53 protein-coding genes and 1 other RNA gene are annotated in these 57,671 nt (G+C 48.4%); 20 read left to right on the forward strand and 34 right to left on the reverse strand.

Annotated elements, in window-relative coordinates; genetic code table 11:
* The first annotated feature begins 16 nt into the window (after positions 1–16).
* The 3 genes from DXZ20_RS02375 to grrM all read left to right on the forward strand — a co-directional run bounded on the left by DXZ20_RS02375 (position 17) and on the right by grrM (position 2,967).
* Entirely contained in the window at positions 17–778 is a 762-nt protein-coding gene (locus DXZ20_RS02375; RefSeq protein ID WP_348918538.1) for a WD40 repeat domain-containing protein, read from the forward strand.
* 351 nt (positions 779–1,129) lie between these two features.
* Positions 1,130–1,510: a hypothetical protein gene (locus DXZ20_RS02380; protein WP_163696204.1), complete on the forward strand. Its 381-nt coding sequence runs from the start codon at positions 1,130–1,132 to the stop codon at positions 1,508–1,510.
* Between the two features lie 269 nt (positions 1,511–1,779).
* Entirely contained in the window at positions 1,780–2,967 is a 1,188-nt protein-coding gene (gene grrM, locus DXZ20_RS02385; protein ID WP_163696206.1) for a cyclophane-forming radical SAM/SPASM peptide maturase GrrM/OscB, read from the forward strand.
* Between the two features lie 95 nt (positions 2,968–3,062).
* On the opposite strand, the gene DXZ20_RS02390 is transcribed toward grrM, so the two are convergent.
* On the reverse strand, positions 3,063–3,608 hold the full coding sequence (locus tag DXZ20_RS02390; protein ID WP_163661435.1) for an EF-hand domain-containing protein: 546 nt from the start codon (positions 3,606–3,608) through the stop codon (positions 3,063–3,065).
* A gap of 118 nt (positions 3,609–3,726) precedes the next feature.
* The gene (locus tag DXZ20_RS02395; RefSeq protein WP_163696208.1) at positions 3,727–4,146 is read right to left on the reverse strand and encodes a hypothetical protein; all 420 of its coding nucleotides are present in this window, start codon (positions 4,144–4,146) and stop codon (positions 3,727–3,729) included.
* Positions 4,147–4,347: 201 nt separating this feature from the next.
* Here DXZ20_RS02395 and ilvA point away from each other — a divergent pair, with 201 nt between their 5' ends.
* On the forward strand, positions 4,348–5,859 hold the full coding sequence (gene ilvA, locus DXZ20_RS02400) for a threonine ammonia-lyase, biosynthetic (protein ID WP_163661432.1): 1,512 nt from the start codon (positions 4,348–4,350) through the stop codon (positions 5,857–5,859).
* Here ilvA and DXZ20_RS02405 read toward each other — a convergent pair.
* The 4 genes from DXZ20_RS02405 to DXZ20_RS02420 all read right to left on the reverse strand — a co-directional run bounded on the left by DXZ20_RS02405 (position 5,838) and on the right by DXZ20_RS02420 (position 9,337).
* Entirely contained in the window at positions 5,838–6,605 is a 768-nt protein-coding gene (locus tag DXZ20_RS02405; RefSeq protein ID WP_163696210.1) for a tryptophan-rich sensory protein, read from the reverse strand. The two genes, ilvA and DXZ20_RS02405, sit on opposite strands and share 22 nt — an antisense overlap.
* Positions 6,606–6,652: 47 nt before the next feature.
* Entirely contained in the window at positions 6,653–7,309 is a 657-nt protein-coding gene (gene hpsU / locus DXZ20_RS02410) for a hormogonium polysaccharide biosynthesis acetyltransferase HpsU (protein WP_250565568.1), read from the reverse strand.
* Positions 7,309–8,250: a glycosyltransferase family 2 protein gene (locus tag DXZ20_RS02415; RefSeq protein ID WP_163696212.1), complete on the reverse strand. Its 942-nt coding sequence runs from the start codon at positions 8,248–8,250 to the stop codon at positions 7,309–7,311. Before DXZ20_RS02415 ends, hpsU begins: the two co-directional genes overlap by 1 nt.
* 142 nt (positions 8,251–8,392) lie before the next feature.
* Positions 8,393–9,337 (reverse strand): glycosyltransferase family 2 protein, encoded by a 945-nt coding sequence (locus DXZ20_RS02420; protein WP_163661426.1) that lies wholly within the window; start codon positions 9,335–9,337, stop codon positions 8,393–8,395.
* A 372-nt stretch (positions 9,338–9,709) separates the two neighbouring features.
* On the opposite strand from DXZ20_RS02420, the gene deoC reads away from it, so the two are divergent.
* The gene (gene deoC / locus DXZ20_RS02425) at positions 9,710–10,390 is read left to right on the forward strand and encodes a deoxyribose-phosphate aldolase (protein WP_163661424.1); all 681 of its coding nucleotides are present in this window, start codon (positions 9,710–9,712) and stop codon (positions 10,388–10,390) included.
* Positions 10,391–10,533: 143 nt separating this feature from the next.
* Entirely contained in the window at positions 10,534–11,316 is a 783-nt protein-coding gene (gene hpsJ-B / locus DXZ20_RS02430) for a hormogonium polysaccharide biosynthesis protein HpsJ (RefSeq protein WP_163661422.1), read from the forward strand.
* A 53-nt stretch (positions 11,317–11,369) separates the two neighbouring features.
* Here the strand turns inward: hpsJ-B and DXZ20_RS02435 are convergent, their stop codons facing one another.
* From DXZ20_RS02435 to DXZ20_RS02450, 4 genes are read right to left on the reverse strand one after another with little or no spacing between them, the layout of a single operon-like run.
* Positions 11,370–12,815: a protein adenylyltransferase SelO gene (locus DXZ20_RS02435; protein WP_163696215.1), complete on the reverse strand. Its 1,446-nt coding sequence runs from the start codon at positions 12,813–12,815 to the stop codon at positions 11,370–11,372.
* Between the two features lie 24 nt (positions 12,816–12,839).
* Positions 12,840–13,517, reverse strand: a complete 678-nt coding sequence (locus DXZ20_RS02440) for a Uma2 family endonuclease (RefSeq protein WP_163661418.1) — start codon at positions 13,515–13,517, stop codon at positions 12,840–12,842.
* A gap of 44 nt (positions 13,518–13,561) precedes the next feature.
* The gene (locus DXZ20_RS02445; protein ID WP_163661416.1) at positions 13,562–13,858 is read right to left on the reverse strand and encodes a DUF3593 domain-containing protein; all 297 of its coding nucleotides are present in this window, start codon (positions 13,856–13,858) and stop codon (positions 13,562–13,564) included.
* Positions 13,851–14,147 carry a DUF2499 domain-containing protein gene (locus DXZ20_RS02450; RefSeq protein ID WP_163696216.1) on the reverse strand — a complete coding sequence of 99 codons (297 nt, stop codon included), beginning with the start codon at positions 14,145–14,147 and terminating at the stop codon, positions 13,851–13,853. Before DXZ20_RS02450 ends, DXZ20_RS02445 begins: the two co-directional genes overlap by 8 nt.
* 184 nt (positions 14,148–14,331) lie before the next feature.
* Here DXZ20_RS02450 and csaB point away from each other — a divergent pair, with 184 nt between their 5' ends.
* From csaB to DXZ20_RS02465, 3 genes are all read left to right on the forward strand, one after another.
* Positions 14,332–15,408 carry a polysaccharide pyruvyl transferase CsaB gene (gene csaB / locus DXZ20_RS02455; protein ID WP_163661412.1) on the forward strand — a complete coding sequence of 359 codons (1,077 nt, stop codon included), beginning with the start codon at positions 14,332–14,334 and terminating at the stop codon, positions 15,406–15,408.
* A gap of 183 nt (positions 15,409–15,591) precedes the next feature.
* Positions 15,592–16,944, forward strand: coding sequence for a hypothetical protein (locus tag DXZ20_RS02460; RefSeq protein ID WP_163696218.1), 1,353 nt, complete (start codon positions 15,592–15,594; stop codon positions 16,942–16,944).
* Between the two features lie 224 nt (positions 16,945–17,168).
* The gene (locus DXZ20_RS02465) at positions 17,169–17,396 is read left to right on the forward strand and encodes a hypothetical protein (protein ID WP_163661409.1); all 228 of its coding nucleotides are present in this window, start codon (positions 17,169–17,171) and stop codon (positions 17,394–17,396) included.
* A gap of 168 nt (positions 17,397–17,564) precedes the next feature.
* On the opposite strand, the gene hetR is transcribed toward DXZ20_RS02465, so the two are convergent.
* The 5 genes from hetR to DXZ20_RS02490 form a co-directional block, all read right to left on the reverse strand.
* Positions 17,565–18,470 (reverse strand): heterocyst differentiation master regulator HetR, encoded by a 906-nt coding sequence (gene hetR, locus DXZ20_RS02470; RefSeq protein ID WP_036020477.1) that lies wholly within the window; start codon positions 18,468–18,470, stop codon positions 17,565–17,567.
* Positions 18,471–18,733: 263 nt separating this feature from the next.
* Positions 18,734–19,153: a hypothetical protein gene (locus tag DXZ20_RS02475; RefSeq protein ID WP_163696220.1), complete on the reverse strand. Its 420-nt coding sequence runs from the start codon at positions 19,151–19,153 to the stop codon at positions 18,734–18,736.
* Positions 19,154–19,267: 114 nt separating this feature from the next.
* A complete protein-coding gene (locus DXZ20_RS02480; protein WP_163696222.1) occupies positions 19,268–21,055 on the reverse strand; it encodes an FAD-dependent oxidoreductase in 1,788 nt (595 codons plus the stop codon).
* Positions 21,056–21,078: 23 nt separating this feature from the next.
* Complete coding sequence (locus DXZ20_RS02485) at positions 21,079–21,828, reverse strand: DUF533 domain-containing protein (protein WP_163671149.1); 750 nt, start codon at positions 21,826–21,828, stop codon at positions 21,079–21,081.
* 56 nt (positions 21,829–21,884) lie between these two features.
* Entirely contained in the window at positions 21,885–22,466 is a 582-nt protein-coding gene (locus DXZ20_RS02490; RefSeq protein WP_163671150.1) for an ElyC/SanA/YdcF family protein, read from the reverse strand.
* A gap of 331 nt (positions 22,467–22,797) precedes the next feature.
* Between DXZ20_RS02490 and DXZ20_RS02495 the strand changes: the two genes are divergently transcribed.
* Positions 22,798–23,181 (forward strand): endonuclease domain-containing protein, encoded by a 384-nt coding sequence (locus tag DXZ20_RS02495; RefSeq protein WP_163696223.1) that lies wholly within the window; start codon positions 22,798–22,800, stop codon positions 23,179–23,181.
* Between the two features lie 169 nt (positions 23,182–23,350).
* Here DXZ20_RS02495 and DXZ20_RS02500 read toward each other — a convergent pair whose 3' ends face one another.
* On the reverse strand, positions 23,351–23,701 hold the full coding sequence (locus DXZ20_RS02500) for a CU044_2847 family protein (RefSeq protein ID WP_163696225.1): 351 nt from the start codon (positions 23,699–23,701) through the stop codon (positions 23,351–23,353).
* 86 nt (positions 23,702–23,787) lie between these two features.
* Between DXZ20_RS02500 and DXZ20_RS02505 the strand changes: the two genes are divergently transcribed.
* Both DXZ20_RS02505 and DXZ20_RS02510 read left to right on the forward strand, forming a co-directional pair.
* Positions 23,788–25,680: an NB-ARC domain-containing protein gene (locus DXZ20_RS02505; RefSeq protein WP_163696227.1), complete on the forward strand. Its 1,893-nt coding sequence runs from the start codon at positions 23,788–23,790 to the stop codon at positions 25,678–25,680.
* A gap of 7 nt (positions 25,681–25,687) precedes the next feature.
* On the forward strand, positions 25,688–28,156 hold the full coding sequence (locus DXZ20_RS02510; protein ID WP_163696229.1) for a hypothetical protein: 2,469 nt from the start codon (positions 25,688–25,690) through the stop codon (positions 28,154–28,156).
* A 60-nt stretch (positions 28,157–28,216) separates the two neighbouring features.
* Here the strand turns inward: DXZ20_RS02510 and DXZ20_RS37175 are convergent, their stop codons facing one another.
* The 8 genes from DXZ20_RS37175 to DXZ20_RS02550 all read right to left on the reverse strand — a co-directional run bounded on the left by DXZ20_RS37175 (position 28,217) and on the right by DXZ20_RS02550 (position 37,886).
* Positions 28,217–28,423 (reverse strand): hypothetical protein, encoded by a 207-nt coding sequence (locus DXZ20_RS37175; RefSeq protein ID WP_250565017.1) that lies wholly within the window; start codon positions 28,421–28,423, stop codon positions 28,217–28,219.
* Positions 28,424–28,540: 117 nt separating this feature from the next.
* Positions 28,541–28,849, reverse strand: a complete 309-nt coding sequence (locus DXZ20_RS02520; protein WP_163696231.1) for a hypothetical protein — start codon at positions 28,847–28,849, stop codon at positions 28,541–28,543.
* Positions 28,850–29,079: 230 nt separating this feature from the next.
* Positions 29,080–30,159, reverse strand: a complete 1,080-nt coding sequence (locus DXZ20_RS02525; RefSeq protein WP_163696233.1) for a calcium-binding protein — start codon at positions 30,157–30,159, stop codon at positions 29,080–29,082.
* A 559-nt stretch (positions 30,160–30,718) separates the two neighbouring features.
* Entirely contained in the window at positions 30,719–31,897 is a 1,179-nt protein-coding gene (locus DXZ20_RS02530) for a hypothetical protein (RefSeq protein WP_163695720.1), read from the reverse strand.
* The gene (locus tag DXZ20_RS02535) at positions 31,882–33,219 is read right to left on the reverse strand and encodes a DUF58 domain-containing protein (protein ID WP_163696235.1); all 1,338 of its coding nucleotides are present in this window, start codon (positions 33,217–33,219) and stop codon (positions 31,882–31,884) included. Before DXZ20_RS02535 ends, DXZ20_RS02530 begins: the two co-directional genes overlap by 16 nt.
* A 3-nt stretch (positions 33,220–33,222) precedes the next feature.
* Complete coding sequence (locus DXZ20_RS02540; RefSeq protein ID WP_163696236.1) at positions 33,223–34,203, reverse strand: AAA family ATPase; 981 nt, start codon at positions 34,201–34,203, stop codon at positions 33,223–33,225.
* A gap of 154 nt (positions 34,204–34,357) precedes the next feature.
* Positions 34,358–35,509: a hypothetical protein gene (locus tag DXZ20_RS02545; protein WP_163696239.1), complete on the reverse strand. Its 1,152-nt coding sequence runs from the start codon at positions 35,507–35,509 to the stop codon at positions 34,358–34,360.
* 364 nt (positions 35,510–35,873) lie between these two features.
* A complete protein-coding gene (locus tag DXZ20_RS02550) occupies positions 35,874–37,886 on the reverse strand; it encodes a mechanosensitive ion channel domain-containing protein (protein ID WP_163696241.1) in 2,013 nt (670 codons plus the stop codon).
* Positions 37,887–38,191: 305 nt separating this feature from the next.
* Here DXZ20_RS02550 and DXZ20_RS02555 point away from each other — a divergent pair, with 305 nt between their 5' ends.
* The 3 genes from DXZ20_RS02555 to DXZ20_RS02565 all read left to right on the forward strand — a co-directional run bounded on the left by DXZ20_RS02555 (position 38,192) and on the right by DXZ20_RS02565 (position 44,905).
* Positions 38,192–40,258 carry an NAD(P)H-quinone oxidoreductase subunit 5 gene (locus DXZ20_RS02555; protein WP_250565463.1) on the forward strand — a complete coding sequence of 689 codons (2,067 nt, stop codon included), beginning with the start codon at positions 38,192–38,194 and terminating at the stop codon, positions 40,256–40,258.
* Between the two features lie 29 nt (positions 40,259–40,287).
* Complete coding sequence (ggt, locus tag DXZ20_RS02560) at positions 40,288–42,093, forward strand: gamma-glutamyltransferase (protein ID WP_250565569.1); 1,806 nt, start codon at positions 40,288–40,290, stop codon at positions 42,091–42,093.
* A gap of 280 nt (positions 42,094–42,373) precedes the next feature.
* Positions 42,374–44,905: a CHAT domain-containing protein gene (locus tag DXZ20_RS02565; protein WP_163696245.1), complete on the forward strand. Its 2,532-nt coding sequence runs from the start codon at positions 42,374–42,376 to the stop codon at positions 44,903–44,905.
* Positions 44,906–45,872: 967 nt separating this feature from the next.
* Here DXZ20_RS02565 and ssrA read toward each other — a convergent pair.
* Positions 45,873–46,265, reverse strand: a transfer-messenger RNA (tmRNA) gene (gene ssrA / locus DXZ20_RS02570).
* Between the two features lie 379 nt (positions 46,266–46,644).
* Here ssrA and DXZ20_RS02575 point away from each other — a divergent pair.
* The gene (locus tag DXZ20_RS02575) at positions 46,645–47,064 is read left to right on the forward strand and encodes a hypothetical protein (RefSeq protein WP_163670647.1); all 420 of its coding nucleotides are present in this window, start codon (positions 46,645–46,647) and stop codon (positions 47,062–47,064) included.
* A gap of 111 nt (positions 47,065–47,175) precedes the next feature.
* Here the strand turns inward: DXZ20_RS02575 and DXZ20_RS02580 are convergent, their stop codons facing one another.
* Positions 47,176–48,030, reverse strand: a complete 855-nt coding sequence (locus DXZ20_RS02580) for an ABC transporter ATP-binding protein (RefSeq protein WP_250565191.1) — start codon at positions 48,028–48,030, stop codon at positions 47,176–47,178.
* 54 nt (positions 48,031–48,084) lie between these two features.
* On the opposite strand from DXZ20_RS02580, the gene DXZ20_RS02585 reads away from it, so the two are divergent.
* On the forward strand, positions 48,085–48,396 hold the full coding sequence (locus DXZ20_RS02585; protein ID WP_163670645.1) for a hypothetical protein: 312 nt from the start codon (positions 48,085–48,087) through the stop codon (positions 48,394–48,396).
* Between the two features lie 200 nt (positions 48,397–48,596).
* Here DXZ20_RS02585 and DXZ20_RS02590 read toward each other — a convergent pair whose 3' ends face one another.
* The 4 genes from DXZ20_RS02590 to DXZ20_RS02605 all read right to left on the reverse strand — a co-directional run bounded on the left by DXZ20_RS02590 (position 48,597) and on the right by DXZ20_RS02605 (position 52,198).
* On the reverse strand, positions 48,597–48,740 hold the full coding sequence (locus DXZ20_RS02590; RefSeq protein ID WP_163670643.1) for a chlorophyll a/b-binding protein: 144 nt from the start codon (positions 48,738–48,740) through the stop codon (positions 48,597–48,599).
* Positions 48,741–48,905: 165 nt separating this feature from the next.
* Complete coding sequence (locus DXZ20_RS02595; protein ID WP_163696247.1) at positions 48,906–50,051, reverse strand: TFIIB-type zinc ribbon-containing protein; 1,146 nt, start codon at positions 50,049–50,051, stop codon at positions 48,906–48,908.
* A 242-nt stretch (positions 50,052–50,293) separates the two neighbouring features.
* On the reverse strand, positions 50,294–51,412 hold the full coding sequence (locus DXZ20_RS02600) for an SPFH domain-containing protein (RefSeq protein WP_163696249.1): 1,119 nt from the start codon (positions 51,410–51,412) through the stop codon (positions 50,294–50,296).
* A 228-nt stretch (positions 51,413–51,640) separates the two neighbouring features.
* Complete coding sequence (locus DXZ20_RS02605) at positions 51,641–52,198, reverse strand: phycobiliprotein lyase (RefSeq protein WP_163670637.1); 558 nt, start codon at positions 52,196–52,198, stop codon at positions 51,641–51,643.
* Positions 52,199–52,412: 214 nt separating this feature from the next.
* On the opposite strand from DXZ20_RS02605, the gene DXZ20_RS02610 reads away from it, so the two are divergent.
* Positions 52,413–53,003: a chromophore lyase CpcT/CpeT gene (locus tag DXZ20_RS02610; RefSeq protein ID WP_163670635.1), complete on the forward strand. Its 591-nt coding sequence runs from the start codon at positions 52,413–52,415 to the stop codon at positions 53,001–53,003.
* A 12-nt stretch (positions 53,004–53,015) separates the two neighbouring features.
* On the opposite strand, the gene DXZ20_RS02615 is transcribed toward DXZ20_RS02610, so the two are convergent.
* The gene (locus DXZ20_RS02615; protein WP_250565570.1) at positions 53,016–53,300 is read right to left on the reverse strand and encodes a hypothetical protein; all 285 of its coding nucleotides are present in this window, start codon (positions 53,298–53,300) and stop codon (positions 53,016–53,018) included.
* A 30-nt stretch (positions 53,301–53,330) separates the two neighbouring features.
* Positions 53,331–53,783, reverse strand: coding sequence for a DUF3531 family protein (locus DXZ20_RS02620; RefSeq protein ID WP_163696253.1), 453 nt, complete (start codon positions 53,781–53,783; stop codon positions 53,331–53,333).
* Positions 53,784–53,906: 123 nt separating this feature from the next.
* On the opposite strand from DXZ20_RS02620, the gene DXZ20_RS02625 reads away from it, so the two are divergent.
* Together DXZ20_RS02625 and rsmG are read left to right on the forward strand one after the other, a co-directional pair.
* Entirely contained in the window at positions 53,907–54,557 is a 651-nt protein-coding gene (locus DXZ20_RS02625) for an ABC transporter ATP-binding protein (protein ID WP_163671857.1), read from the forward strand.
* Positions 54,558–54,618: 61 nt separating this feature from the next.
* Complete coding sequence (gene rsmG / locus DXZ20_RS02630; protein ID WP_163670632.1) at positions 54,619–55,371, forward strand: 16S rRNA (guanine(527)-N(7))-methyltransferase RsmG; 753 nt, start codon at positions 54,619–54,621, stop codon at positions 55,369–55,371.
* Between the two features lie 82 nt (positions 55,372–55,453).
* Here rsmG and tatC read toward each other — a convergent pair whose 3' ends face one another.
* Together tatC and DXZ20_RS02640 are read right to left on the reverse strand one after the other, a co-directional pair.
* Complete coding sequence (gene tatC / locus DXZ20_RS02635; protein WP_163670630.1) at positions 55,454–56,215, reverse strand: twin-arginine translocase subunit TatC; 762 nt, start codon at positions 56,213–56,215, stop codon at positions 55,454–55,456.
* Positions 56,216–56,323: 108 nt separating this feature from the next.
* The gene (locus tag DXZ20_RS02640) at positions 56,324–57,604 is read right to left on the reverse strand and encodes a RodZ domain-containing protein (RefSeq protein ID WP_163696254.1); all 1,281 of its coding nucleotides are present in this window, start codon (positions 57,602–57,604) and stop codon (positions 56,324–56,326) included.
* Positions 57,605–57,671 lie beyond the last annotated feature (67 nt).

The following is a 57,671-nucleotide window of genomic DNA, read 5'->3' on the forward strand; positions in this document are numbered from 1 at the left end:
CGATCAGGTTGAGAGCATTGTGTTCAATTCCAATGGTGACACTCTTGCCTCTGCTAGCAGAGACAACACTATCAAACTATGGGACTTTCAGGTTGAAAATTTGATTACTAGAGGTTGTGAATGGTTAGGCAGCTATTTTGTTAATCAATCACCTGAACTATTAGTGGAATTAGACTCTTGTCAAGCTCATAATCCTGCCTGGACGCAAGAGGCTGTTGATAAACTTATAGGTAACGCTGATAACTTAGCCCGAAGTAAGAATATAAATGGTGCTATAAATTGGTATGAGCAAGCCCTAGAATGGGACAATCATCTAGAGTTTAACCCCAAAGACCGTGCAGCTAAAATCATGGCTTTCGAAGAAGGTATCCAACTGATTAAAACTGGCGATATTGAAACTGCTATTAATCACTTCAAAGTTGTGCAAAGTCTCAATCCCCCACTGAAACAAACAATTGATGCAACCGTTGATGAAATTTATAGCTCCTGGAATGAGCTCTGTTGGATTGGCAGTTTACAAGGATATGCTACTGAAGTAATGTTTGCTTGCGAAAAATCGGTTGACTTAGCATCCTATCACGGTGGTTTTATTGATAGCCGTGGACTAGCCCGTGCCCTCACAGGTGATGCCCAAGGAGCTATTGCTGACTTCAAAGTCTTTGTTGAATGGACTTCTGATGAAAAAATCAAAGTCCAACGCCAAGCCTGGATTGATGCTTTAGAAAAAGGCGACAACCCCTTCACTTCTGAAGTGATAGAGGCGCTCCGTGACGATTAATAATTCTAATGCTCTAATATTCGACTCTACTCAGCCAAAGGTGGATTGCCTCTGAGCAAAATCAAAAGGAATACTCACCTACCTGAGGAAAATTGAACAACGGTCATCTTAGCTCCAATACATCTGGTATTTGTATTTTTCTTAAGTTACAGACTAACTTTCCATAAATGTTGGATACGATTCAACGTAAATGGAAATCATGGTTCAATAAAACTTTTCAATCAAAGGTAGCATGAGTTCTTATTGAACGGATATATATCGTCATATATCTTTTTTGTATTTAAGAAACTACTACGCATAAATATATCGTATTAGCTAGCCTTTGTTTCCTCTTGAGAATCCATTAAAATTATGCGCGATCAGAAAGATTTTACCGGCATCATAGGGCTACTGCTATTTCTAGCCGCATTACAACCTGCTCAAGCTCAAGCTGATTTTGAGAATAAAAGTCGGCCTCAATTAACTTTGTCTATTGAAGAAAGAGCTATAGAACTATCCAAAGTGTTGCATGAGCGGCTACAAAGTGATGAAAAAAACAAAGCTCTTAGTCCCAAAGATAGACGACCTAGATGCACTGACTTGGACAATTCTTCTGATACGATGCAATGCGTTGGGGATGATGACGATGATGGTAATTTGTTGGATTGGAATGATTGGAATGATTGGAGTAATTGGAATAATTGGATCGACACATCAACTCCTCCTCCTAATCCCCAAGATAGAGATGAATAAAGTGTACTGACTAAGGCGTGCTACAAGCGTTGATACTTCAGCACTGGAAACTGAGCGATGCAATTAGAGTAATGATGATTTGAGCAATTGGAATAAATATAAATAACTGTAGGAACTTTATTAGAAGAGACCTGCTGAAAGTTTTAGACTACTAGATAACTCATGTTTGATTTAGTGATTTAAGTTAAGTCTACATGAAAATCAATTTCTCTTCTAGGTTTCTCTTCTAGTGTAATTTTTTTTATTTTGAAAATATACATTTCATACCAATGTCTCAAGCTGCTCTCTCTAATCACCCTACAAATACTATCACTAGTAGAAATATATTTTCTTTTAAGTTAATAGTTATTCAAGCAACCTCATTTTGCAATCTTGATTGTGATTATTGCTATTTGCCTAATCGCACTGTAAAGGAGAAAATCTCTCCAGACATTATCGAAGTGATTTTTACTAAAATATTCACAAGCTCTTTCTTTAGAGATGACATCTCAATTTCTTGGCATGCAGGTGAGCCCTTAGCAATTCCAAAATCACTTTATGAGAAGTTCTTTTTGATTATTGATCGACTAAGTAGGAAATATAATAGCCAGGGCTATAAAATTCGGCAAACCCTGCAAACAAATGCGACTCTGATTAACCAAAAATGGTGTGATTTCTTCATAAAATATAAAGTCTCTGTAGGTGTCAGTATTGATGGCCCAGCTTTTCTTCATGATCGACACCGTAAAACCAGGACAGGTAACGGTAGTTATGCAGCAACATTACGAGGTATCCGTTTACTGCAACAGAATCAGATTCCTTTTAGAGTCATTACGGTTCTCACCCAGGATTCATTAGATTATCCAGATGAGATATTTCAGTTTTTTTTAGACCACAAGATTTCTTATGTAGGCTTCAACGTAGAAGAGATAGAAGGAATTCATCGAGCTTCTTCTTTACAGCAAGAAGGGACAACTGAGCGATTTCGCAAATTCCTACAACGTTGTTGGGAGTTAACCAAAGCTAATATTGATCCTAGCATTAGCTTAAGAGAATTTGAAAAGGTAGGTAGCTTCATATATCATAATAAAAGAATACATCGCAATGATCAGGCCACTCCCTTTGAGATTGTGAGCATTGATACCAAAGGTAACTTTTCTACGTTTTCTCCTGAATTACTATCTATGCCATCTCCGGAATACGGAGATTTCATATTAGGAAATCTGAAGTACGACACCTTTGAGTCCGTCTGTAATACAGAAAAGTTTCAGAGGCTTTACGAAGCTATATCAATAGGGGTTGAGCAATGTCGTCAAAGCTGTCAGTACTTTGGCTTCTGTGGTGGTGGGGCTCCTAGTAACAAATACTACGAAAATGGAGCTTTTCAATCCACTGAAACCATGAACTGCTGTCTTCATCAGCAGGCAGTTGTTGATACCATGCTGACTAATTTAGAAGCTTTGCTAAAAGTCGAATAAAGGTTTCATTAGCTCATAAGATGTGTAAAATTTGCGCTCTCTTTAGATATTTTTCCAGACTCTTCGCATTAAGAAGAGTCTGGAAATGAAGGTGATCAATAAGGCCCAAACATGGAATTTGCCACTGAAGTGGGATCATCGCCGCAGAAGAAATCGTCAATTAAAACTAAGATTTCGTCCTTGCTGAGAAAACCGTCGCCGTTCATATCCAATTGCTCAAAAGCAAGGGGAGCGTAGGCAGGATGGACATTGTATACTTGAAAAAGCTCGGCCCACTCTTCTGTGCACAGCTGACCGTCGCCATTGGTATCAAACACTTCAAAAATCAGCTTCATTAAGGATTGAACTTCTTTAAAGTATCGGTCTTTGTTACCTAGAACATCATCGTAATAGGTGAGCCACTCCTGCAAGCTGATTTTCTTATCACTATTACTATCAGCACCACTTAATAGAGACTTCCAGGCCTGAAGAAAGCGTTCTTTGAGGGCTAATACCTTAGGCGAACGGGCACCTAGATTTTTAACTTTTGCTAGCTTGGTGGCGATATTTTCAAAATCTTTGCAAACTAAGAACCCATCGCGATCGCAATCATACATACAGAACAGCTTCAGGAGTTTGCGGTTTTGCAGCTCTGTCAACATAGTGTCTATAAATCTCCTAGTAGATGGGTGAGTGATTGCGTGTTAATCCAAGAACCGTAGCATTGGTACGAGAATCATAAATCATTCATTACCCAAAAATCGTTAGCTATAAAATGCTTTACTCTCGTACCTGCTCAACAACCCGCTCTCCATCATCTGACCAGTAAGCATAGGTGCCAGCTGCAAAATCCCACTCGCCGACAAACTGTAACGATGCGCCGGTTTCCGTCCACTCGACGCCATAGCCATCCCGCACAAAGTCCAGCGAGTCGCCCCCATAAAAATTACCCCCGCGATCGTAGATAGCGATGCTGCCGCTGATGTCACTGCCTTGTCCGGGCATCGCTGGAAGAAAGTGATAGAGCTTGGGGTACGTGATGACTGCTTCGTACTTCCCTGTGGGATCGGATAATCGGTCGTATTCAACCTGCACTAAGGACAGGTAAATGACGGCCCAAATCAGGCTGGAGCCCAGGAGCATCAAACCGTGGATGCTGGCGCTGGTTGCGATCGCAATGCCCACAAAAAGTTTTCGCATTAAAGAGCGCATCTACCTATCTTCTATCCATAACCTGAGAACTGAGAAAAAGATGCACCCTGCTACAGAACAAGACCCAACGGTAGCTTCATGACGTTTCCAAGGAATTTCGCAAGGCAATCGAGCCAATCTACTGGGAGGTGGGGCTGTATATTTTCATTAGGACATGTAATCTAAAGCACCTCCCATTCCCCTCCGCCCATGCACGCTGACTATCTCAAACGTATTCTCAATGCCCGTGTCTATGACGTTGCTCAAGAAACGGCCCTAGAACTGGCTCCCAATTTATCTAAGCGTCTGAGTAATCAGCTACTGCTCAAGCGAGAAGACATGCAGTCAGTCTTTTCCTTTAAATTGCGGGGGGCATACAACAAAATGGCCCAGCTGCCACCGGATAAGCTAGCCCGTGGGGTGATTGCTGCCTCAGCTGGAAACCATGCCCAGGGGGTGGCCTTGGGGGCTCGACGTCTATGCACCCGTGCCATTATCGTCATGCCTGAAACCACGCCAGATGTGAAGGTTGATGCAGTTAAAACCCGTGGCGGTGAGGTTGTTCTCCATGGTGAAACCTTTGACGATGCCTATATCCATGCCCGCCAGTTAGAAGCGGAAAAAGGAATGACCTTTATCCATCCCTTCGATGATCCGGATGTGATTGCCGGGCAGGGCACCATTGGCATGGAAATTTTGCGTCAGTACCAGCAGCCCATCCATGCCATTTTTGTCGCCATTGGGGGTGGCGGTCTGATTTCCGGCATTGCGGCCTATGTAAAACGGTTGCGACCGGAAATTAAAATCATCGGCGTCGAGCCCAAGGATGCCGACGCCATGTACCAATCCCTAAAGCTGGGGCAGCGGGTCAAGCTTTCCCAAGTGGGCCTGTTTGCGGATGGTGTAGCCGTTAGCCAGGTGGGGGAAGAAACCTTCTGGCTCTGTCAGCAATATGTGGATGACATTATCCGGGTGGGCACTGATGATACCTGTGCTGCCATTAAAGATGTGTTTGAAGATACACGCTCGATTGTGGAACCAGCGGGAGCGTTGGCCATTGCAGGGGCTAAGGCCTATGTGAAACAAACCGGCATTAAAGATGAAACCCTGGTGGCGGTGGCCTGTGGTGCCAACATGAATTTTGACCGGCTGCGGTTTGTGGCTGAACGGGCAGAGTTGGGAGAACAGCGGGAGGCGATTTTTGCGGTCACCATTCCTGAGCAGTCAGGCAGTCTAAAACGCTTTTGCGATCACATTGGCAAACGCAATCTAACGGAATTTAACTATCGCATTGCTGATAATACTGAGGCCCATATCTTTGTCGGTTTGCAGATTTGCGATCGCAACGACGCCATTGCCATGAAAGAACGGTTTGAGGCCAACGGCTTTAAAACCCTGGACCTCACCGATGATGAACTCACCAAAATGCACCTGCGCCATATGGTGGGTGGGCACTCTAACCTGGCCAAAAACGAACGCCTTTACCGGTTTGAGTTTCCTGAGCGCCCCGGTGCCCTGATGAAGTTTGTCAGCTCCATGAGCCCCAATTGGAATATTAGTCTGTTCCATTACCGCAACAACGGCTCAGACTATGGCCGCATCGTGGTCGGTATGCAGGTGCCACCGGAAGAAATGAATGAATGGCAGGCGTTTTTAGAAACCCTAGGCTATCGCTACTGGGAAGAAAACGATAACCCTGCCTACCAGCTCTTTTTGGGATAGCGGCGATAGGCCAAGAGACCCACTAGGGCAACGCTCATGACTAACGCCGGCACCCAAATGGTGGGAATGGTGTGATGCCGCTGGGCAATGGCTACATTTGCCCAGATGAAAACCAGGGTAAAGGGGAGATCTCCCCGTTGCACCAGGGCTATAGCTGCGATTAAATTAGCCACCACAATCATGATGGCTGTCCAAACGGCACCGGACAGCCCCAGTTCTGGTAAGCCGGATGCATAAAGAGCCGATGCTACATTCACCACCGTTGCTACTGAAATCCAGGCTAAGTAAATGCTAATCGGTCCATTGACCCAACGTTTACGGCGACTACTGACCTGGTGCTGGCCCTCTTCCAGTTCGCTGTAGGCGGCAATGAGAGCCGATAAAATAATCACCATGGCCACCACTGACAGCCAGTAGAGCTGTAGTGTAAATAAGTAAATCCAGGCCATCTGAGCTACACAGGCTGTGATCAAACAGTAGTTGATGCGTTGGATCAACAATTGACTTCGATATTTACGCCGAGACTGATACCAGGCATAGGCAATCAGACCGACGTAAATTACCCCCCAGATAATAAAGGCATAGTTGGCGGGGGTAATGAGAACGCCGCCAAGGGGGCCATTGGCCAGGTCGGCAACGGTGTTGCCATCAATGGGGAAAAAATTGGATAGGGTATTGACGGCCAGGGTGCCAAGGATAGCTACCCAGGTTGCGATCGCTAATGTCCTATCTCCAATCAACCCCATCTTTCTGCCTGCAGATTACTCAGTTATTGTGACGTTTCCCAACAATGTTAGCCAGGTACGTCAGACGTAATGACACGTACTTTTTGAGGTCGACAGGGTGATCCAACACAAATATGTTGGGCCGGCATGTCTTTAAAGACACTGCTACGGGCCCCGATCAGGGCATTAGCGCCAATCTTGACCCCCGGTGCGATAAAGCAATCCGTCGCTACCCAGGCTCCATTTTCAATCACAATGGGAGCCGTCATTAAGGCAAAGCAGGGATCGCTAGGGTCATGGCTACCGGTGCACAAATAGGACTTTTGCGAGACAACACAGTGCTGCCCGAGGCGAATAGGAGCCAAGCTATAGAAGGTAACGTCTTCCCCCACCCAGCTATAGTCGCCAATTTCCACTTTCCAGGGATAGGTAAATCGAGCGGATGGACGAATAACTACATCTTTGCCAATTTTTGCCCCGAACAGCCGTAGTAGGGCACACCGTGGCCCATGGGCCGTGTGCAGGGTGAGGGGAAACACAACGGCTTGGACGAGCCACCACACCATGACGACCCACTTCGGACGACCCACTTCGAAGCCCGGCTGATAATAACGCCTCAAATCCACCAAGGATGGGGGACCAAAGTCAGGCTCAGGGGGGCTAGAGGGGGCAGACAGGGGGTCATGAGATGTCTGGGGGGAGGTTTGGGGCATACCATCAGCCATCAAGCATCACCTAATAAAGCAGCTTGAGGGTTTTCGTTGGGTTCTTTTTGCTCAGAGATGTTCAGGCTGCCACCAAATCTAAGTTCGTAGAGTTTGACACCAATCTGGTATTCATATTGGCTGAGCAACCGGCCATAGATGTAGCCGGGATAGCCATCGAGAAAACCAAGGCGAATAAAGTAAAACAGTACAAAGCGTAGAAATGGCTTGAAGGGTAAGCGCACCCAAATTTTCTTGAGAAATCGCTTGCGCTGAACAGAATCTCCAAAGAGATTGGCCCCAATGGTACCGTCGTCGCCCATGCCAGTGAGTAAGTTGTAATACACCCGTGCTTCCCAGTTGGAATAACGGTTGTGGCGGGCCAACCAGTGGAACAGATCACGGAAGTCGATGTGGAGCATGTCGTTTTTGAGATAGCCTACATTGCCATTTTCAATAACCACATGCTCATGCACTTCGTTATCACCGGTATTTTGAATTTCCTCGGTGTTTAGATTTTCATAGCGACCTTTAGCATGGCGAAAAAAGCGCATGTTCCAGTCAGGATATTTACCACCGTGGCGAATCCATTTACCCAAAAAATAAACCCGGCGATTGAGGTAGCAGCCATCTAGTGTGTTCTCTGTAATCACCTCTGCCATCTCTGCCCAAAGTTCTGGGGTGATGCGTTCGTCGCAGTCTACGATGAGTACCCACTCGTTACGGAAGGGGAGATGGTCTAAGGACCAATTTTTTTTCTTTGGCCAGCGTCCATTGAAATCAAACTGAACCACATGGGCACCGTAGGATTCTGAAATCTCAACAGAGCGATCGTCACTGTGGGAGTCCACCACAAATACTTCATCTGCCTGGGCGACGCTTTCTAAACAAGCAGGTAGATTGGCTTCCTCATTTTTGGCAGGAATCAGTACAGAAACAGGGATTTTGGTGGCAGCACTCATGGGTAAATGGAAATCTAAATGAACGGTAGATGGTTGATTAAAACCTGAGCGATTGAGTTCCTAATCTACGTATGACCTACGCTATCGAAATCCTGAAGTAAGGTTTTTATCTAACTAACATCTAACTAATTATGGTGCCAAGCTAGGCGGATGACTTAGCAGGTTTGTAGGGTCTGATTAGGTATCGCAAAACACTGCCCAAATAGCCCAGCTGACCATAGGCATAGGTCAAATTCTCAAACCGTTGTGCTGGGTCGTTAACGTATTTGACGGTCTTGTAAACACCGCGCACAAGGCGTTCCCCACCCCATCGTAATTGAGCTACACCAGCGCGCCCTGATACTTGCTCACGGTAGCATTCGCTAATGCCTTGCCACCAGCTACGGCTTAGGAACCAGCCTGGCTTAAGTCTAGCGGGGGATACATTGTGAGCAGCCAGCGCATCAGGAACATATACAACATCCCAGCCATTTCTAAGCGCTAACTGAGTCATGTGTAATTCTTCGTTGGAAAGCAGATTTTTGCCAACCCGACCAAGGTTGACGTCAAAGCCACCAACGGAATCTAAGAAGGTTTTGCGCAGGGAGTAGTTGAGACCTCGGGGGGTCAGACTCGGGTTTTTGATGTAACGTACCTGATCGCCTAAATCATAGGCCCCTAAGCCACTGGCTAAATCGTCTGACAGCCAGGCGGGGGGATGAACCACGTCGGGGGGCCAGAGGAGGGTGACTTTGCCACCTGCGATCGCAACCTTACTATTTTTCTCATACACCTCTAGCAGGGATGCTAACCACTGAGAACTGGCAACCGCATCATCATCAAGGTAAGCCACAATATCCCCGTTAGCAGCGTTTGCCCCGGTATTACGGGCGGTAGACAGTCCCAATGTGGGCTCATACACGTAGCGCAATCGAGGGTCCGACAGTCGCATCTGAACGATTTCTGCTGTGGTGTCGGTCGAAGCATTGTCAACTACGATGACTTCGATATCAGGTAGCGTCTGAGTCAACAAACTATCGATGGCTGCTGCCAAGTATTGATCACGATTATGGGTGCAAATAATGGCGGAAATAGATAGCTCAGCCATAAAAATCTTGAATAAAAAGGAAATGTACTGAAATAAGGAGTAAGACTATGTCAGGCACAAATGTCAGGCACAAACTGCCTACCGCTTAAACTATGCAGTTGTTTGGATTACAAATCGATGGTGAGAATCGATGCAGACAGGCTTTAAAGAGCCATAATGTAGGCTTGCAAGCCTTTAATGAATCTCTTGTTTAATAATAGTTGAGCCATCTAGCTCTGATCAAAATTCCCGCTTTATTGTGAATGTACTCATTAAACTTTACTGAAGTTACGTAATTGAGTCTCAGCTATCAAGTTCTGTTTATCTATTCTTCAAACGTATAAAGCCTTCTCTAATCGGCTATTTACTCGATTTTCCATTTTTTGCTGAGCCATGAACACCTCTATTGATATTGATATTGCCCCCTACATCGACCATTCCCTATTGGTGCCCACTGCCACCTTAGAGCATGTCGATCACTGGTGTGCAGAAGCTCAACGCTTTGGGTTTGCCAGTGTCTGTGTCTATCCAGTGCATGTTCAACGGGCGGTTGAGAACCTGCATGAGAGTTCTATTCCTGTGAGTACCGTGATTGGTTTTCCGACCGGAGCAGAGACGTCAGCTAGCAAGTTGTTTGCTGCCCAAGAAGCGACGGAAAATGGCGCAACTGAACTGGATGTGGTGATTAACCTGGGCTGGGTCAAATCGGGTCAACTAGAACGGCTACATGCAGAATTAGCCCAGATTGTGGAAGCTACGGGGCAGTGTGTAAAAGCCATTTTGGAAATGGCGCTGTTGGACGAAGCTGAGAAAAGAACGACAGCCGATGTCTGTATGGATGCGGGCGTTAGCTTCCTTAAAACTAGTACTGGCTGGCATGGTGGAGCGACTGTAGAAGACGTTCGCTTGCTCAAAGACGTCAGCCGTGGTCGAGTTGGCATCAAAGCCTCTGGTGGTATTCGTACCCCTGATCAGGCACTCATGCTGATTGAATCAGGGGCTACTCGCCTGGGCACATCGCGCGGTCCCGATATTTTGCGGCAGCGGGCCACGAAATCTCAGGGCGCTGGCTAGGCATTTAGCATTTCTTGTGTTGTACTTAAGAACGTCAGGAAAGCTAAATAATTAAGAAAACTGCATATTTTTTTCTGGCAATCTACCCCAACGGTAACTATGTCGGGCACTATTAACTATGATGTAGCACTTCGTGATCGTACATGACTTCCTCTGCTCAATCGACGAGTAATGCGCCATCTCCCATTGCTGCTCTAGCTCTCAAGCTGGTGGGTGGTATTACCATTTTGGCCGCTTTAGTGGATTTTCTGGTGCTACTATTACCGCCAGATTTACTGAACCGTACCTGGCAAATCACAACGACTACCCAGCTAGTTGATCGCGGCATCGTTCCTTTAGTGGGTATTGCCCTACTATTCACTGGCTTTTGGATTGATAGCTATGTCCGTGGTAAGCGCGGTAGTGGCAGCCTGTTTCTAGATGTGCGTTTTTGGACCTGTCTCTTGGCTTGCATCCTAGGTTTGCTATTTGCTGTCCTGGCACCGGTGCATATGAATAATGTGCGGTTGCAGAGCCAGGAAGCGCTGACCCAGGTCTCCACTGAAGCTACTGAAGCCGCTAATCAGTTGGAGCAGCGTCTTAATGTAGAGGTGACTCAGCAACGCGATCGCATCAGCAGCTTATTGAATAATCCAGAACAAATTGATCAGCTGGTGGCTAGCGGTAATGTCACTGCAGAGCAGGCAGCTCAAATTCGTCAGTTTGAGGAAAACCCAGAATCTTTAGATGAGTTTCTCTCTGGTCAAGCCTCTCAACTGCGTACGCGTCTGGAAACAGAAATTGGCACCCGTCGCGAAGAAGCGACTAAGCGGGTGCGGTCGGAGGCAACTAAGGCAAGTATTCGTATCGCCTTAAGTAGCATTTTGTTAGCTGTTGGTTACGCTGGCATTGGCATCAGTGGCATCAGACGTCTGCTGGCCATTTAAATCAGCGGTATTATGAATCGTGTAGAACCCTTCCATGGAAAGGTTCTACACGATTAACCTTCACCAAACGGGTCTTGAAGTTTGGCCACTAGATCGTAGAACGGTTGCCAATTATCTTCAGCAACGATGGGTTCCCAAATTGCTTCAATTTCAGGTCGTAGCAACACAGTTGTTGGATTGTGCTGGCGTAAGCATTGACCTATCTGGGTAATCTCCTCTGACGACAGCGTGGTCAGGCAACTGTGATAGTGAAATCGCCAAGCCTTGAGCAGTGTGGCTGCTTCATCATCAGAGTTTTCAACCGTCGTCTGTAGAATGTGCTCGGGGTCTTCACACCATTGTGGGGAAAACTGGCCCGTTAGCCCCGTGAAAAAGTCGTGATAACTCACCTGTGTTTTTTCTAACAGTTCTAGGGTTAAGCGCAGCAGTTCATCCCCAAGTTCCGGTAGCAGTTCCCCAAAGCCTAACTTGGTTAGCATTTTCTGTTTGTAGGCAGCGTAATAATGATCGCGATAGCGGGCAAGGCCAGTTTCCAAATCTTCGGCAGCCATAATCAGTGCCAGAGGCTTCTGCAACATCCGTAGATTCCATTCGCATACCCGAGGCTGGTTGCCATAGCTGTAGCGACCCATGTAGTCAAAATAGGCCGCTGTAAACCGAGGGTTAAACTCATCCATAAAAGCGTAGGGACCGTAGTCAAAGCTTTCCCCAGTGATCGACATGTTGTCGGTATTGAGTACAGCATGGCAAAAGCCCACCGACATCCACTGGGCTGCCAACTGGGCCACTCGTTGCACGAGTTCGGCATAAAACTGCCCATAGCGCTCCTGTGGATCCTGTATACCCAGCAAATGGGCGTAGTAGACCTCAATCACATGATCGAGTAAGGGAGACATTAGGTCAGCACGTCCCAGATAGTGCAGCCGCTCAAAGGTGCCAAACCGAATGTGAGATTTGCTGAAGCGCACCATGACTGATGACCGAGTTGGTGATGGTTCATCCCCGCGCCATAGGCTTTCACCGGTTTCCACCAAGCTAAAACATCGAGATGTGTTGACTCCAAGCCCATGTAGAGCCTCAGAGGCTAAGATTTCTCGAACGCCACCCTTGAGGGTTAATCGCCCATCTCCATTGCGAGAGTAAGGTGTGGTGCCGGAACCTTTAGTGCCAAAGTCATAGAGTACTTTATCGGTACCTCTCACTTGGCCATAAAGGAAGCCACGGCCATCACCCAGCGCGACGTTGTAGTCACCAAACTGATAGCCGTGGTAGCGCAGGGCCATCAACGGTGAGCGTTGTTGAAACTGCCCGAATGCTTCGATAAAGTCGAAGTCACTGACGTTATCTGGCTCTAGGTTCAACCTTGGTAAGAGGTCATCATTGCGAAACCGCAGAATGTGTTGAGGAAAGCTGGCTGCTACAACAACGTCATAATAGTCATCGCCTAAGGCCTCTAAGGCAGGCTCATAGGTCAAATTTAGAAAAGGATTCTCGGTCACAGAGAAGGGATCAAAAAGTAGGCTTTATTTAGTATCTCTTAAAGCTAAGACTTGCTGGTTAAACCATTGTGCGGCAGTAATGTTGCTGTTGTTTTCTAGCTTGGCAATGGTCTGTTCTAAAAGGGCTATGGGTAAATCCTTTAATGCCTGGGAGGTGTCAGTCAGCTGATATTTACCATCAGACTGTAGTGCAAACGCAAAAACACGGATGCCTCGCACATCGATTACCCAATATTCAGGAATACCAAGCGCGGCATAAAGCTGCTTCTTTTCATCTAAATCACTCGCTAAAGTCGTGTCTGAAATTTCGCCCACCAAATCGGGGGCACGCCATTGGTGTAAGTCAATTCTGCGAGGTTGACCAGATTCCCAACGTGGATAGTCATCACCAAGGTATAGGACTAAATCAGGTGCACCAGCCGTGTCTTTATCTTTTTCGATAAGACATCGACCCAGTGAACTAGCTATTTGTTCAGGATGGATACTGAACCAGAAACCCAGAATGATAGTGAATAAGTCGCAAATTGTAGCGTGGGTGATGCCTTCCCAGCCCATTTCGGTGATGAGTAGATAGCCTTGATGAAAAAATAAACGGTACTGATCAGGGGACAAGCTATCTCGATAGCGGACATAGTCACCCCACTGGGCCTGGTACCATTCTGCAAGACTAGACTTATTTTTGGCAGTTAAAACAGCAGACATTGTTATTACCTACGCCACAGTTGCTGGGATCTCTAGCAGAAACCTCAATTAGCTTTCTTTGCTTTTAGTTTCTGTACTGCGTTTCTAAAGCCTAGCACTACAAAAATGTTAGAGAGTGTGAGGAAAATCTCAGCACTGCCGTGGAGCCAGTCCACATTGGCAAGCTCTAAACCGTAAGCTTTCTGAGCATAGATGCCTGCTGGAATAGTCACTGCTACGAAAATGAGCAGCACGTAGAACCCAGTTAATGCCAACTTGGGTGTCTGCCTTGACCTGGTTAAAAAATAAAGAAACCCTAGATAAGGAAATAGGGACATCGCGAACAAGGTTTCTTTAGACACGGGCTTGTCTCCAGATATACCAGGCAGCAGCACAGGCGGTACAGTTACCTACCACGGTCATAGAGGCCTGTAAAATTACCAACCAGCTTAGAGAGGGAGAATTATCGAAAAAATGCCAGGTACAGGCACACATGGCGCTGACCAAGGCCGGTAGCATGCCGAAGGATAACCATTTCCATGCGAGCCAGCCGGTGATATCAGCAAACTGCCAGACAAAATAAATGGCGGCGATCCATTCAATCACGCTGGAGATATGAACCATCCAGGTAGGAATCGAGAGGGCGTGCATAAATCTAGAACGTCAATGGTAGGGGCAACGATAAGGGGCATTCCCTTTTAATTGCTCCAGGTCAAAATGGTTAATGAAGGTGGGCTATTGCCTACCTGTCTGGGCATCGCCTTGTGGGTGCCCTGGGATAACCACGAGCTCTAGTCTAAAGTAGATTCGGCAGACAGTTAAGGGAACAGCGTGCATGCGGGCAGTGTTGTGTGGCTACTATGGCATGGGCAATGGCGGCGATGAGGCGCTGTTAGCAACGTTGCTACAGCTATTGCCGCCGTCTGTCACCCCCATTGTTCTCTCCGGTAATCCCCAGGAAACGGCTCAACGCTATGGTGTTGAAGCGGTGCCAAGAAAATCGTTGTCGGCGGTGTGGTCGGCTCTAAAAAGTTCTCAGGCATTTATTTGGGGCGGGGGCAGTTTAATGCAGGATGCCACCAGTGCTATCAATCCGCTGTACTACGGTGGTTTGATGATACTGGCGCAGTGGCTGGGGCTGCGTACCATTGCTTGGGGCCAGGGAATGGGGCCTTTAAAGCGACGTAGCAGTCAATGGATTACCCGCTGGGCTCTGAAGAATTGTGATGGGATTAGTGTGCGAGACAGTGCTTCTGCCCAACTGCTGGCCGATTGGAGAATTAACTGTCAGCTAGCCCCAGATCCTGTCTGGGCACTCAAGTCTAGCCCCTTAGCAGGATTTGCGGATTTACCTGCACCTCGAATTGCTGTTGTGCTGCGGGGCCATGCTCAGCTGACACCGGAACGACTGACAAATTTAACAAAAGCCATTGCAGACTTTCAGGCAGCAACCCAAACCTGTGTTGTGTTATTGCCCTTTCAACCGGTTAAGGATGGTGCGATTGCAACCCATATTGCCCAACATCTGAACGGTCCCCACAAGATTATCCAAGTGGCCGATCCGGTGCAGCTCAAAGGCGTCTTTCGCGGGATTGAAATGGCCATTGCCATGCGGTTTCACGGTGTTGTTATGGCCGTTGCCGAGGGCTGTCGCTGTTTTGCCATTAGCTATGACCCTAAGGTCACCCAGATTATGCAAGAACTGTCGCTACCGGGCTGGGGACTTTCCCCTAACGACCCGTTGCCACTCATCCCTGACCATGCCCACACCATGACTCAGCAGTGGTTAGACCATTATGCCAATGGTGATGGCTTAAGTGATGTACAGGTTCGTGCCCATGTTGATCGTGCTTTAATACACAGCACCTTATTGGCGCAAACCCTTGTTAAGGATATTGATCATGTAGGATGAAACGTACTTTCGTGTAACTTTTTAATACATTTTAACGATTGAGAAATTCCTTGAATGTACTGATTTATTGGTAATTCCTGGTAGGAACTTGTGCTCAATCAAATTTTCTGTGTTAACACTGTGGGGAGATTGGCGTAATATGCCATCGTTATCCGCTTTGCTATTGCGGCGCTTTGAAACATAATGTTTAATTTCGCCAGATCAAACGATAGTTTTCCTGATAACGGGAACACTCCCCGTGACGTTTCGTCGCATGGGGCACAGTTACCTGTTGAAAATTCAGATAACAATAGCTGGCAGACCGTCCATTTCCCAGGTACGGTCATTATCGATGAAATTCCAGGGACTACCCCTAATTTGCAAACTAACGCTATGGATTCTTCTAGCACACTCCCAGGTAACAGTATTTCTGAAACCGCTACTGAGCAGACTGGTCATCAGCGTGAGGCCGAACTGCTTAATTTGGTGCGGGACCTAAATGAGTGCAACGATGTACTGCTGGCTAAGGTATCTCAGTTAGAAGAATCTCTGGAGCGATCGCAAGCTGCCCTCCAGGCTGAGATTGATCGGGCCCCTGACGTAAACCGTGTGGGTGATCGTGAAATTGTACAGTTAGTCACTGAACTAGAACAAAGCAACCAGTCATTGCAGCATCACCAGATGCTAAACGAAACCCTACAGACAGAGTTGGCTGCCTATCGAGAGCGGACAGCCCAGTTAGAAGCCGAGCATAACACCCTACTTAGGCAAAATACTGAGCAGTCTCAGGAATTATTGCAGGCCAATACAAACTGTCGAGATTTGAGAGCGCGGCTCCAGAGGCAGCAGCGCTACACACTGCAATTCAAAGCCGCCCTTGAAAAGTGTTTGAGTATGTCTACAGAGGCATCCAATAGTTCTGTCGCACCGCTTGATGTATCAAACCTGGCCATGCCCAAAGCAGACGAAATTCGCCCTTGGGAGTCTACATTAGGCCATGGCAAGTTAGATCCTCAGCTTGAGTCCTTGATTCGGGGAGCGCAAGGCAGACCTCAGGTTACCGTTCAGACCCCTGAGATCATGTTAGATGCTCAGAGGGTTGAAACCAGATTAGCAACTGAGGCCGAAGATCAGCTGTGGCATGACTTAGCCAGAGTAATGGGTCCCGATGAAGTTGCTCCAGCAGCTGAGGGACAGACCCTTCCCATGGAAACTGAAGAGTCTCCTCAGTTTACTGAACCCTCTCAGTTTACTGAACCCTCTCCTTGGGCTAAAGAGCCTCATGAAACTAACGACTCTGTTATGGCAGATAACTTAGGGGATGCTACAACAATTTCCTCCCAGTTATCTCCGCAGGCCAGTGAAATCCTGGCTCGTGTACAAGCTTCGCGTACAGGGGGATTGACTGATACTTATCTGCCTGCAATGTCTGCCCAGGGTACTCCATCACCTTTAGTCAATCCATTGAAGCCCCAGAAACGAATTACGTCCTTATCTGCGATTGATCTACCAAATTTTCCTCGTCTAAAAAAACAACCTCCTACAGCGCAAGCTTAAGGGAAAATTTAACCGCAATTCCCAAAATTAAAAACTTTTTCTTGGTCAACTTAGGTTAGACTTTGTTAACTTCTGGTCAATATGTGTGAGGAACAGGTAGCTATTCCTTGCAAATGCTAGTTCGCAGGTGCGTCTGAACTGATCTGTCGGTATTAGTTGATAAATATTCCTGCGATTTGCCTGAGCCCATCGGGTAGAGTTTGCATCTTACCTATTAATAAAATATGAGCCCGTCATCTTTAAAAACTGTTTTAGAAAGCTCTTCTCCAGATAAGTCTGTGAGCGAAGCGCATATAGCCACTGCGATTATCCATGTGATTGAGACTGCTCGCTCTCAAGGTCAAAGCCTGGATGATGTTATTACTGAGCTAATGGCTGACGATGCCTTGTTAGATAGAAAAAGTCGCCATCTGCTGGGAGACATCCTGACCCAAGCTTGGAATACTCTTTGAGAAGAGTATTTAAGTTGAGAAGATTGTTGTGGGATGAGTCAAAATGCTTAGGCAGTAATCCTAGGCAGTGATAGACGTAATAATAACGGCATCAGCTGGAATTGCCTCCCTCGCTGATGCCGTTGCTAATATGAATCCAAATAGAAGCTACAGACAGCTTTGGCTGAACTAGCCATCAATGTCGCCTACACCTACGGCCATTTGTAAAACCATAGGCTCACCACCGGTTTGGTGATACTTGTCAGCCCATTTTCGTAAGAGTAAATCCAATTCATCAAGGGCCTGTTGACGATTCTCTGCGGGGATATCAAGAGACTCCAAGACCCTCATGGTGCCATCTTTACGGGCAACCCATTCTCGCATGATGCGAAAATAACGGGCTGTATCCTCAATCATGGTGTAAGTTCTTTCAGCATCATCTGTCGGAATATACGACGCCCGAGCTAATGCATAAAAGGGCATACCCCATGGAGAATCAATGCGAGTGACCGTACCAGAGTAAAGTAAGCGACGGCGGATATGTTCTGCTAAGGCTTCACTCAGCGGCAGCTGTCGACCATTGGGAACAGATTCTTGAGAACGAGCATGGAGAAACTCAATTAGCTCAGCAAACTGAAATGAGGTTATGAGTTGAGCCTCTGGTAGATTGGACGGCAGCTTTTGCTCGATTTGGGCTTTTTCTTCTGATGTTAGGTTAGTGCCTACTAGCCTAGAGCGCCCTGGTTCCCAGGGATATTTTTCGAGCCAGACGTAGGGAAATTGAATTAAATAGCGGGGTTCTTGAGCACCCAACATCTTTAACAATTTACCTTCGCTTAAAGCCTGCCGTACTTCTTCTACGATGGCTTTAACACGTTTGGGTTCAATATGGTGTAAATGCCCCGTCATGCGCAGGTTTTGGCCCTGCTCTATATAAGTCGTGTAGATTGCACACTTGGCTGCGGTCGCTGCCGCATCTAGGAACGCACCGTGGCGATGACCGCCAGTACGCATAGCACTGAATGCCAAGTACATCATGATCTGATCAATGGCACTGGGTTCCAGGCGTTTAATCAGATCTGCATCAGCAGTCATCGGTGATTGAACATTGGTCATGGACGCTTAGGGATAGACACACGCTGATATAGCGAATGGAAATCTACGTAGTGGAACTAGGCTACCTTAAAGAAGCACCAATAATTCTTGATTTGTTTAATCAGACAGAGGAACTTCAACATTGATAGCTAATTTCCTCACTAGCTTGTAACGGTTAGCGTAAAACTTTTTCTGATTAATATCTATAGTGTTTTGTGTGGCCTTTTGCTGAAAAAGTTGGTTAGGGGCCATAAAACTATCCTCTAAGCAACTAAACGACCACTGCCACGGTACGCTTGGTCAATGGTTTCGTTCATAATACGACCGCTACCGCGATAAGATTGGTCGGTTGTAACTCGTCCACTGCCACGGTCAACTTGAGTATTTGTGATCCGACCACTGCCACGGTCAGCTTGGGCAATCGTGATCCGACCGCTGCCACGGTCAGCTTGAGCAATCGTGATCCGGCCACTGCCACGGTCAGCTTGGGTATTTGTGATTCGTCCACTGCCACGGTCAACTTGGGTATTTGTGATTCGTCCACTGCCACGGTCAGCTTGAGCTGTTGTGATTCGTCCACTGCCACGGTCAACTAACTGCGAGCTAGAAGTAATAGATAGTCCTAGTAAGCTGCAAAGGCTGATGGTAGTAGCAACTGACATTACCGATAGAGAAATTCTCATGGGTCAGAAAATGAGTAGTATTGCTACTTTCTGATTACATGGAATTGACAAATAACTCAGGAAAAACTACGTGAAAAAAGTGTGGGTGGTAACACCGATTTTTAGTACTGTGTGTTACACATCGTCCACTGATTGGATAGCTTTGACTAAAATCCAGGCACCACCCAGATTATGAATGCCGAAAACCTTAACTTTGCTGCCAGCAGTGACCTGCATTAGTTGCATTGCTGCTTGGGGAGAGATAGCGACAAGGCTAATGGTTTCAGTATCCCTAAGCAGCTGATGACTATGGTCTTTACCCCGTTGATAATGGCCGTAGAAAATATGGTTACCAGACGTGAAATTCTGGCTCGATGTTCTTGAAGAGTCTGTAAAGCCACTTGCGGGATATGCCGTTGGGGTATCTAGAAATGTTGTTTGTTGATTGAGCCAATGTTCGTCTTGAGGCAATAGGTCAAAGCAGGGGATAAGCATGGCAGGGGCTTGAGGGTCCCGTAGCAGAGTGTACTGTAGGTGCTTTACGGGCAGTTCCCTGGGTTGTTGGCATGGATGCTGGATGCATAGGGCGGCAGCTGCCCCAGCAGCTTGTCCTATGCCTAAGACAATGGGCTGGAGACGGGTGGCTCCGTTGGCAATATGAGTGACGGAAATGTTTTTGTCGCAGGCTAAGAGCCCATCAACAGTAGCTGGCACCAGGGCTCGGTAAGGAATAGTAAAGGGTGTTCCTGTCCAGCGGCCTCCCCAACCAATAGCTTTGGGGGCAAGGGGCATCTTGAAGCCAGGATAATGGTGGTCGTTGGGATAGTTGCCGATTGCGATCGCATCCACCACACCCTCTTCATTCACTGGCAACGGAGCCACCTGACTACCCGGCACTGGCAAAATATCTCGCTCGCTCACGGTCGTTAGCCCCACCAGTCGCCGACTCTCACGGTAGTAAGGATAAAGGGCAAACCCACCGCCGCCGGGGGTGCCTTCCAGCTCAGGGAAGGCACCCCCGGCTAAACCATAGCGTTGCCCTAGTTGAGCCTGAATAAAACGAGCAAACTCCTGGCTGTGGTTCTTGGCCTCCTGCCAATAGTCATAACGCGTCGTCTCTGGCTCAATCAGGCGCTCCAGGCCCACACCGTAGTCATTTCCCTGCTGGGGCCAGTTGATCATAAAGCGATTGCCTGGCAGCCGCCCATAGTTGAGAAACTGCTCTGGACCATAGCCCTCCCAGGCCCCGACAAACGAGGCTTGGGAGCCAGTTGAGGGAATCAGTGGCGCAGTTTCTCCTGTGCCGTAGTCCTGCATTACGACGACCCAGGTGGGGGCTTGCACCGGGTATTGCTGAATGGCAGGAAACAACGGATCAGCAGGATCGGTGAGAGAGTTAGGTGCACTAGGTTCCTGCCACTGCTCCTGCGATTCCCACCCCCAACGATAGGGGATGTTTCCCAAGGCCAGTAAATCTCCCAGCTCAGTGCCATCGATTGTGATTTGGGCTTCTACGGAAAACGGGTCAAATACCACTCCAGTGACCCGGTTGCCTGACCGCAGTACTTCTCGAGGGTGGTGGCCCCAACGCCAGGTCAAATTGGGCAGAGCGGCTACCCAGTCGGCAAAAATGCTCGCGCCCACCGCTGGTTCATAGGTGAAGAAGCTCACCCAGCCATTGTGTAAGCCCCCTGGTTGACGTTGTTCCAGCTCTCTCAGAAACGCTCCCCACAGACCCGTTTGAAATGCGGCTAGCTCATTGCCATCGGGTGCGGTGACTCCAGCAGCGGTGAGCATGCCGCCCAACCAGGGCCATTCGCTCACTAACAATACCTGTGCACCTAACCGGGCCGCTTGGATGGCCGCCGCAGTACCGCCCGTGCCGCCGCCGACTACGAGGACTTCAGTTTTAAGATTTTCCATCACACCCTGAGTTTTAAGTTCTTCTACAAATAAGGTGTGACATCCTCGCCCAGGTCATCGGCTAGATGAGACAGGGCCCGAAATCTTAGCCCCACTAGCTGTTCGTAAAGTGGGTTGAGCTTACACATGGGCGGAATGTGTACCACCTTTTTGCCAAATAGGGTGACATCGCGCTCAAAGGGGCACTGGGATGGGATCATTTTGCAGACAAAGCGGGCCAGACGCGGGTCTTGGACTTCTAGCTGGTCCAGCCACTCGCGCATGGGCTTAAGCGGATCAGGGCCGGTTTTGGGAGTGGGGGGCTGTAGGGGACTGGCAGCAGCGGCGACGGGGGTGGCTTTATCTTTTTTATCTTTGATCAGACTGGTGCCAGGTTGAACCTCTTCCTTGATCTGACGCAGGTTGTAGAGGGTTGATTGCAGGGTCTGTAGGATGGCTGTATCGAGATTGAGGGCCTGGCAGAACTCCATAAGGACTTTATCTTCGGCGGCGGAGTAGATGCCGTCTGCGATCGCAACCATCACCGCCATTCGCAAAAAGTTTTCCGCAGCGCCTGGATTTGGCTTGAGGACAGTTGCTAGATCTGCTGGTGTAATGGGCTCAAAGGTTTCAAAATCCAGACCTGGGGCAAAATCCTCATCCATCATAGTGTGGATCAGCTCTTGCTCTTGAGCATCAAACTCACCATCGGCCCAGGCAATCGCCAACAGCCCTCGCAACCAGGCTTTAATCTGTTCTTCAGTGTAGAGAGAATCCTTCAATGTAGAAGACATAGCCAGCCTCGAAAAACATCAAATGTCTGCCGGGGAGAGCAACCCTGCCCCAACAGCTACGGAAGAGCGGGCAACTTGGACGACAGCTGAGCCAACTCCGATCCAGTTTTACCAGTAAATACCCATAGAATTGAGCGACCTCCATCACGAAAGCTGCGGAGCAATGGCTCTGGTGGACGTTCAGAAGCTACGGGTAAAGGCTTGTAATGAATGCCGCGACTACCTAACACGATGGTGGCGATGGTATTTGCCCGTCGCATGTGGTAGTCCGATGTAATTAAATAAACGCTTTTGATTCCCAGCCGTTCAAAATCATCAACTAACGTCGTAAAGTTAGTCACCGTATCTACGGCTCGATAGTCCAAATGCAGCCTTTCTAGGGATACCTGAGATTCTTGAAATACCCAAGTGGCGTATTCAGGATTGGCCCCCGATGAAATCCATACGTCTATGTCAGGATGATCAGTGGCGAATTCAGCCGCAAACTCTTCCCGATGAGTGTCCCCCCCTAAGACCAGCGCAACCGTTGGTGACGATAGGCGACCGCGTATGTGCCATTGACCAAGCCAGAGTCCTGTTGCTAAGAGCAGCAAGGACGCCAGAGTTAAGCGACGATTTTTGCGACGCACTTTAGGCACTGATGGGTTCCTCAAAAAGGGGTGGACGAGCTGAAATAGTAAGGCTGAACTATTGGTAAGTAGGTGATGATAACTGATAATTCCTCATTCTAAAGGAGGCTACCATGCCCGTTTGGGAAAATGTGCGCTTGTTTTAACAATGGATTGCCCTCATCCCCCAGCCCCTTCTCCCTCGGGGAGAAAATCAGCCCTCATCCCCCGGCCCCTTCTCCCCAGGGAGAAGGGGAGATAGGGGTTTAGCAAGATTTGCCTGGGTAAAATGCATCTCCGTTCTCAAAATCCCCTCCTCGGGGAGAGGGATTTAGGGTGAGGCCCCGGGCATGTTAGCCCCATGACTGATCTAGACCTTTCTCTTTTATCAGGCCGTAACCGTCGGATTCCTGAAATATTGCTACAGCGTGCACGTGAGCTGCGGCTGCGGCAGACTACGGCAGAATGTATTTTATGGGAATGTTTGCGATCGCGTCGATTACACGGTTTTAAATTTCGACGTCAGCACAATATCGGTCGCTTTATTGCTGACTTCTATTGCCATGAGGCAAAGCTGGTGATCGAGTTGGATGGCCTAGTTCATAAACGACAGCCAGAAAAGGATGCAGAACGCGATGCATGGATGCAGGCTTGCGGATTGAAGGTGTTACGGTTCGAGAATAGACGGGTATTTGATGATATCGAGGAGGTATTGGAGGATATTGGGCGATGTTTGCCGGGGTGAATTTGTGGCCTAGGGATTGGCCCTCATCCCCCAGCCCCTTTTCCCCGAGGGAGAAGGGGGTTAGCAAGATTTACCGGGGTCAAACCTATCTCCGTTCTCAAAGTCCCTCTCCCCGGGGAGAGGGATTTAGGGTGAGGGCTTAATCCTCCGTTCCAAACATCCACTTCCATCACTTCGGCTTACACTTCACCTCGATTTCAAAACTGCCCTCCGCCGAGCCCTGCGCTAAGACCGGTAACCCCGTCGACCCGGCAATCTTAATGCCAAATTTCAGCGTAATTTCCTCCACCTCAGCGCCCGCTACCCCTTTGAATGCACCAAGGGCATAGTTGGCATAGCTCTTCAGCGTGCCATGGATGTCTGCGAGCTTCGCCTGAACCTCAGTGCTAACGCCCATGGCTTCGTATTCGTCATCATCGCTGGTCTGTGACGGCGTATCTATAGCGTCATCGGCTTCAAAATACATGGTGTAGGCAGTGCCAGATTCATCTTCCAAGACGAGGCGATTCACATCAGTCATCGGTTTTTAGGGTGTGCTGAAAACATCGGTTATGTTAAGGGTGCCGGCGTCCTAAACTCCGTGTTTTCCTGGAAAGTCTTAAGCCCATGGCCCGTTACGCCCTCGTTGTTGGAATTTCTGATTACAAAAGCAACTACCTCAAAAATTTAAGTAAACCGATTGGTGATGCAGAAGCTATAGCACAACTCCTTAGAGACCATGGGCAATGTGAACGGGTGACAGTGCTTTCAGGGCATGTAACCGCTGAAGAGCTAGAAGACGCACTAACTCAGCTGATTCAGCAAGATGCAGCTAGAAATGAGGCATTTATTTATTTCACTGGCCATGGTCTGGCCGTTAAAGGTGGGCTAGGGGGTACAAAAGGCTATCTGGCCACGTCTGACTGCACGGTCACTATTGAGAATAACCAACCGAAACGGCAGACAAAAGCAATTTCGTTTTCCGACCTGAATGATCTGATTTGCGATTCGGATCTAAGCAGTCTGGTGATGTTTATTGATGCTTGCCACAGTGGCGAGTTGATTGAATCGGAGCTGGTTGAGCGTAGTTTTGCCGAGTTAAATTCTGAGCAAGATTATTATCTGATTACATCCTGTCGTGGCCATGAAAGTGCCTGGGCAAAGAAGCGGGAAGACCATAGCGTTTTTACAGGTGCGGTATTGGATGTGTTGGTGCCTGAAAAGGTGAATAACAAGGGTTATATCTCTGGTGATACGGTGTTTGCCCATCTGGATGAGGCGCTAAAAAATAGCCGCCAGGAGCCGAGACGTTTTGGTAAGGGTAGGGCCTTGCCGATTGTGTGGTTTCAGGGTAGACAACAGAATGGTGAGGAGATTTATGGATCTGTTGCTGACACCGAGAAAAAATCTCGTCGTAACTGGGGTATCCCGTTACAGATGCCGCCGTTACCGGAGCATTTTGTAGAGCGACCAGAGCACCAGGACAAGGTAAAAGAACAACTGCTATGTGACGACAAGAAAACATTTGGCACATTGGTTGTTAGTGCCATCTATGGTCTCGGTGGCATTGGTAAGTCGGTGCTGGCATCGAAGCTGGCCCATGATGATGAGGTGCAGGCTCGCTTTGCGGATGGGATTTTGTGGTCCACGTTAGGCCAGAACCCGGATATTTTGCCGTTGTTGAGTGGGTGGATACAGGCTCTGGGGGACCATGACTATAAGCCCACGGCGGTAGAAGCCGCGTCGAACCATTTACGGACGTTGTTGTATGACAAAAAAGCGCTGCTGGTGGTGGATGATGTTTGGAATCCGGCGCATTTGGAGCCGTTTCGGGTAGGTGGCAATGGTTGTTGTGTGCTGGTGACGACACGGCAGGCGAAGATTCCGGAGGCGCATAAGTACAGTCTGAATGTGATGACTCCGGAGCAGGCTCTGGAGCTAATGACGCAAAAGCTCAAAGAGGAGCTGAGCGCAGAGGATCGGCAGCAGGCGTTGGATTTTGCGGCGCGGGTGGGATATTTGCCATTGGCGCTGGAGCTGGCAGCGTCGCAGATTGAGGAAGGTGTGACCTGGACTGAACTGTTTGAGGACTTTCAGGATGAGGTGGTGCGTCTGGAGGCGTTGGATCTTTATGGTCGAGAGGATATCCCCGATGATGCGAAGCGGCGGAAGTATAGTCTGACAGCTTGTTTTAACTTGAGTTTGAAGCAGCTGTCGGCGGAGCAGTTGCGGCAGTTTGCGTGGCTGGGAATTGTGCCGGAGGATGTGAGTCTGACCCAGGAGATGGCGGTGATGCTTTGGCAGGTGTCGAAGCGGCAGGCGGGGTCGATATTGCGGACGTTTAGCTCAAAGGCATTGTTGTTGCTGGGGGCGAAGCAGGCAGGACCTGAGGCGCGGCGCACATTTCGGATGCATGATTTGATGCATGATTTGGCGCAGCGGTTGTTGGTGAGTGCACCACAGCCTCTGCAGGAAGGGGACCTGCCAGGGTTGGGGATGACGAAAGCGGAAAGCCCATAGTGAGTTTTTGGGGCGGTACCGGGCGAAGACGGAGCGGGGGCAGTGGCATACGCTGACGGATGATGGGTATATTTTTGACCGGCTTACCTGGCATATGGAGCAGGCGAAGCAGGTACAGGAGATTCATGGGTTGTTGCAGGCGAGTAATGCGGATGGGCGGAATGGTTGGTATGAGGCCTGTGATGGGATTGGGAAGCCTGCAGGGTTTGTAAATGATGTTGCACGGGCGTGGGAGCTGGCGAAGAAGAATTATAAGAATGAACCAGGGGAAACACTGGTGCTGTTGTTTCGCTATGCGTTGATGCGGACTTCGATAAATAGTATGGCGAGTAATGTGCCTGCGGAGTTGGTGGGGGCGCTAGTGGAGAAAGAAGTTTGGTCTCCGGCTCAGGGACTGGCCTATGCGCAGCAGGCGCAGAACCCCTGGCAGCGGGCGGTTTGTATTTCAAAAATTGTGCCTCATATGCCAGAGTCTTTGCTGCCAGAGGTGCAGAAGACCGTGGGACAAATTAAGGAGGCAGCTTACCGGTCCTATGTGTTGGGGAAACTGGCAGAGAAATTTCCACAGCTGTGGTCAGATGTTTTGGTAGCTATTGGTCAAATACAGGATCGTTATGGAGATCACCGTGATAGCACTCAAGGATTTTCCTATCGAGCCTATGCATTGCAGAAGATTCTTGACAAGCTACCAGCAGATTATCTTTCAGAAGCTTTGGTGATTGCCCGTCAAATTGAAAATACAGATGATCAGGCTCTTGCTCTGGTTACATTGTCAAAGCAACTGTCAAAGCTATTACCGGAAGCGGTAGCTGCAACTCGGGAGATTGCCTCTTCATATTATCGTGCGAATGCGTTGCGTGAGCTGTCGAAGCAGCAGCCAAAGCTATTACCGGAGGTGATAGCTGTAACTCGGGAGATTGCTGACGAATCTGAACGAGTGTCTGCACTGCGTGAACTGTCGAAGCAATTGCCACCGGAGCTATTACCGGAAGTGATAGCTGTAACTCGGGAGATTGCTGATGAATCTGAACGAGCGTCTATACTGTGTGAGCTATCTAAGCAGTTGCCGGAGCTATTGCCGGAAGCGCTAGCTGTAACGAGAAAGATTGCCGATGAATATAAACGAGCGTCTATACTGTGTGAGCTATCTAAGCAGTTGCCGGAGCTATTGCTGGAAGCGTTAGCTGTAACGAGAAAGATTATTAATGAATTTTCTCGAGCGTCTATACTGTGTGAGCTGTCGAAACAGTTGCCACCAGAGCTATTACCAGAAGTGTTAGCTGTAACGCGAGAAATTGCCAATGAATCTCCTCGAGCATCTGCTCTGAGTAAGTTATCGAAGCAATTGCCAGAGCTATTACCAGAGGCGATAGCTGTAACGCGAGAGATTACTATTGAATCTTCTCGAATTTCTATGCTACGTGAGCTGTCGAAACAGTTGCCGCCGGAGCTATTGTCGGAAGCGTTAGCTGTAACGCGAGAGATCGCCGATGAATATTCTCGAGCATCTGTGTTGCATAAGCTGTCGAAGCAGTTGCCGGAGCTATTGCCGGAAGCGTTAGCTGTAACGCGAGAGATCGCCGATGAATATTCTCGAGTATCTGTGTTACATAAGCTGTCGAATCAGTTTCCAGAGCTATTGCCGGAAGCGTTAGCTGTGACGCGAGAGATCACCTTTGATTTTTTTCGTGCGCATGTTCTGCGTGAGCTATCGAAGCACTTGCCGCCGGAGCTATTGCCGGAAGCGTTAGCTGTAACGCGAGAGATTGTTAATGGATCTTCTCGAGCATCTATACTTAGTGAGTTGTCGAAGCATTTCCCAGAGCTATTGTCGGAAGCGCTAGCTGTAACGCGAGAAATTACCAGTGAATCTGAACGAGTGTATGCGTTAAGTGAGCTATCGAAGCAGTTGCCACTGGAGCTATTGTCGGAAGCGTTAGCTGTAACGCGAGAAATTACCAGTGAATCTGAACGAGCGTCTGCGTTAAGTGAGCTATCGAAGCAGTTGCCGGAGCTATTGCCGGAAGCGCTAGCTGTAACGCGAGAGATTGCCGATGAATCTGAACGAGTGTATGGGATCCAAGGGATGTCTAAGCAGTTGACGCCAGAATTATTGCCAGAAGCTTTGTCAATAGCTATAGAGCTCAAAGATGAATCTTCGCGAGCAGTGGCGTTGAGTAATTTGGCTAAATATTTGCCAGAAGCATTATTAGCTAAAGCTTTGGAAATGATGTGGCAAATTCAAGACCCCTATTTTCGATCCCGGGCTCTTCGAGGCTTATTACCCTACCTGATGAAGCTAACCATTACCTTTGCTGACTGGACTGTCATGCTGGAGGTATTAGCCTATCAAAACCGCAAAAATTTGCTTGAAGAACTACCCGACATTTGCCCCATCATTTTAGAGCTAGGCGATGAGCAAGCCTTTTCAGATATCTTGCAAGCTGTCCGAGATGTCTGCGCTCAATGGCCGTGACGCTTTGTGAGTTTTGAGTGTTGAATGTTGAGTTTTGAGTTGGGGGGCGGCTATGCCCTCCTAGCCCAGGATTTCTGTCAACAACTTAACCAAAAACAGCTTATCCTGTTCCGACAAAGCCCCTAGCTGCTTCAAAATTAGTTCCTTTTCCACCGTCATAACAATTGGCTTAATCACCGATGGCTTCAAAAGACCAGCCGATTTCCAATCCTGAATCACAACATTATCAGCATATGCCGTTGCACTTGTTTGACCGGTAATCCCCATCAAGACAATATCGATGTGCCGCTGATTATACCCATCTGAATGACAATGACCGCTGGACGTTTCTTACTCGTTACCTGGTTCGTAAACGGAAATGGCACCAAAACAACATCCCCAAACTTATAGGTCATTGTAGATGTCATCCTCCGGGTTATCCCACACCTTGGCAAAGGAAGACTCTGATAACTTCATAGCAGAGTAGGTCAGCGTGGCATCTTCTTGGGCAACATGAACCTCAGATTGAAGGTTTGCCTGTGGCACTTCGTCGGCCAATCCCAATAATTCCTCCACCGTTGGAACACTGTCTGCAGTTTTTAACCAGTTAATAAGCGCCTCCCACACTGCGGGCGTCACCTGTACAGCGACTTTTTGCCCTGTGGTATCCACAACAAATTGCGCAGATTGCAAAGCTTCTAACACCGTGGTCATGGGACTTCTCCATAGGCTAAGCCTATTCTAATGCCGTCCGCTAAGTAATTGACATTTGCATAGTTGAGCCGGGTAGGGTGCGATGCATCGCACCACTTCCAACCCACTTCGCCTCCTAACCGATTCCCCCTTCACCCCATATCCAATGAGAACTAGCCATTTAAAATGGGCTACTACACTGACTGTAGTAGCCCACATCTGTATCAATTACAGGTAAACATTAGGCAAGGTTAGAATGCGCCTAGATCAGCTTTTACAACAGTGACGTCGTTGGCCAGGTTAAAATTACCGTCATGCTTAACGTTAATCACACCCAGCACATCCAGATCATGGGCACCGCCCCCGCGTACACCGTCCCCGCCTTGATCAGTATAAACACCAAGCACAATGCGTTCATCTAGCTCCTTGATCACCTTGTAAGTGACAGTATGGCCAGTAATGATAATTTGGTCCCCTTCGCCGCCGGTACCGCTAAAGTCAGTGATTGTATCACGACCAATACTCTCAACCCAGTGGTCATGGTAGTTGTCATTTTCCCCAGCAACAGCTCCCATGCCCCAGTTGACCAGGCCGTCGTCTTGCAGATGCTGCGTATAGATAGCAGCAGGTGCGTTCATAAGGATGTCAAATTTAAAGGTGTCTGCACCAGCACCACCAGTTAGCCTATCATTCGCTGCCAGACCATCGGGATTGTAGAATTTTTTCGCAAAGACAAGTTTATCAACATCATTGCCATCATCCTGATTAGCAACGATTCTCGTGTTCTCAGCCGGAGCATTCGCATCACTGATACTTACCAAAACATCATCTCCAGCTCCACCAATTAGACGATCACTACCTAATTGATCTTGTAGAAAGTCATTGCCATCACCACCTATTAGGCGATCATTGCCATGGAGAGCATTGGTAGTATCTAACAAATAGCCATCGGCATCATAGTCTTGGGCGGTGAGTCTTTCATCACCAATGATAATGTCATCACCAGCTTGGCCTGCCAGGCGATCATTACCAAAACCACCCAAAAGAGAATCATTGCCTTTTCCACCCCGCAAATTATCATTGCCGATGCCACCCAGGAGAATGTCATTATCACGACCGCCAAATAGGGTGTCGTTGCCTTCGCCTCCTAAAAGAATGTCATCTCCAGCTCTCCCGCGAAGGGTGTCATTGCCCGCTTGGCCAGTCAGTTTGTTTGGTTCTTTATTGCCAAAAAGTGTATTGTCTCCACCATCACCAATAATTTCTTCAATCTTGGCTAATAGAGCCAGTTCAATGTCGGCAATAAGTGATGCGTTCCCTTGTGTACTCATGTATCTCTCGACTGATAGCGGTTTTATTGGCTTTAGAGCCTGTGCCGATTCTATAAGTTACCGATAGAGAGGAAATCGGTAATAGCTCCTTATCTAATATCAGGAGAGAATAAAGCTAACGAAACAGATTTTGCAAGAACAATTACCTAGTCTGGTAAAAATTTTCAACAACTTCACTAGTTTATTACGTTAAACACAACCGTAGAAATCACGATTAGATAGTTTACTTATGCTAAAAAATCACCCTCTTTCTAGATCAGTAAGGCCGTTGATGTAGGAATATCTACAGTACGGACTCTAGGAACTGGAGAGGATGAAAAATCTACTAGTGTTTAAAGGTTTTCTGAAGATACTGGTTGGCCTGAATAAAATATGTTTTGTTAATCGCCATAATAGTCTTGTGCCAGGTAGGGTACGATGCATCGCCACACCTCCAACCAACTCCTAACCAATTCCCTCTTCACCCCATCTCCAATCTCCCTGCCCAAATCCCATCCACCCATCCCTATTCCCCCTGGGAAGGCTATGCCAACGACTTCGCTCAGGACAGGCCACCCATCTACCCTTGAGCATCCTGGCTGACACGATAACTGTCTAACCAGGATTGGCTTAGGGACCTCAGCTGATTTCTCTCAGCAGCATCAATACCTTCAGGATCAAAACGATAGCGATAATGTAGTTGGATAATCGGTTTGAGTGCTTCTACCTGAGCAACAGATAGTTTTTCGGTTAGTCGTTCCATCCAATGCTGTAGGTTCTCCGCAGGTCTGCGCCTCAGTTTTAATTGCTTGAAAATCTGTTCGATTTGGTAAAACTCTGAATCGATACCGGGGAGAGTCGGTTGCGATCGCATCCCAAAAACCACATTTTTAGCAAGCATTTTCTGTCGCCTTCGTCTCCACCACCAGATCAAGAGACCACCAATAGTGACAATACCTAAGAAAATTAGCAGAAGTAGCACTCTAGATTTGGTATCTTGCGGTAGTTGTTCTTGGATAGACGCTAATAGTTTTTCCCCTAACCTCCGTAACATCAATTCCAAAGGACTATCTTGATTAAGGCCTTGAGAAAACCCATCACCTTGTCCATAGCCCTGTCCATTACCTTGTCCATAGCCCTGTCCATTACCTTGTCCATTACCATTATTAAGCGAGGTATGATCAAACTGAAATTGGCTCAATTGCCTATGGGCCCAAATGCCCAAAATTCCAGCCAAACAGATTAAACCAAGCCAAGCCATCACTTTAGGTTTCGCAGGCCGCAGGGTAAAGAACAGTATGGCGACCAGCAGCCAAGCTAAACTATAAAAAAGAAATCTATTGGCGTTTACAGCACTGGCTGATAACAAATATAGGCCAAAGTAAACATAACCAAAGTCAAAGGGGGGCCGTTTCCACTGAATTCCTCGCTTGGTAAAGGAAGGATTCACTAAGAAATCTTGCATCCGTTGGGAAAGGTTGGTCGTATAAAGTTGCGCCAACATCAGTGGAAACAGTGCCAACGGCAGCAATTGCAGCATGCCCTGGAAAGCACCCGTGAGTTGGAGCGTCACCACGATCACGGAAATGCAGATAAACAAAACCCATACGGTTGCCTTTTTAGAGAGCGTCCAGCCCTTGGAGAACACCCGTCTCCCTTCGATGCACACAATCATCGGCACTGCCAGACCCCACAGCTCCGTTTGAAATCCCCATAGGCATAATGCCAAACTGCACAGGCTGGCTACATGGAATTGCATATCGCTTGCAGCTCCTGCTGAATGTGACCTAACGGTAACGGATAAACCCGCATTAAATGACTTTGATAATCGTCTAACATCGGCGATAGTGTGTGTTGATCACGGGTCACGATTAAAACCCAGGTGGGGATATTAACGGACTGTAATTGCTTAACCAATGTCTGGCGGGCCTCATCCCAGGTGAGAAAAATGCAGATGCAGCTGCTTAACAGCGGCAAACGACTTTGCATGATTGGTAACAACGAGTCAAAGGGCTTATCCTGACAGGGGACTACCGACGCTAACAGCTCAAGGATACGTTCTGTTTGGCCTAAACCTCGGCCCAGGGTAACGTATCCACCACCTAAGCCTGAAAAGATAAGGTCCAGTAAGGACTCCTGGTTTTGCATTTCACCAGCCAACGACGCGGCCACTGAGATCGCCTCTTCTAAAATTTCGCTAAATGACTCCGGTTGAAAGGTGTCTAAAACCAGAGCGTGATGCACAAAGTACTCGGCTTGTTCTTCTCGCACCACCGGTTTACCCAATTTAGCCCAGCTTTTCCAATGAACCTTGCGCGGCGAGTCGCCGGGGCGATAGTCGCGCAAGGACCAAAATTCTTCTGATTCTCCCACCGATAGGGCAAGCGATAAGCCTCCCGGTTGATACCCTTGACGTTCTGGCAGTTGAAACGACGGCACCGGGTAGCGCTTTGGCAAGATTAATACCGATTGGGGCAGGGGTAGTCTGACGCAGGCATTAAATAGGCCGAGCGGATCAGGGCAGGCCAGGGTCATGGTCTCAAACTGTAGTAACCCTCGTCGTAGGGGTGTAATCTCACCTTTGATTTCAGTTGTGCCCTGGGCTGCCAATACAGGAATCCCGACGGCAGGTGCGATCGCACGCTGAGCCTGATCAATTAATTTGCTCCATGACTGAGCATCCTTGCGGCCTGGACGGCTAATGTCAAGATAGTCTTCAAAGCTAGGAAATGAATGGGCAAACGCTTCAATCAGTCTCAGTTTCCTAAAATCCTTGCCAGTAGAATTCTGTACCGTTACTGGGTAGGGTAACGGCAAGCCTACCGTCCCAAAGCGCGGTAGCCGTCGCCTAACCTGAAACCGAGGCCGTGAAAAGGCGGTAGCCACCATAGACACAGTCAATAATAAGCAGGCCAGGGCAAATACCTGGTAAGACAAACTCTGCTGGGTATCCAGACCTGCCAGCCCAGCAATGATGGCAAACACTAAAACACCCACACCCAGCGGCGTAAATCGCCTTTTTAACCATTGCCGCAGGCTGTAGCCCAAACATCGAAATAGACGATAAAAGAAAAGATTCATGGCTCAGGCAGGCACAGGCGTCGCATTTAAGATGTCTTGAATCACCGCATCGGCTGTTTGGCCCGAAAATCGGGCCTGGGGTTCGAGGACCAACCGATGGGCCAGGACTGACAGCGCCATCTCTTGTACCTGCTCGGGCAAAACAAATTCGTAACCATCAAAGAGGGCAAGTGCCTGGGCCAGTTTCATTAAGGCAATGGCTCCCCTGGGGCTAGCCCCTAGCTGTACCCCTTCTGCTTGGCGGGTGGCCCCGACAATATCAATGATGTAACGCTTGAGTTCATCGCTGACTCGGATCTGCTGCACCTGTTGCTTGAGGGTAAAAATATCATCTCGTGAGAGACAGGGTTTAACCTGGTCAATGGGATGTTGCTGGAGCTGACTTGCTAAAATCTCCATTTCTTCTTCTGGAGAGATATAGCCCAAACTAAACTGCAGGGCAAACCGATCCATTTGGGCTTCTGGTAAGGGATAGGTGCCTTGGGCTCCCACCGGATTTTGGGTAGCAATTACAAAAAAAGGTGGGCTTAGCGTTCTCAAGGTGCCATCAATGCTAACCTGAGATTCTGCCATGGCTTCCAGCAGCGCCGATTGGGTGCGGGGAGAGGCGCGATTCACCTCATCTGCTAGAACAATATTGGCAAAAATAGGGCCTTCGTGAAACTGAAAGGACTGTTCGATGGGGTTTAAGATTGAGACGCCCAAAATGTCAGAGGGGAGCAAATCAGGCGTAAATTGAATTCGCTTGAAGGAAACATCGACGGAAAAAGCTAGCGCTTTGGCCAGTGTGGTTTTACCCGTGCCAGGGTAGTCTTCTAGCAGCACATGCCCGCCACTGATAAAGGCGGCCAGCAGCTTACGCACAGCCCCAGTTTGCCCTTTCACCATCTGCTGAATATTCTCGGATAAACGGGTATAAATTTCTTGTCCAGAAGCTTGGCTAGAAATAGTATTTGAACCTGAATCTACAGTCGACGATTCCATAGCTGGGTCCTTGGTGTCCATGACTCAAGATAACCGAAACTTTGGAATTAAGGCACTGAGGAATGTGCGTTCAAAGGAGTACCCCTAAGGGGCATATGCAAGGCCATTCAACCCTTTGCTATGCCACTTTTTAAGCTGGTGATGACAATGGTTTCTAGGGTGATTCTTGTAAGCCGTCAACTACCGCGTTTTGTAACTCCTCTGCCTTTTCTTCAGCTGCCTGTTGCACCGCTTCTGATAGTGTAGGATTCTCGTTGATTTCTCTTAAAGCTCTAACTGCGTGGTCCCTTACAGTGCCATCGGCAACATTGCCAATCCTAAAGATACTGTCGATAAATTCCCGTGCCTTTTCGTCTGAAGTGGCATTCAAAACTAACGCTCTCGTACTATCAATCAAAGAAGTCTGACTGTCAGTTGGGTTAGTTGTTTGTATTTGACTAAGTGGGGCTAGATCATCTGGTAATGATGGTTCTATTGCTTCAGGAGCAATATCCAATGTTTCAATATCATTAATAATACGATCATGGGCAACCTCTTCTAGATTTTCTGCCTGTTGAGTGGTTTCTCTTACTTTCTCTTCAAGTACGGTTTTCTCTTCATCTGCCCTGATCAGCTTGGCCTGTGACATGGCATTTTCTTGAAATACTGTAATCACAGAAGGGAAAAAGAGGGCAAACATTAGCGATGTCGCTGCTAGCTTTGACTTGTTGTTCGCCTTTTCCGGTGGGCCATCCAAGCTAAGAATGGTGCCGATAAAGCCCACTACTGCCCCTAACAAAATGCTGGAAGTTACTAAGATTAAAAACTCTAAACCAGCCCCCAACTGAATAGATGGAACAAAGTCATGGACGACGCTTTCTTCTGTTGCCGTTTGTTGCTCCTGAGTGTTAGATACGCTGTCATCTTCCGCTTCTAAACTTGGCTCAATTTGTTCTGAATTCTCTTCACTGTCCTGTTCTTTTGCAACTGTTTCGGCCTGTGCTGAAATCTCTGTGCCATCTTGTGTGTCCATTGCCTGGGCATTGGCTGTAGCCATGAACGACCCCCCCTCCTGGATCAGCCGCAATGCAACGCTACCTAGACCACCAAACATCGCTGGTACCACCACATATCTGACTGTAACGTTATTACTCAACGTGCTATTCAGCTTATGGGTAGCACTATTCACTACGTGGGAGGCAGTACTGGATAACTCAAAAATCTCTGGAGGGGCAGCCAGATTTGTCTCAGGTATAAGCGTGTTTGCTGGTTCAGTCTTGCCGGTTTGTGGGTCTAAGGGGGGGAGGGCAAGAAATGCGGTATACATGGTGATTTTGTCCGAGGGGCGATGGGCATCTGGCAAGTTATTCAGTTTACCTCAGCCATTTTGCGGAGTGTTTTTGCTGTGGAAGTGCGAAATGGCAATATCTGCGACTTTTCTACAAAGGTGATTGTTTTTTGTGTAAAAGCGGCGCGGTTATTTTGTCGTAGTCGATATCCTTCAATATGTGAACAATACTGTGGGTTGGTCCATGGTGAAATGGGCTGCTCAGGGCTTTCCTCCCCAAAACCCTCCTATTCATATAGCCCGATTCAAAATGGATAATCCTGTAGGGGCTGTGCCTTGTGCCAACCTTGAGACGCGATAGCTATCAGTCAGGCTCTTGTTAAGGGGTATGTTTTTGTCAGATTTATGGTTCATCTTCGTAAAACCGATAAAATAGGTATTCGTCTTTGAAGGGATGTTCATCGGTGACGTGGTGAAATATGCCGTGTTCTACTAAGGCCTGGCCGATCCTGACGGCGGCTTCTCGGGTGGCGTTTTGTGTTTTGGCTAGCCACGTTACGGCTTCACTGCCAATAAAACAATTGGGATACACCGTCAATCGGAACCGACGATTCTGAATATTTAACCCATCCTCCGAGCGCATCTGTTTTACTAAACGCTCCAATAATGCATCTTGTAAACGCTGCTGATTTTGTAACAGGCTGGAAAAATCTCTAACATCCGCCAATAAATCGGAGGTTTTTAATCCCTGGGGCTGTTTTTCTTCCTTTCCTAAGGCGGCTGGAGTTCCTGCTTGAGATCTCTGTTGTGCCCAGATAGTTGTATCCCACTGGGGAGAACGGATGTTTAAATCTCGTTGGGGGAAGGGGATCTCGATGTTGTGGCGACGAAAATTGGCTTCGAGCATGTAATAAAGGTCACTCTTGATATCGAATTGTAGGCGTGGGTCCCGAATCCATACCAGTACATCAAAATTGAGGGCGCTGTCACCAAAGCCTAAAAATCGTAGACGGGGCTGGGGATATTGCAACACGCTCGGATGCGCTCTTGCTACCTCCATCACTGTCGTATGTACCTGTCGAATATCTGAGTTGTAAGCCACTCCCATGGGCAAATGAAGTTGCGATACTGGATGCCCATGGCTCCAGTTGATTACCTTGTTTTCCAGTAGCTGTGCATTCGGCACAATGATCGACACGCGATCTAATGTGCGAATTTCCGTACTGCGCACGCCAATACTTTCAACGGTTCCGGCCAGGTCGCCCAGGTTAATAAAGTCTCCCACCTGAATCGATCGCTCAAAGAGCATCATCCAGCCGCTGACCACATTATTGGCAATATTCTGTAGACCAAAACCCAGGCCAACACCGAGCACACTGGCAAGAATGGCTAAGGCGCTGAGGTCAATGCCTAATACCTGCAGAATCAAAAAAAGGCCAATGCCTGTGAGGATGGCCTGCATGAGTGTGGCGATCGCATCTTGTACACCCCGATCCGGTATCGCCGCCTGCAAAAATCTAGACTTGACTGCCGATGTGACAACCCGCACCCCAATCCACAGCGCCAGGGTGAGCAAGACCACATTGAATAAACTGACCAGGGAATACCCTTGGCCGTCAATGTCAAATAAGGGGTCGGTAAATGTCCGTTCTAAAAATTGAAAGATGCGATAGCGGATAGACCGGGCTACAGGAAATAACTCACATACATAGATGCCAGCGGCTAGCCATACCAAAAATCGGGCACCCAGCAATGATGGCAAAATCCACATGGGTAGTCTGCCCTTGCGGGTCTGCCGTCGCCAGAGCCAGCGGCGGATGTTGTAGAGGAGCACCCAAGAGAGGAGTGCGATCGCAACCACTCCCACACTTACCCAGGCCATTTTTCGCTGATAATCAGGCTGCCGTTCTTTCTGGGCTCGATCCAAAGCTACTTGCAAAATCTCAGCCCACAGCTCAGCCCGCTCTTCGGGTAGCACTCCAGCCATCAGATCGCCACTGGTCACCGTGAGCAAATGACGACCGTTAGCCCTGAGCGTTACTAGACCATCGCGTTCTCGTGTCCGCACTCGAATCGGTGCTGGTGTTGGCTGCTGATCAGCATTGTCAATCACCTGCCATAGGGCCTGGTTCGCAAAAACGGCTCGTTCCTCGGCACTGATATCTTCAATGCTGCGCAGCTGGAACAACACCCGACCATCAATAACAACATCAGCTTTTTGCGCCATTGGTTGCGCCCCTGTTTGCGCCATGATCGGCAACGCTAGGATGTTCGCCAGCAGCACAAGGGTGACGATAGCAATGCGGAAAAAATATTTAACCCAGAGGGTACGGTGTGTCCACCTACCCCATTGCCCATTGCCCATTGCCCATTGCCCTGTTCGCTTCACCCTCCCTCCCCATCGCCAATGACCCATTGGGCTTTATCAATCCTTGTTGTGAACTTACTCATCCAACATCAAGAAACCTAAACCATTCAGCGATGTCGTAAAAAATAACCTTTTTCTCAGGATCGCAACCTTGTTCAAACCCGCTTAAACAGAAGCCCTCGTTTTACTTGCGTTGTACCAATTTGAGTGATTGATTGCTCAAGGAAAAATCAACGTCCTGTAAGAAAGGTCCGTCAGAAGTTGGATAATAGTCCAGCTCTCATGTGTAAGAATGTAGGCGGTTTTGCCAACTCTAGCGTGTGGGGCAGGCACCAAAAAAACTTATGGAACCCTTGGAATCTCTTTATTCATATGCATGGCTCATCCCAGTACTGCCACTCCTCGGTGCAGCTATTGTCGGTGTGGGTCTAATCAGCTACAGCGACGCTACAAGCAAGCTGCGTACCCCTAGTTCAATCTTTATCGTCAGCCTGGTTGGGGTGGCGATGGTGATGTCATTCGGCATCCTCTGGAGTCAATGGAATGGTCACGAGCCCTACTCATTTATGTTTGAGTGGGCTTCGGCGGGCAGCTTTAAGCTGCAGATGGGGTACACCATCGACCATCTGGCTGCACTGATGCTGGTGATTGTGACCACCGTGGCCTTTCTGGTGATGGTATACACCGACGGCTACATGGCTCACGATCCTGGCTATGTCAGGTTTTATGCATACTTGAGCCTGTTTAGCTTCTCCATGTTAGGGCTGGTGATGAGTCCTAACCTGCTACAGGTTTATGTATTTTGGGAACTGGTGGGCATGTGTTCCTACTTGCTCATCGGTTTTTGGTATAACCGCAAACCAGCTGCTGACGCTTGTCAGAAAGCCTTTGTCACCAACCGCGTAGGTGACTTTGGGCTGTTGCTGGGTATGCTCGGCATTTTCTGGGCCACGGGTAGCTTTGACTTTGACATTATGGGTGAGCGTTTGACCCATATGGTGGAAGTTGGCAGTTTACCGGGTGTAATCGCTGCTTTATTTGCGATTCTGGTCTTTATGGGACCCATGGCCAAGTCGGCTCAGTTCCCCTTACATGTGTGGTTGCCGGATGCGATGGAAGGCCCCACACCCATTTCTGCCCTAATTCATGCTGCCACCATGGTGGCAGCTGGGGTGTTCTTGATTGGCCGCATGTATCCGGTGTTTGAGGAAATCCCTGTAGCAATGACAACCATTGCCTACGTGGGGGCTTTCACCGCCATGATGGGGGCCACAATCGCCATTACGCAAAACGATATTAAGAAAGGTTTGGCCTATTCCACCATGTCCCAGCTGGGCTACATGGTCATGGCCATGGGTGTGGGTGCTTACAGCGCTGGTCTATTCCACCTGATGACCCACGCTTACTTTAAGGCCATGCTCTTCCTGGGGTCTGGCTCTGTGATCCACGGTATGGAAGGTGTGGTTGGCCACAACCCCACCTATGCCCAAGACATGCGTCTGATGGGTGGTCTGCGTAAATATATGCCAGCTACAGCCACTACCTTCCTAATTGGTACCCTGGCGATTTCCGGTATTCCTCCCTTTGCTGGTTTCTGGTCTAAGGATGAAATTCTGGGTTCCACTTTCCAGGTCAGTCCTTTCCTATGGGCCATTGGTTGGTTAACCGCCGGTATCACTGCGTTCTATATGTTCCGTATGTACTTCTCCACGTTTGAAGGGGAATTTCGCGGGACTAACGGTGACATCAAAGAGCAACTGCGCATTGAGAATCTCCAAAGTATGGGCGCTTCCCTCGGCCCTGGTGCCATGAGTACTCAGGAAATGCCCATGGCTGCAGAGGACCACCATGACGATCACCACCATGCGTCTGAGCCCCATGAGTCACCGATTACGATGACTCTGCCTTTGATTCTCTTAGCAGTGCCTTCGATTCTGGTGGGTCTGGTGGGTACGCCCTTTGGCAATTACTTTGAGGCGTTTATTTCTGCCCCTGGTGAAGTGGTTACTGTTGCTGAGCTGGCGGAAGAAGTAGACCTGCATGAGTTTGCTGTGATGGCAGGTAGTTCTGTGGCGATCTCGGTTGTGGGTATTACCTTAGCGGTGTTGATGTATGTGACGAAGACGATAGATGCGGGTGCGATCGCAACCAAGATCAAACCCCTCTACAACTTTTCCCTCAACAAGTGGTATGTCGATGACATCTACGAAGTGGTCTTTGTCCAGGGCAGTCGCAAAATTGCTAAATTTGCCCTTACCATGGACGTCAAACTAGTGGACGGTATCGTTAACCTAACTGGCTTCGTCACGCTGATTACAGGTGAGGGGCTGAAATACCTGGAAACCGGTCGTGCCCAATTCTACGCTCTGATTGTGTTTGGAGCTGTGTTGGGATTAGTTCTATTGTCAGGTTTGACCTAGGTTGAATGCGGGAACCTCTATTTAATCCCATGAACATTCGTAGGGGCGTTGTATACAACGCCCCTACGAATTATTTGTGGTTGTGGTGTTGTGCCATTTGCCTGGTATTGGTTTTTGCCTGTACCAGTTTTGCCCAGTCTGAGGGTAAAGTTCCTGTGGCCAATGGTGCTGGCGGTGCGGTGGCCTCAGTCGATGAAGCTGCCAGTCGCATTGGCATTGAGGTGCTACGCCAGGGGGGGAATGCGGTGGATGCGGCTGTGGCAACCGCTGCTGCCCTGGGGGTAACTGAGCCCTTTTCCGCTGGTATCGGTGGCGGTGGCTTTATGGTGATTTACCTCCATGACCAGGACCGGGTGATTACCCTGGATGGTCGTGAGGAAGCTCCAGCGGCAGTAACCGCTGATTTGTTCCGCGATCCAGAAAGTCCCACAGGGGAAAATTTACCGTTTTTCCCAAATCGCATAAGTAGCGGTCTGGCCGTCGGTGTGCCAGGGACGCCACTCAATTGGCAAACGGCGCTGTCTCGCTATGGCACCCTATCCCTGGCAGATGCGTTGGCTCCAGCGATTGAGCTAGCGGAGTCTGGCTTTACCGTGGATGAAACATTTGTTCAGCAAGTAGTCCGTAACCAGGAACGATTTGAGGCATTTACCTCTACGCAGCAGTTATATTTGCCAAACGGCGAACCGCCAGCCGTTGGTTCACGGTTTCAGAACTCGGACATGGCCAAGGCCTATCGCTTGCTGGTAAACCAGGGCGTTAATAGCTTTTACCGAGGTGACATTGCCCAGGCGATTGTGGAGACCGTACAGTCACCACCGACCGTCAATGAGCCTCCATTTACTGTGTACCCTGGGGCGATGGATCTAGGCGATCTAGACCGCTACGAGGTGCGGGTAAGACCGCCCGTGGTTAGTGACTATCGCGGCTATCAGTTTTATGGCATGGGGTTACCTAGTAGCGGTGGGATCACGGTAGCTCAAACGCTTAAACTGCTGGAGTCTAGCGATCTGGGCAGCTTAGATCGCAGTCAGGCACTGCATCGGGTGATCGAGGCGGAAAGGCTGGCATTTTGCGATCGCAACGCCTACCTTGGCGATCCTGAGTACGTAGATGTTCCCGTAGCCGGGTTGCTCAATGCCAATTACATTGCCAGTCGCCAGCTTCCGGACAGGGCTGCTGAACCCTGTACCACACCTGGTAATCCGCTACCCTATCAAACCGACCCTAGCCCCAGTCTCACCCAAGCACCTAAGGTAGCAGTTACCAATGGCCAAGAAGGGCTATCGACAACCCACTTAGTGACTGCCGATCGGTTTGGCAATGTTGTTTCTTATACCCTAACCATTGAATCTACCGGTGGGTCTGGGATTGTCGTCCCTGGCTATGGGTTTATCCTCAACAATGAACTCACAGATTTTGACACGACTGTGCCCCACCCCAATGCGCCAGAACCGGGTAAACGACCTCGCAGCAGTATGTCCCCCACCATTGCCTTTGCTCCGGATGGTCGAATTTTGGCCTTTGGGAGTCCCGGTGGTTCCACTATCATTACCACTGTCGTTGGCATCGCTACTAATTTAATTGATTTTGATTTATCCTTGCCTGAAGCCATTGGCGCTCCACGCTTCTCCCAACGCAATGGCAGTACCACCAACGTTGATCAAGGTGCAACTGCTAATGTGAACTTACTTGAACAGTTAGGCCATCAGTTTCGGACGGTGGAGGAAATTGGGGCGGCTACTGGTGTAGAGGTATCGCCTGATGGCACTGCGATGCAGGCTGTTGCGGAACCCAGGCGACGCGGAGGTGGTTCCGCCATGGTTGTGAATTAAACTTTGGAATGGGTTACCCTATGGAATGCCGAATACATAAGATGCCGGATACATAGCAGTCCTCAATCATTGGCGATGACAAGTGTATCGGCTGATAGTTGTCTATCCGATGTGGGCACCAAAGCCATGTAGACAGTTAGATAACTGCATCTTGTCGGGGCATCGTATCCATTTCGACACGTTATGGTGGTTTATTGGGGATACTAAAACGGCCTAGGGGCGTCAGGGGTATCAGATAGAAAGCAAAAATTAAACGTAACAGGGACGCGATCTGCTAACAGTGCTCCAAGAGTTTGACATATCAATTACAGCCGTCGGTGATAACCGCTACCTGGTGCGCACAGAGCAAGTTGCGCCAGGTGTCCCCTTGGCGCAAGAACAGTTTCACTGGCCCATTGATAGCTGGCTAGCAGAGGCATCTAACCTGATGCATGATCCGTTGCTAGGGATCCTCAAGGGCGAGTCGAGCCAGCGCTGGGCATTTCGTTCAAATGTACATTCTTCTTCAGACGGTGACGATGATTCGTCTGGCAGTCAGCCACCAACCCTCGTTAGTCTAGGTCAGGCTCTTTATAACAGCGTCTTTGATAAAGCCTTACGCGATAGCTGGTTGACAGCCCAAGGGATTGCCCAACATCGCCGTTCTCCCCTGCGGCTGCGCCTTGGTTTAAAGGGGGAAAAGCTGCAAAAGCTCCCTTGGGAAGTCTTACATGCAGGCGATCGGCCCCTGGGGACTGGTACCGATGTCACATTTTCTCGTTACCATCTAGGCCGACGCCAGGGATATGACCGTCCGGTGGCAACGGTGCCTGATTTTGATCAGCCTCTGCGCGTCCTGATGGTGATTGCTGCACCCAACGATCAGGATCGTTTAGAACTGGCCCGTGAAGCTAATCACCTAAAAAATGAGCTGCATCCCTTATCAATGCGTTCTGGAGATGACTATAACTTGCTGCCAAAACAGCAACTGGACGTGCAGCTGACAGTCTTAGAACAGCCTGACCGCAGTGAACTGACCCAGGCGTTAGAACATGGTCGATACCAGGTGTTGCACTATGCCGGCCATAGTAATTTAGGCAATGCTGGTGGCGATCTTTATCTTGTCAGCCGCCAGACAGGACTCACCGAACGCATCAGCGGTGAAGACCTAGCAGGGCTGCTTTCCAACAATGGTGTGAAACTAGCCGTTCTCAACTCCTGTCGGGGAGCCTATTCCCAGGGCCAAGGTTCTGAGTTGGGTTGGCATGAGCAAAACCTGGCCAATGCCCTGGTCAATCGTGGCATTCCTGGGGTGATTGCTATGGCCGAGCGCATTCCTGACGATGTGGCCATTACGTTTACCCGCTTGCTCTATCGCAACTTAAAGCAAGGCAATCCCATCGATTTATGTCTTAACCGTACTCGCCAGGGGCTGATCTCGGCCCACGACTCCAACTATAGCTATTGGGCACTGCCAATTTTATATATGCAGCCTGGGTTTGATGGCTATCTTGCCAGTAAACCTGGTAACCACAACAGTGCCCTTGATAAGTTGTTGAGTGAGTCTGAGACTGCTTTAGCGGCATTGGAAGAACACCCCCCTAAGGCGGTTGATGCTGCTATTGTTGTGCCAAAACGCTCAGCGACAGATCCTGATGCTCTAGAGAATATAGATTTAGACAGCGTCGTTGAAACGGTAGAACTTGAGGAAATCCTTGATTACAACGAAGAAGACGTTTCGACAATGACGGAACTGGTAGAGCAGCTGTCTCAAGCGTCAACGTCTGATGAAGTGCCACTAGCGGAGGTCGATGAATCACTGCTGCCCGAAACCCTAGAAACGCCAGGGTTAGATCTCCATGATCAACTACCCCAAAAGCCAGACTCGCCCCCCCTCGCTGAGTCAGATGATGGGGCTAGCATCTATGACCATGGCGACGATGGTACAACTTATGGGGCGAAACTTCCCGAAGACAATGTGCCTCAGTTGGTTGAGCGTAGTGTTAAAGATCAAGCTTCAGGACGGCGCAAACGTCAGCTTGCCATTGGTATTGGTGCTTTAGCCGCTACTATTGCCGTTGCTGGTGTGGGTATTAACGATCCCTTTAAGTGGTTTGAGCCGCCATCCTCTCAACCCACCACGACACCCCCTTCATCTGAGTTGCTGGCAATTAGTGGCATCGCCAGTGGTAACCCTGAAAGTGCGGTCATGGCCATTAATGAGATGGCAGCGGTGGGTGACCAAGATAAGGCTCTCAATCAACTGCTGGCTTTAGGCCAGATTGAAGATCCTGCCTTGTTGTTTTCCAAAGGACAACTACAGTGGGCGTTAATGAATCAAAACCCCTCTATTGATAATTCCATCGGGCCTGCAGAAGCAGCAAGGTCATGGAAAGATGCTTTGGACGCACAGCCTGACTGGCTAGATGCTCAGGTTGCCTTGGGGTTTGCTTACTATGAAAGTGGTTTTTGGGAAGATGCGATCGCAACCTGGAAAAATGCCCTAGGTTCAGGGCAAGACTATGACATTCCCATTGTCACCCTGGGGCAGATTCCTCAAGATGTCGATCTTCAAAATGCGCCTACTAAGCTGCATGCACAAATTGGTTTGGCCATGGCTTACTATCAACAGTCCAAGCAGGGATTAACAGATGATGATAGCTTGCCATTGTTAGCCACTGCTGCTAGCCATTGGCAAGATGTGATTGAGTCGGCTAGTGACGAAGATGTCACCAACCATCTATCATTCCACTGGCTATGGTCTCAAAAAGCGTTACAAGATTGGCAAGAAGCCCGACAAAAAATTGCCAGCTACATCAGTCAGGCAAATTAAACATTTCGACCGTTCAAACTGGTCTTTAGATTTGAATTAATAAGTAGACAGTATTGGGCAAATAACTTGGCAACCTAAAGGCGTCTGCTGATACTTTCACAAATGCCTTTAGGCTGCATAGAACAAATTATTTTGTTAGAAAATTTTGACATTAAGTCAGTAAGTGATGTCAAAAATTAAACAATGTTGTTTGGTTGTTTTTTCCCTTGCAAGTAAAGGATTTTTGAAGGCTGGATTAGTTAAGTTTTCCATGCTGACGATATTCTTTTTCCCAACACCGCTCTAAATGTTGGATCTTATGTTGTTGCCAAAACTTGAATGGACTAAAGAATGTTTTGTGATCAGAGCTAAAAACCGGTTGTTGGAGGTAAGGCCAAAGGGGGAATTTCATTATTGAGCGACTCAGCAAAACAAACGAGAACAGTAGCTGAAGACCAGATAAGGATCAGATACAGATAAACAACAGTATTTGAAATAACACACCACCTATATGACCTAAGTCTATTGATTAGACAATGACTTGACCACTCAAAATACTGTTTGTAAACCTATATCTAAACTGATAACTTCGAGGTTTCTTACTATCTTTACTATCTATAATCTTCGACTGGAAGCCTTTCTCCTTCAGTATAAACACCTCAGTTTTTAGCAACTAGGCTTGTTCCAAACTTGGAAAAATACTTCACTCAGCTTAAAGAAAAAAAATAGTGAAATCTAATAGGTAGCACCCTAGGCGATCATCATAATCGCGTTAATACATATACATGATAGGTAGATAGATATAGCCCCTAGAAAGATCCCTCAGAGCAATCCCTTAGCAGAATCTAAACACTCAATCCTAGGAGCATTTAAAGATACGAAAAACTGCCGTTGCTGATTTAGGGATAAATCAATCTGTAAAACTTGCCGATAGCCTAAATTTGACAGATTAAAATCACCGCCAGGGACAACACACCGTCGAAAAAATTAATGGAGCTGACGGGAGTCGAACCCGTGTCCGCCCTGAGTAATAACACGCCACTCATTCACAGGCTTAGCCTATCTAACCCTCTAGGCGGGAACCGTTCATTATCCCGAACGGTGGGATGCTCTAGTAAAGGTCTTTGTTAGGTTACTCACTAGAGAAATCAACCTAACGCATCCGTTGGGGTTAAGCTTACCATCCTTAACGGAGTCAAATGATAAGCGCTCGAACCTGAAAGAGGTGTTTAAGCGGCAGCTACAGCTACTTGCTTACGAGCAAAAGGTACGATGTTGTTTGCATCTGTATTTAGTTGAGTCTTGATTTTCGAGAGTGGACTCACTCTCGGCCTGTATCACAACGCGACTTTCGTCAAAACGTCGAAACCGTTACAGCCCCCTGATGACAACCTCAGTTAAAAAATTAACGTTTGGTAGCTTAAGAGCACCTCTAATTTTAGCTCGGAATTTCTACTTTGGCGACCGTTAGTTAACAAACATTCCAAAGCTTTAGCGGCAGTTGACGAATAGAGATTTATGGGATTGATTAGCTTTAATAAACTAAAGCGGCTGTTTTTTAACTTATAATTATTTAGTATTTAGATATTTGCACCACTAGAGCTTTACAATGCCCTGATGCCTCATGGGTTTTTGCTCAGTGACTTGCAGGGTATTCATTGGTGGTATCAAGGTCTGGCGTTCAGTTTTGAGAATGCCTAGATCGTTAGCCAAATGAGTTCCACAGGAATACTTTAACTAGTAGAAGGGGTTATAGGGTTATGAGCAGCGACGCACCGGAAACCACTGGTACAACGACTCAAAAATCTAGTTCTTCGAGTAGGACCCAAAAGAAGACTACATCTGCTGCTGCCAAGAGCGGCGGCATAGTTAAGGCTGAAAAGCCTGACATTATTGTGCTAGAAGATAATACTCGCGTTGTTGAGACAAACACATTGCCTAACAATCGCCCCATCACCGTTAGTGATGTGAAGGTAGTGCATAATCTTTCTTCAGCAGGTGTTCGTCCAGTAATGGAGGATAACTTTGAGGTTGCTAGCACGGATCATCTACCTGGTCATCGTCCTGTGGCGGTGAGTACTTTGGTGGTTTCTGACCTAGATACTCTGCCTGGTCATCGTCCCATTGCGTCTAATGATATTGACGAAGATACCTCCGTATTGATGGGCTATTTGGATTAATAGAATTTATACGGTGTAGGGAGCGTTCCATGGAACGCCCCCTACATTATTGATTATTTGGTTGAGGGATGACTTATGGGGTCATCCCTCTTTGTGTTTAATGGGATTGAACTAGTCCAGATTGTGGCCGGTCAGCTCAACGAAGATATCTTCTAAGTTGGAGGGGCGGGTCATCATGCCCGTCTTATCAGGCTGTTGGTCCAAATAGCGATTGGCGTCTTGGAGGGTGGGGAAAAAGGTATAGTTCCAACGGTCGTCAGTTTGTTTGATAACGATGCCTTCGCCGTGGTTAGAGCGTAGCTCCGCCAACGTGCCCATTTCGATCAGCTGCCCCTGGTCCATAATGCCGATGCGATCGCACAGATACTCAACCTCTTCCATATAATGTGTGGTTAGTAGCATCGTCACCCCCTGCTGCTTGTTCAGGTCGAGGATAATTTCCCATAGACGGCGACGAGTTTGTGGATCTAGGCCCACTGTAGGCTCATCTAGGAAGAGAATTTTGGGCTTATGTAATAGGGCGCGGGCAATTTGTAAGCGTCGTTTCATGCCGCCTGATAGGGTTTTTACCTTATCATCACGGCGTTCAGATAGTTCCACATAGGCCAGCCATTGATCAATATCGCGCTGCCGTCGTGGGTTGGGTAAATGGTGCATTCTGCCGTGGAATTCCATATTTTCCCAGACAGACAGATCCCCATCAACGCTAGTTTGCTGTAGTACCACGCCAATTTGACGACGCACCTCGGCTTTCTGCCGTTGCACATCATAGCCAGAGACAACAATGTCTCCCTGGGTGGCCCGAGTCAGGGTGGTCACCATGCGAATTGTGGTGGACTTACCTGCACCATTAGGTCCAAGCAGACCAAAGATTTCACCCGGTTGAATCGTCAGTGATAGATCATTGACCACACAGGTGTTGTTATAGACTTTGTGAACGTTACGCAGGCAAACAGCCGCCACCATGGGATGTTTTAGAAGAAATTAAGGTATGGATACAGTTGTAGAACATTGACCCCCATGAGAGCAAAGATCAGCAATCAAGTTTTATTTATCTATCAGGACGATGTGCCCCCCTACAAAAAGAAAGGATCCGTCGTCCGCAATAGCTATTTTTGGGCCCTCAAGTCCATTGCTGATCGCGCTGGCTTTAGTCACGACTGGGAGTTCGATGAAACAGTGTGGATTGCCCTGGCCCGTATGCTGATGTCATTTACGGAGTCAGGCTACCTAGGATATCGGGAGACGATCTTGGAGTTTCATCCCGATGATCAAATTCCCCCTGAGCTGAAGGCCGTGGCGACTTGGGCAGAATTGGAGGAGGAAGAATAAGTTTGAAGTTTGAGTTGGTGACCTTTATCTTCGGTCTTTCGGCAAAAGCATAGATACTTCAGAACTCAGAACTCAAAATTCAGAACTCAGACTTCCGACAAAAAAAGGACAAGCCAAAGCTTGCCCTATAGTTCTCTGACTGTACAAAAAAAGACTGATACTGGAGATATCATCTTTTAATGACCTGTTTAATCTCAGGTTTACATCAAGCCCAACTGGGATAGGATGCCCTGACCAGTCATTAGCTCAGTAGCTAGACCAATGACAAAACCTAGCATAGCCAAGCGACCATTCCAGTTTTCAGCGATCTGAGTAAAACCAAACTTTGCGTTCTCTTCAGTCATGATTCCAAGTCCTTCAAGCGAAACGTTAAGGTGGGTTACACCTTGTAACTAAATGTTAAACACTATTTTTTGAATCGGCAATGGGTGTTTGAAAAAACTTGGATAATACTTAAGTCAAGGGTTAGAGATGTTTGTTATGAACCATTGATTCGGTTCAATGGTCGGTTATCCGTTGGCGGCCACAAGAACGATTATGAGAATCAGGATTGCGATCGCGATCACTAGTGCCACTTTCCATGTTGCTATAGGACGATCGCCCATCACGTTGCCTGTTTGGGCATTGATCAACACCTGATAGGTTTTCCCCCCATAGCGATAGCTGGCCATCCACACGGGTAGCAAAATGTGTTTAAACGTTTCTTGAGAGTAGTCCGTCGATACTGAATGAATGCGTTGTTCATCGCCACCAATATCAGAGCGGATATCACTGCGGATAGGCTCTGTCATGATCGCCTTAGCGAGCTCAAACCCTTCTTTTACTGGAATTGCATACCGCTGTGCCTTAAAGCCTGCCAGGTACTCAGCGCTGTAGGGCTTGAGTTGGGATACTGCCAGGGTGGGCCATAGTTTCCGCAGTTTTTTGTCGCTAATGGCTTTAGTGGCTGGCACCAACACATCATCAAAAAATCTAGACACACGCCCTGAGGCTGAATACCAGCGGGTATGTTGAACTTGGCGAGTTTTAGTTTCTGACTCACCGTCAGCGTTGGTCGTCGTATAAGTCTCGGTTTCGTAGTAATGCTCGCCCCGTTCACCCCGATAGCGGCTGTTTGTTTGGGCATCATAGGTCCAAAACGGTAGATAAACGCCGGTTAACGCTTTATTTTGAGCTAGCTCCTTGAGCTTTCCAGGCAAGAATATGGCCTTCAGGTCTTTCCAATCCCAACGAAACGCTAGCCAGTCTCGTAGGTTTTTTAGGGCCACCTTGCGTCCCACGGTAAAGGGCACCAAACCCGATGGAGCCAGGGTGGGATCAGCCGCATGACTCTTCTGGGTAACAATGCTGGTGGCACAGAAGGGACATTTCCCCGCCACATCAGGTGGTTCAAAGGTAATGGTGGCTCGGCAGCCCGGACAATTAACTTCCTGGGCTGTGGTTGCTAACTGGGCAATGTGCGTGCGGTTTGTTTCAATGAATGCCGCTAAGTCATGTTCTTGTAATGTGGCACTGAGCTTCGTAGCCGTTACCTCTGGCATCGCTTCGGCGCGACCGCAGTAGGGACATTGAAGTTGCCCAAGATTGGGGTCAAAAGCCATGTCTGCCTTGCAGCCAGGGCATTTATATTGGTTAACGGAGGTTGTGGGCTCCATTGGGAAGTGGCGAATAGGGAGTAGGGAATTGGGAAAACGCTTTCGTGAAGTTATCTAGTAAGAAATTTGCTAACAAATTCTCCTCCTGGGAGAGTGCAGGGGGGTGTGCTCAGCCGTTATTGCTCAATGTCGATCACGTGTCGATCCAAGCTATTCCTTGGAAGCAATGTTCGCTTCATGGAGAGAATTTTTTGCCTGTTAAGAATCTGTAAGGGTCCCAGGAGAGGGCTTATGGGGTGAGGCTAAGCCCCCGGTGGCGGTGGTGGCACACTGCTCAACAATGCTTGTAACTCAGGTACCGTATTGGCCATTTGCCAGCCAGCCATGCCCTGTTTCCACACATTGGACTGAGCCGTTAATCCATTGGCCAGTAGCTGGTCTTGGGCATAAGGACCAAAATTTTGACCGTCTCGGGTGATATACCAAACAGCGGTTGGCATGGGTGGCGGTGGTGCAGCGGGGGCCGGTGGTGCAGCGGGGGCCGGTGCAGTTGGTGCAGCTGTAGCTCTTGGATTCATGGCATTGGCAATCTGCTGACCCATGGCGATGCCGACACCGAGGTCAAGGCCAGGGCTAGCTCCAGCCGGATTTTTAGCCGATTGCTCGATGGCATTAGCGGCCTGGTATTGGGTATATTGCTGCATGTTGCCCAAAATACCGATGGAGGCGCGCTTATCAAGGGCAGCTTCGACTTCGGGGGGGAGTGAAATATTCTCGATGAGTAACTGGCGTAACTCTAAGCCAAACTGCTCCATATTGGGCTGCATAGCTGCGCGCACTTGTTCGCCCATGGCCTGATAGTTGGCGGCCAGGTCAAATAACGGTGTTTGATCCTGACCGACCCAACTAGCAAAGGCTGACACGATCATGTTGCGTAAATGATCGCTGATTTCGTCAGTTTGGAAGAGGCCATCGGTGCTGATCAGCTGCTCTAGCAATGTGCGAGCATTATTGACCCGCATCGTATAGGTACCATAGGCTCTCAGACGCACTGGCCCCAACTCGGGATCACGGATAGTAATGGGATTAGCTGTACCCCATTTTAGGTTGGTAAAAATCTTGCTATTAAAAAAATAAACCTCAGCTTTAAATGGAGAGTTAAAGCCGTATTTCCAGCCCATCAGTGTCGTTAGGACGGGCATATTCTGGGTTTCTAGGCGGTAGCGGCCCGGCTCATAGATATCGGCGACCTGGCCTTCGCCCACTAGAATCGCAACTTGACCGGGACGGACTATCAGCTGCGCCCCCATTTTGATTTCATTCTGAAACCGTTCAAAGCGATAGGCAATAGTGTCTTGCGATGGATCGAGCCATTCGATAATGTCAATAAACTCGGCCCGAACTTTCTCAAATAAGCCCACTGTGCGCTCTCCGTAGCGAAGATGTATCTGTTCTATAAGAGTTACCCCAGCTTTCCCGGTAGCTTGGGTAATTTTGTTTAACTGTTATAGAAATCAATACACCTTCATTTGTTCCGGTTCCGTAAGTCACCAGAGCAGTGGGTTTTGAGGGCAGTTTTGAGGGCAGGCTATGGGATCGAGAATAAAGTTCACATCTGGATCCCATAGCCTGATTTCTATCTACGTGCTTTAAGCCCCCTTTTGTTCAACGCCGAAACCTACTAAGCCCAATGTTTCCAGGGGTTGACCTGTCGGTGGTCGCAGGTAGTTGAGAATGCGTCGAATCCGAGTTTGGGGATTGATTAGGGTAATGGAGTCGACTGAAACCACCCGAGTGTAATTGGTGGTCATCAACAGTTCGTTTGTGTTGGTGTCGAACCGAAAGTGGGAGATGATAGGACGGGCTTCTTCATAGGCGCGATCGCGAAGATAGTCGCCCTCTAAAATATGACCAGTTTCCGTGTGGGTGACAAAGAGCAAATTCAGACTTTGAGAAACCTTTTCGCCTTTTTCCGACACCGTATTAAAAGCAAGGCGAAAGCCCGGTAACGCATCTAGATCCTTAACGTCACTGTAGGCATTGTCAGACAGCACCTTAGTCTTAATCTCTGACGTGATTGGCGATACTTGAAAGTCAGTGTGGGAACGCTCTACTTCGTTTTGAGTGAGATAGTGATAAGTACGCTCTGTGGACCAACTACCAACACAGTGGTCAAAAAATGTATGAAAAACTGAGCGAAGCTCCATGGGGTTGCTCTTAAGAGGATTTTATCTTTTCATAATAAATGGCAAAGTCGAATCAATGCTTAGCCTGAGAGAATCCTTATGCTTGGTAGTCTGGATGTTCTCTGGATGTCATACGTCATCTGACCAGAAAACTGAGCCATGGGTATGTGACTTGTCTCTGTTGTCCGTGCTGACGCCTCTTCGTTAGAGAATTCAGCTACTAATCCCTGCTTATATGTCTCACCCAACCGATATTTGTACCTTGCTCAAGTGGATGGCTGCTGATTTTAGTAACCAGGCCCAAGCAATTGAAAATCCTCCCTTTTTTGCCCATATTCGGGTGTGTATGCGCCCGTTGCCATCAAACTTTTTGTCAGGGAATTGCTTGTATCTTGAGCAAGCATACGACTTCATGTTGGGGCAACCTTACCGGGTGCGAGTGCTGCGTTTCCTACCGCAGGACGATCACATTTTGCTTGAAAATTATTCCTTCAAAGATCAGGAGGCTGTTATCGGGGCAGGGCGAGACCTGGTGAAATTGGCTACATTAACGGCGGACCAGCTTGAAAAAATGACAGGTTGTGACATGACTGTACGCTGGACCGGCCATAGCTTTATTGGTAAAGTCGTGCCAGGCAAAAATTGCATAGTCGTCCGCCAGGGCAAGACTAGCTATCTAGATAATGAATTTGAGATTACTGACGATAAGCTCATCAGCTACGATCGAGGTCGTGACCCAGAGACCGATGAGTTACTGTGGGGCTCCATTGCCGGACCCTTTGAATTTGAGAAACGCCAGCGATTTGCTAATGAAGTAGTGGTTTAGGAAGAGGTCGCCCTACTTCACTGTAGTGGGTTGTTTAGCCAAGATAAATTCCAGAAAAGCGTAGGTTGTAGCCGTGTCAAATCGATAGGTTTTGCCTTCATAGTCCACAATGTATTCACCCTCAATTTCACCACAGGCCGTACAGGTAAATGCTTTGGAGGACAGAGCATCCACGCTGAGATCGCGAATACGTTTGGTGAGCCATTGGTTGAACTGGCTAAAGACCGGGGATTCTAGGCTAGCTTGACGCTGGGCTGCATTGTCCATGATAGATGTTCTTTGAGAGGGCACTGTCATTATGACTGGTGAAGCCTACCCAGTATCGATTTAATGCATTGCATCGACAAAGTCAGCATGTTGATCACGGGGGATAGGCCAGTCTTCGTTTTCACCGCCGATGTAGACGCGTTTGATCGCGATATAGTCTTTGTTGAACTGCTTTAGCGTATTGATCAACACATCCACGGCAATGGCATCCGTGGTGCCAAGATCAAACCAGCAGCGAGCCCAGGTGCCTTCGAATTGGACTTCAGACATATTGTGCATAACCGACATTAGGCTGTTTTCAGCACCATCGTTGTCGTAGTCCATGTAGCTGATTTCGTGGCCACCATCTTGAACTTGCAAGTTTTCAGCATTAAAGCCACCTAATTTGCCCAGGAAAAACCATGAGTCAAAAATTTCTTCGATATACTGTTGTTCCATGGCGGAGGGAACATTGTCGAGCTCTAGCCAAATCCACAAATTGAAGAAGTCGCACTCGCGAAAGCGAATTTCCATAGCGTCAGTTTCATGATTCTAGGTATATAGAATAGCAAGCTCTTTGAACCTCTACGTTTTTCCTAAATCCCTGCGAGGGGGAAACATTGGCTATAGTGTGAGATGGCCTTTCTTGTTGCCCTAATGCTCACCCTTGATAATGTTTCCTACCATCCGGCGGCTAGTGTAGCGCCTATTCTGAAGCATATTTCATTTACTCTAGAACCCCAAAAAATGGGGCTGATCGTGGGGCCAAGTGGTTCGGGAAAGAGCACGTTATTGGAAATTTTAGCGGGATTGGTGTCTCCGTCTAAGGGCACGCTGCATTGGCGCAATCAGGAACTTCAGCCGGAAACACTGCAACAGTTGGCCGGTTTAGTGTTTCAGTTTCCAGAGCGTCATTTTTGTGGGCACACCATCCTGGAAGAGTTGCGCATTGGTCATCCTGAACTCGGGTCTGAACCCGTTGCCAAGACCCTGGATTCAGTCGGTCTTGGTGAAATTGGGTTGCAGACTGCGCCCCATGCCCTCAGCGGTGGTCAGCAGCGTCGTTTGGCTTTAGCTGTACAGCTGATTCGACAGCCCTATTTGCTGTTGCTGGATGAGCCAACGGCTGGGCTGGATTGGTCGATGAAACAGCAACTCATTGGCTTACTGGCAGAGCTCAAAAAAAACTGGAGTTTGCTGGTGGTGTCCCACGATGCTAGTGATTTAGCCCATTTGGCAGATTACTGCTGGTCATTGCACAATGGAGAGCTGGTTAATCAGCCATTAGAGGCGGCTCCAGTTGCGTGAGTCGTTGGGTTGGGTAAACCCAATAAATTAGGGGAATCAGGGGAATCAGGGGAATCTAGGAATGACGGAAACCGTAGCCACATTACCCGGCAACGATAAGATATGGCAGGAAACATTGCAGTGGCAGCCCTCTGAGGCACAGCAGGCCTTGTTTGATCAGTTATATCGAGGCGTTGTTGAGGGTAATCGTCAGGTGAACCTGACGCGAATTACTGAGCCGGACGAGTTTTGGGAAAAACACTTGTGGGATTCCCTCAGCGCTTTGGCCCCGTGGTATGAGCCTGAAAAGCCGGACTGGTTGCCGACCGTAAAGCGGATAATTGACATTGGTACGGGGGGCGGATTTCCTGGAGTGCCGGTTGCGATCGCACGTCCCCGATGGCAAGTCACCCTTCTAGACTCCACCCGCAAAAAAATTGCCTTCCTGCAAACTTTGTGTGAGCAACTGGGGTTAACTAATACAGCCTTTTTGACCGAGCGAGCAGAAACGGTGGGACGGGATCCGCATCATCGTGCCCAGTACGATTTGGCAATGGTGCGAGCAGTTGGTCCAGCCTCTACCTGTGCAGAATATGCGTTGCCGCTGCTCAAAAAAAGTGGGTTTGCCGTCCTATTTCGTGGTCAGTGGACTGCCGAAGAAGAGGAACTATTCATGGGAGCTTTGGACACCCTTGGTGGTGAGCTAGTAGCCATTTGTCCATGGGAAACACCGCTTACCCAAGGGCTGAGGCATTGCCTGTATATAAAAAAGGTTGAAAAGACCGATAAAGACTTTCCAAGACAGGTAGGAATGCCTGCAAAACAGCCGCTATAGGCCTTCAATCTGTCCACCCTATAGCTCTCTCTCCAGTATGACTAGGTAAAGACAGGTTCAGGGCAACATGCCCACTGCCTATCTACTTACCAATTGCTTTGACCACAAGAATGCCGCCAAAGTACAAAAATAGAACCGCTCCGGCTAATAGGCTTTGAGTAATGGGGTCAGTTGAGGGGGTCAGAACCGCCCCAAGCACTACGGCCCCCAACAAAACAGCACGCCAACCCTTGAGCATAGTTGCAGAGTTGACAATTCCTAAGACTCCCAACATGAATTGGATTACGGGTATCTGGAAAGCTAAGCCAGTACTAAAGAGCAACAGCAGCACAAACTCAAAGTAACGGTCGATGGACCACAGCTGTTCAACAACGCCCTCGCCGTAGTTAATAAAGAAGTTTAGAGCGGCAGGAATTAGAGCAATGTAGGCAAAAAAGATGCCGACGACAAAAAGAACGCTAGAGCCTAGAACGATAGGACCTACCAGCCGCCGTTCTCGCCGGGTCAGTCCAGGTAGGACAAATAGGGCAATTTGATAAAGGATAAAGGGACTAGCAACTAAAATGCCGCTGTAGCCAGCTACCTTAATGGAGACAAAGAAGTACTCACCGGGGGAAAGCTGTAGAAATTTAGCTCCCTGGGCGGGAATCTCTAGAAGTTCGACAATGCGGTTAACAACACAAAAACAGCCGATAACACCGATCAAAACACTGATCAACGAATAAAAAATGCGCATCCGCAGCTCTTCGAGGTGGTCGAAGAGGGACATTTCTACCTCGTCAGGCATTTCGTCGAGGTGGTCAATCTGCTCAGTGGGCTCTACCGTCTCTAGGTTGGACGTCATGGGCTACAGTGCCAGTACTTTATGTAGATTGTTTTCTATTGTATCGCTGTGCTTGTACTGCGTCTGTGGGAATCCCCCGTGGAAGCTAACCGACAGAGGGTTGCTACGTTATTCTGCTGCGACCTCAAAGGTTAAGAACTCTGCGCCCCCCGGATTCCCAGCGGGTTTGGGCTCGCTACCGTTGGCAGAGATGAGGGCTGCACCAGCATTGCCGACATTCATCGTAATGGATGTTTGGCCTTCCCACGTTTCGCTAGTGCCAGGATCCATCAGTCCTTCAAAAGCAAGTTCGCCATCAACCACAATGCTCATCCAAGAAGGGCCTGCTTCAGTGATTTCTACCTGGAGATTAACTGGGGCATCACTCGTTGCAGGTTCGGGATCTGGCTCGGAGTCTGGCACAGCTTCAATTTCGGGAGCGGTCTGGGCGATAATTTCTGGCTCAGTGGTGGTTGTTTCAGCTGTTTCCGGCTGTTGGTTAGAACCACCGCCAATGATTCTGGGTCCAATGAGTGCGATCGCACCCACTAGCACCGCCGCACCGATCCCCAAGGGCAACCAGTTAACGCCAGAAGACGTAGTATCGTTGACCAGACTAGACGCTATGGGCTCAGCAGGCTCAACCGGCATAGCGCCCACTGATGCAAGCTCTTCTGGTGCAGAGGGAGATGGTGGAGGGGCTGCTTTCGATAGAGATGGATCTGTCTCTTCTGGAGTTGGAGTAAATGGAGAACTTTGCAGCGGTTTAGAGTCTTGAGCTTGAGTCGCAATTCCATCGCCTAGGGTATTGTGCTTGAGCCCCAATGATGCTAGCTCGCTGTCATCCATGGGACCGGGATCTAAGGGGCCGGGATCTAAGGTGAAATCCTTAGGGGGACTGGTGACAGGAGGGGGACTGGTGACAGGCTGAGCAGGGGCAATTTCCTCGGCAGTGGCTTGTGCAGACGTCGCTTTTTCTGGCACCCCAAAACTTCCCATCACAGGAGTGGGCTCACTCTTAATCGGTAGAGCGCCTATCTCTGGGCTAGGCTCTTTGGCTGCTGGAATTGGTGGCTTTTGGTCGATGTTCTGATAAGACATATCGACCTGGGCCGCTGGCCGAGGGACGGGCCGAGGGGTATTAGGGATGGAGTGAACTGGAAACTGCTTAGAAAAATTAGTTCCGTCTAACCCTAAGGCATCTGCATAACGACGGATAAAGCCTTGAACAAAAATTGGCTGAGGTAAATCGGAGGTATCACCGGTTTCTACGGCTTTGAGCAATTGAGCACGGATGTAAGTCTGTAGGGAGATATCTTCCAAGGATTTTCCCTGCTCCTGGCGCTTTTCTTGCAGGTAAGCGCCAAGTTGACTCAGTTGCTGCTTTTGAACGGTGCTATAGCTAGTCACGTTACTCTGCTAATTGTGATGAACGATGAGAGCCGATGCCTCAAATGAAGTGGACTATCCTAGGCCA

It is taken from the genome of Adonisia turfae CCMR0081, from assembly GCF_011009555.1.
GTDB classification, from domain to species: Bacteria; Cyanobacteriota; Cyanobacteriia; order Phormidesmidales; family Phormidesmidaceae; genus Leptothoe; species Leptothoe turfae.

What these genes read in the sequence shown, in the direction of transcription:
- hpsU (WP_250565568.1), bottom strand. Translation starts at nt 7,309, where the DNA reads ATGGCTGATGGTATGCCCCAAACCTCCCCCCAGACATCTCATGACCCC.
- DXZ20_RS02475 (WP_163696220.1), bottom strand. Translation starts at nt 19,153, where the DNA reads ATGAGAATTTCTCTATCGGTAATGTCAGTTGCTACTACCATCAGCCTT.
- DXZ20_RS02520 (WP_163696231.1), bottom strand. Translation starts at nt 28,849, where the DNA reads ATGACCACGGTGTTAGAAGCTTTGCAATCTGCGCAATTTGTTGTGGAT.
- DXZ20_RS02545 (WP_163696239.1), bottom strand. Translation starts at nt 35,509, where the DNA reads ATGTATACCGCATTTCTTGCCCTCCCCCCCTTAGACCCACAAACCGGC.
- DXZ20_RS02480 (WP_163696222.1), bottom strand. Translation starts at nt 21,055, where the DNA reads ATGGAAAATCTTAAAACTGAAGTCCTCGTAGTCGGCGGCGGCACGGGC.
- DXZ20_RS02625 (WP_163671857.1), top strand. Translation starts at nt 53,907, where the DNA reads ATGCTCACCCTTGATAATGTTTCCTACCATCCGGCGGCTAGTGTAGCG.
- DXZ20_RS02590 (WP_163670643.1), bottom strand. Translation starts at nt 48,740, where the DNA reads ATGACTGAAGAGAACGCAAAGTTTGGTTTTACTCAGATCGCTGAAAAC.
- DXZ20_RS02405 (WP_163696210.1), bottom strand. Translation starts at nt 6,605, where the DNA reads ATGGGGTTGATTGGAGATAGGACATTAGCGATCGCAACCTGGGTAGCT.
- DXZ20_RS02440 (WP_163661418.1), bottom strand. Translation starts at nt 13,517, where the DNA reads ATGTCTGCTGTTTTAACTGCCAAAAATAAGTCTAGTCTTGCAGAATGG.
- csaB (WP_163661412.1), top strand. Translation starts at nt 14,332, where the DNA reads ATGCGGGCAGTGTTGTGTGGCTACTATGGCATGGGCAATGGCGGCGAT.
- DXZ20_RS02415 (WP_163696212.1), bottom strand. Translation starts at nt 8,250, where the DNA reads ATGAGTGCTGCCACCAAAATCCCTGTTTCTGTACTGATTCCTGCCAAA.
- DXZ20_RS02485 (WP_163671149.1), bottom strand. Translation starts at nt 21,828, where the DNA reads ATGTCTTCTACATTGAAGGATTCTCTCTACACTGAAGAACAGATTAAA.
- ilvA (WP_163661432.1), top strand. Translation starts at nt 4,348, where the DNA reads ATGCACGCTGACTATCTCAAACGTATTCTCAATGCCCGTGTCTATGAC.
- DXZ20_RS02585 (WP_163670645.1), top strand. Translation starts at nt 48,085, where the DNA reads ATGAGAGCAAAGATCAGCAATCAAGTTTTATTTATCTATCAGGACGAT.
- DXZ20_RS02525 (WP_163696233.1), bottom strand. Translation starts at nt 30,159, where the DNA reads ATGAGTACACAAGGGAACGCATCACTTATTGCCGACATTGAACTGGCT.
- DXZ20_RS37175 (WP_250565017.1), bottom strand. Translation starts at nt 28,423, where the DNA reads ATGGGGATTACCGGTCAAACAAGTGCAACGGCATATGCTGATAATGTT.
- DXZ20_RS02505 (WP_163696227.1), top strand. Translation starts at nt 23,788, where the DNA reads ATGGCCCGTTACGCCCTCGTTGTTGGAATTTCTGATTACAAAAGCAAC.
- hetR (WP_036020477.1), bottom strand. Translation starts at nt 18,470, where the DNA reads ATGACTGCTGATGCAGATCTGATTAAACGCCTGGAACCCAGTGCCATT.
- rsmG (WP_163670632.1), top strand. Translation starts at nt 54,619, where the DNA reads ATGACGGAAACCGTAGCCACATTACCCGGCAACGATAAGATATGGCAG.
- DXZ20_RS02575 (WP_163670647.1), top strand. Translation starts at nt 46,645, where the DNA reads ATGAGCAGCGACGCACCGGAAACCACTGGTACAACGACTCAAAAATCT.
- DXZ20_RS02605 (WP_163670637.1), bottom strand. Translation starts at nt 52,198, where the DNA reads ATGGAGCTTCGCTCAGTTTTTCATACATTTTTTGACCACTGTGTTGGT.
- DXZ20_RS02615 (WP_250565570.1), bottom strand. Translation starts at nt 53,300, where the DNA reads ATGACAGTGCCCTCTCAAAGAACATCTATCATGGACAATGCAGCCCAG.
- DXZ20_RS02620 (WP_163696253.1), bottom strand. Translation starts at nt 53,783, where the DNA reads ATGGAAATTCGCTTTCGCGAGTGCGACTTCTTCAATTTGTGGATTTGG.
- DXZ20_RS02550 (WP_163696241.1), bottom strand. Translation starts at nt 37,886, where the DNA reads ATGGGTCATTGGCGATGGGGAGGGAGGGTGAAGCGAACAGGGCAATGG.
- DXZ20_RS02530 (WP_163695720.1), bottom strand. Translation starts at nt 31,897, where the DNA reads ATGCAATTCCATGTAGCCAGCCTGTGCAGTTTGGCATTATGCCTATGG.
- DXZ20_RS02450 (WP_163696216.1), bottom strand. Translation starts at nt 14,147, where the DNA reads ATGCACGCCCTCTCGATTCCTACCTGGATGGTTCATATCTCCAGCGTG.
- DXZ20_RS02460 (WP_163696218.1), top strand. Translation starts at nt 15,592, where the DNA reads ATGTTTAATTTCGCCAGATCAAACGATAGTTTTCCTGATAACGGGAAC.
- DXZ20_RS02540 (WP_163696236.1), bottom strand. Translation starts at nt 34,203, where the DNA reads ATGGAATCGTCGACTGTAGATTCAGGTTCAAATACTATTTCTAGCCAA.
- DXZ20_RS02395 (WP_163696208.1), bottom strand. Translation starts at nt 4,146, where the DNA reads ATGCGAAAACTTTTTGTGGGCATTGCGATCGCAACCAGCGCCAGCATC.
- DXZ20_RS02500 (WP_163696225.1), bottom strand. Translation starts at nt 23,701, where the DNA reads ATGACTGATGTGAATCGCCTCGTCTTGGAAGATGAATCTGGCACTGCC.
- DXZ20_RS02420 (WP_163661426.1), bottom strand. Translation starts at nt 9,337, where the DNA reads ATGGCTGAGCTATCTATTTCCGCCATTATTTGCACCCATAATCGTGAT.
- deoC (WP_163661424.1), top strand. Translation starts at nt 9,710, where the DNA reads ATGAACACCTCTATTGATATTGATATTGCCCCCTACATCGACCATTCC.
- DXZ20_RS02380 (WP_163696204.1), top strand. Translation starts at nt 1,130, where the DNA reads ATGCGCGATCAGAAAGATTTTACCGGCATCATAGGGCTACTGCTATTT.
- tatC (WP_163670630.1), bottom strand. Translation starts at nt 56,215, where the DNA reads ATGACGTCCAACCTAGAGACGGTAGAGCCCACTGAGCAGATTGACCAC.
- DXZ20_RS02465 (WP_163661409.1), top strand. Translation starts at nt 17,169, where the DNA reads ATGAGCCCGTCATCTTTAAAAACTGTTTTAGAAAGCTCTTCTCCAGAT.
- DXZ20_RS02580 (WP_250565191.1), bottom strand. Translation starts at nt 48,030, where the DNA reads ATGGTGGCGGCTGTTTGCCTGCGTAACGTTCACAAAGTCTATAACAAC.
- DXZ20_RS02495 (WP_163696223.1), top strand. Translation starts at nt 22,798, where the DNA reads ATGACTGATCTAGACCTTTCTCTTTTATCAGGCCGTAACCGTCGGATT.
- DXZ20_RS02390 (WP_163661435.1), bottom strand. Translation starts at nt 3,608, where the DNA reads ATGTTGACAGAGCTGCAAAACCGCAAACTCCTGAAGCTGTTCTGTATG.
- DXZ20_RS02595 (WP_163696247.1), bottom strand. Translation starts at nt 50,051, where the DNA reads ATGGAGCCCACAACCTCCGTTAACCAATATAAATGCCCTGGCTGCAAG.
- DXZ20_RS02535 (WP_163696235.1), bottom strand. Translation starts at nt 33,219, where the DNA reads ATGAATCTTTTCTTTTATCGTCTATTTCGATGTTTGGGCTACAGCCTG.
- hpsJ-B (WP_163661422.1), top strand. Translation starts at nt 10,534, where the DNA reads ATGACTTCCTCTGCTCAATCGACGAGTAATGCGCCATCTCCCATTGCT.
- DXZ20_RS02610 (WP_163670635.1), top strand. Translation starts at nt 52,413, where the DNA reads ATGTCTCACCCAACCGATATTTGTACCTTGCTCAAGTGGATGGCTGCT.
- grrM (WP_163696206.1), top strand. Translation starts at nt 1,780, where the DNA reads ATGTCTCAAGCTGCTCTCTCTAATCACCCTACAAATACTATCACTAGT.
- ggt (WP_250565569.1), top strand. Translation starts at nt 40,288, where the DNA reads ATGAACATTCGTAGGGGCGTTGTATACAACGCCCCTACGAATTATTTG.